This window comes from Pseudomonas sp. GM102 (genome assembly GCF_000282555.1).
Lineage (GTDB): Bacteria > Pseudomonadota > Gammaproteobacteria > Pseudomonadales > Pseudomonadaceae > Aquipseudomonas.
On record NZ_AKJB01000046.1, the window covers coordinates 1 to 57,671 of the forward strand.

Sequence of the window (57,671 nt, forward strand, 5' to 3'; positions counted from 1 at the left end):
AGCCAAATAATTCACTTGTGCGAATAATGCCGGAAGACTGACAACGTGGTACTGCCTGACTTCGCACATGACCACCGCTAATAAAAATTCATCGTTGACGGTTCCACGCGTTGTGCGCGGGAATGAGAGGAGAGTAAGTTATGCGCATTGCACTAGATCCCTACATGTACCGCTTTCTGTCTCTGGGCAAGATGGTCGATAAGGTTGCCGAGCTTGGTTACGAATACATCGAGCTGTCACCCCGGGAAGATTTCATGCCGTTCTACAAAGCTCCGCGGGTCGACAAGGCGCGGATCAAGGAGTTTCGCAAAGCCCTGAGCGACACCGGGGTTAAGCTGTCCTCCCTGTTGCCCATGTACCATTGGGCCTCCGCCGACGAAGGCCTGCGCACGGCCGCCGTGCGTAACTGGAAGCGTGCGCTCCAGATTGCCGTGGAGATGGACTGCGAGCTGGTCAACACCGAGTTCACCGGCCAGTCGGACAAACCGCTGGTGTGCGAGAACCAGTTCATGCGCTCCATGGACGAACTGATGCCTGAGTTTGAGCGCGAGGGTATCAATCTGAATATCCAAGCCCACCCTTACGATTTCTGCGAGCGCAACAATGAGGCGGTAGACATCATCCGTGGCCTGGATCGCGACTGGATCAACTACGTCTATGCTGCGCCCCACACCTTCTTCTATGACGACGGCAAGGGCGATATCGAGCCGATGCTCAAATACGCCGGGTCCAAGCTTACCCACCTGATCATCGCCGACACCTACAACCACAGGGTGTCTTCGGGGCAGCGATATATCGTCAACCCTCCCGGTGTGCACGCCACCGTGCACCAGCACCTGGATATCGGCCAGGGCGAGGTTGACTGGGAAGCGTTTTTTGGCACCTTGCGCGAGATCAAGTTCGACGGCATTGCCACGGTCTCGGTGTTTGCCTGGGAGGACCGGCCCGATGAGTCCAGCCGGATGATGCTAGAACGGGTCAAAAGTGAATTGTGTCGATAACCCCACCTTGAGTTGATCGTAAGCGGCGAGGGCCTGTACGGGCTCTCGCTTTGAAATACTCACGCATTGAGCCAGCGGGGGCTGCGCTTTTCCAGGAACGCGGTGACACCTTCTTTTTGATCCTGGGTATCAAAAAGTTCGAGGAACAATTGTCGTTCCTTGGCCCAACCGTTGGCTTGCGGCGATATCCGAGCGCTCATTACCAGGCCTTTGCAGCGGCTGACAGAGGAGGGACTCTGTTCGCCGGCTTTTTCGGCCAACTGCAAGGCGACAGAGAGTGACTCACCTCGTGGCACGACTTCCTCAACCAGACCTATTCGCTCGGCTTTTTGCGCACTGATCCGTTCGCCACAGAGAATCATGCGTTTGGCCCAACCTTCACCCACCAACCATGCCAGGTTCTGGGTTCCACCACCGCAGGGCAGCAGCCCGACCTTGGCTTCCGGCAGGGCCAACTGCGCATGTTCCTCTGCAATGCGAATATCGCAGGCGAGCGCGCACTCCAGACCGCCTCCCATAGCGTATCCATTGATTGCCGCAATAGAGACACCACGAAAATTCGACAGGGCCTCGAAGGCTCGGCCAAACAGATCACTGATTTCCTTGGCGACGCGTTTATCACCGTTGGCAAATTGATTCAGGTCGGCACCGGCCGAGAAGAACTTCTCGCCCTGTCCGGTGATGACCAACGCGTAGATGTCCTTGTCTCGATTGAGCTGTTCGATGAGCGACTCAAGGCTGGCCAGGGATTGAAGATCCCAGGTATTGGCAGGTGGATTGGCGATCGTCAGCAGGGCAGTATGCCTGCGGCGCTCTACTAAAATTTTGTCGTTGTTCATTGAATTGGCTCCGGATGAAAGCGTGTTGTTTCTGTCGTGTTCTTGTTATCGCCACCCTGCAGTCGCTGAAACAGCCACCGAGTTCTTGAGGCTTGCTTCAACGTGATCCTAACAGTGCAAATTTGTTTGTTATATCCGGATAAATGCAAAGTTAATCTGTATTTATGCGTAGGTGACTCGTTGCACTTATCCCAGCCCTGACCTGCATCAGTTTTCTGGCGTTGGCCTGCCAGCGTCATTCAACCGACATGAATGTATGAGTCGATTTGGCGTTTCGGCAAGGTAACTTGGCGGAACCCAGCAGTGCCGCCAACGCAACCCATGCATACACTCCTAAGCAACTGCAAGAACGCTGGAAACGCAGTAATTCAAGGGTTTCTGTACCGGAGTCCTTGGACTGACGCCCCGCGATCGAAGCTTCGGCGCAAGCCATTGTCATGACTCAGGAGCAAGCCAAGTGTCACAACCAAACATTCAGAATTTGGGATCGGCATCGGATAACCCAGCCGACGCCGCCGCTTTTCTCGCACGAATAGACGGCATCTTGCCGTTGCTCAAAGAGCGCTCTGCCGAAGCCGAGCGGTTGCGTTGCCTGCCGATCGAAAATATTCAAGCGATGACCGACGCCGGCATCTTTCGCGCCATCCAGCCGAAACAATGGGGCGGATTGGGCATCGATCCTGCGACCTGGTTCGAGTCGGTTGTCCGGGTCGGATCAGCGTGCGGTTCGTCCGCGTGGGTTCACGGTGTGGTGGGCGGTCACGCCTGGTACGTCGGCCTGTATTCGCAAGAGGCGCAGCAAGATGTCTGGGGTGAAAATCGGGACGCCCGCATCGCCTCTTCGTTCGCGCCGACCGGCAAGGTCGAGCGCGTCAAGGATGGCTTCCGCCTGACGGGGCGCTGGAGCTTTTTGAGCGGCGTGGACCATTGCGACTGGATCGCGCTCGGTGGTGTTGTCCCGGACGATGGCGAGGGGGCGGAATACAGAACTTTCCTCGTGCCCGCGCGGGATTTCAAGATTGATCAGGACAGCTGGCAGGTGGCGGGTCTGCAGGGGTCCGGCAGCAAAGAGGCAACGGTTGATTGCATAGTGCCGGTGCATCGCACCCATACCGTCGAGGACGCCTATGCCGAGTCCGAGCCGGGCCGCAGCATCAATCCTGGACCGCTTTCGCGCCTGCCTTGGATGTCCATGTTCGGCTATGCCATCGGCTCGGCCGCCATCGGGGCCGCGACCGGTGCCATCGAGACGTTTGTTGAGGCGCAACGTAAACGCGTCTCCGGTTTCTCGCACACGGCGGCGGCGGACAATCCGCAACTCTACATCCGGCTGGCCGAAGCGACGACGCTCGTCAATGATGCCCGCGCGCGCATTCCACGCACGTGGGGAGATTTCTACGCGAAAGCCCTGGCGGGCGAAGAGATTCCCGCGGCAAGTCGGGCGCAATGTCGCTACGAAGCTTCTTACGCCATGGCGACTTGCCTGAACGCGGCGCTGAAAATATTCGAGATCGGCGGCGGCGGAATTCTCAACACTGAAAAGGCGTTTCAACGGCATCTGCGCGACCTGATGGGCATGCGCAACCATCCGTTCGCCATTCCGGAGACTTGGTCGGGCACCTATGCGAAGCACATGCTGGGCCTGCCGCCCATGCCGTTCACCCGGTCAAGTATGGCCTGCGTGCGTTAGATCCATCCGGCATCTGATTGCACATTACTTCACTGGCCGAGCGGGGATCAAAACATGCAACTCAAAGGAAAAGTGGCGCTCGTGACAGGTGCAACAGGCGGCATCGGTGCCGCCATTGCGCGGCGCCTCCTCGCCTCGGGGGCCACCGTGATTGTCACCTGTCTCGAGGGCCATGAGCGCGCAGGGGCGACCGCCGATGATGCCATCGGTGCCGCCCGCGTCATGCAGCTTGACCAGCGCTCGCAAGAGTCTATCGAGCAATGTGTTCGGGCCATCGCAGACGAATACGGGCACTTGGATATTTTGGTGAACAACGCTGCGTGGAGTGCCCGCATCCCCTTTTTCGACCTCGAGGCATTAACGCCCGATTTGTGGGATCGGATTCTGGAAACGAATCTGCGCGGGCCCTTCATGCTGGCCCGCGCCTGCGCCACCTTGCTCAAGGCACAAGGAGGTGGACATATCGTGAATATCTCCTCGTGTGGCGGCATTGCGCCCATCGGCAGCAGCATCGCCTACGCCGCTGGCAAGGCCGGGCTCAATCACCTCACGCGTTGCCTTGCGGTTGCCCTGGCGCCCCGCGTGACGGTGAACTGCATCGCCTCTGGGGTGGTGGAAAATACAGGTATGTCCAATCGGGCGATGGATCCGGCGGCACAGGAAGCGGCGCGGCATCGGGCTTTACTGGGACGTACAGTCCAGGCCAGTGATATCGCCGAGCAGGTCATGACGTTTGTGACATCTACATCCACCACCGGGCAGATCATCGCGATCGATGCCGGTTTGCTCGATGCGACACACTAGCCTGATTGAACGAACAGGGAGAAGGGAAAGACTCAGGGTACACAAGACCGGGATGCCACTTGCCGCGGATCATGGGTTCGCGACTTGCTCCACCGGCTTTCAACTATAGATAAGAGATAAGAAGGACTTCTGCCATGCCAGTATCCAGTGATGTTTATAAGCAAATCGGACGCACTGCGGCCGGTTCGGTGTGTGTCGTCGCCGCGTACGACAGAGTGACTGATTCAGTCGCGGCACTCACCGCTTCATCGTTTGTCACGGTGTCGTTCGATCCACCCATGGTGATGTTTGCGTTGCAACAGAGCGCCGATAGCTACACCACCATCGTTTCCAGCAAGTCATTTGGCGTCAGTATGCTCGCGCATCCCCAAAGTCATGTCGCTTCGCAGTTTGCACGCAAGGGGCGTGAAAAGTATGAAGGCGCGCCGTTTACCAATGGCCAGACGCTGCATGTGCCCCTGGTTCCTGACGCACTGGCACAAATTGAGTGCCTGACCGCTCAAGTCTTTATAAGCGGCGACCATGCCATCGTCGTTGGACTGGTGGAAGCCGCGCAAACTGTTGCAGGCGAGCCGTTGATTTACTTCAACGGCAAGTTCGGATCATTCGCGCCATCGCCCGCCGCTTAGATTTTCCAGCAGACCGTTAACGTTTCTTTTTATATCCGGGCGTTGACTCGCCGGGGAGACCTGCGTCCCCCGGCGTCTCTTGACGCTACAACTAACTTAAACAAGTTTTATATAAAGGAAATACAACATGAGCCTTTGGCTAGATATGTTAGGTACCGAAATTCGTTTTATACAGACGAAAAATTTTGGCCGGATACGCATCGCAGAAGCGGGCAAGAAGGGTGGAACGCCGATTATTTTCCAGCATGGCATAAACGGCCATCTGGAGGCATACGCGAAGAATTTGATGGCGCTGTCGCAACAGTTCCATGTGATCGCCTTCGACTATGTCGGCCACGGTTTGTCTGACAAGCCCATCATCGAGTTCACGCCGCCGGTGTTCGCCGAGCAACTTGGCGAACTGATGGATGCGCTTGGTATCGAGCGCGCCCATTTATCGGGCGAGTCGCTGGGTGGCTGGGTCTCGGCGTTCTTCGCCGCGAAGTACCCGCAACGCGTCGACAAGCTGATGCTCAACACGGCCGCCGGCTTGCCGGTTGTGTCGGAGAAAGGCAAAGCCGACCTGCAGAATCTGATGGCGCTCAATGAACGCAATGTCGGCAATGCACCCACCGAGGCATCGGTGCGCGCCCGGATCGAGTGGCTGATGCATGAACGCAACCAGCACCTGGTCAGTGACGAATTGCTGGGGCTGCGCTTGGGCATCTATCTGCGCCCGGAAACACGTGTCGTCGCACCGCTGATCAACGCGCTCATCGGGCGCCACGACGAGTTCCTGATCCCGCTCGAACGGCTGACCTGTCCGACGCTGTTTCTGTGGACGCTTGATAATCCGATCCACGACCTTGCTTGCGCACGCGCCGCGGCAACCCAGGTTGCCGATAGTCGTGTGTATGTGATGCAAGGCGATGCAGCCCATTGGCCTCAGTACGAAGTACCTGACGAATTCAATGCGGTGGCGGCCGAATTTTTTGGTGAGAGCACATCGTCTTTTGACGTCATTCGCCCGACATAAATGAGCGAGCGGATTTGGCGCTTTGGCGATGTAAATTGGCGGAACCCAGCAGTGCCGCCGCGCCAGCCCATGCATACACTCAGTAACCTTCTCAGTAAAGCAAGCGCGCTGGAATGCAGTGAAACCGCGATCGAAGCCTGGCACAAGCCATTGCCAAGACTTCCATTCCCGAGACCTGGTCAGCGTTAGATCCACTTACACCACCGGCGCGGAACGTCATGTTTCGCGCCAGTCGGATCGAAAATAAAGGAGATAAGAAATGATCCAGACACAAGCCCTTGACTACCGGGATGGCGATGTCATTTGCAAGGGGCAACTGGTGCTGCCGGCCGGTGATGACAGCCGTCCGGGTATCGTTGTATTTCCCGACATCTCCGGCATCGGCGAGCATCCACTTGGCAAAGCGAACCGACTGGCGGAGGAACTCGGTTATCTCGTCCTGGTTGCCGATGTTTATGGCGATGGCAAGGCGCCGCCTTTTCCCGAGGCCGGCGAGGTCGTCGCCTCATGGCTTTCAAACTCCGACAAACTGGCGGTCAGAGCCGCAGCGGCATTGAATGCGCTGAAAGCACACCCCCGTTGCAATGGGCGTCTGGGCGCGATCGGCTTTTGCTTTGGCGGCGCAACCGTGCTCGCCCTGACGCGCTCAGGCAACAGCGATTTGCTCGGCGGCGTGAGCTTCCATGGTGTTCTGGCGACTCCCAAGCCGGCTGTTCCCGGCGTGGTGAAGACGAAACTGTTGGTTCTTCACGGCGCCGATGATCCGTTCGCCGGCGATCTCGTCTTCTTTGGCCAGGGCGGAGAAATCCAGTCAAAAACGGTCCTCGAATTTACGCAGGAAATGTCTGCGGCAGGCGTCGACTGTCAGACGGTTTCATACAGCGGTGTGGTGCACGCCTTTACGATTCCGGCGGCGGACAGCTTCGGAACGCCTGGGGCCAAATACGATGCGGTGGCGGACCGCCGATCCTGGAAGTCGATGGCTGATTTCCTCAACGAAGTGTTGTAACCGTTGCCGTGAACAGTAGGGTCGCGACTCGTTCCACCAGTTTTTAACTATAAAAAGGGTGCTTACCATGCCCGTATCCAGTGATGTTTATAAGCAAATCGGACGCACTGCGGCCGGCCCGGTGTGTGTCATCGCCGCGTACGACAGAGTGACTGATTCAGTCGCGGCGCTCACCGCTTCATCGTTTGTCACGGTGTCGCTCGATCCACCCATGGTGATGTTCGCGTTGCAACAGAGCGCCGGTAGCTACGCCACCATCGTTTCCAGCAAGGCATTTGGCGTCAGTCTGCTCGCGCGCCCGCAAAGTGATGTCGCTTCGCTGTTTGCCAGCAAGGGGTGTGAAAAATATGCAGGAGCGCCGTTTACCGATGGCCAGACGCTGCATGTGCCACTGATTCCTGACGTGCTGGCGCACGTTGAGTGCCTGACCTCTCAAGTCTTTATAAGCGGGGACCATGCCATCGTCGTTGGACTGGTGGAGGCTGCGCAAACTGTTGCAGGCGAACCGTTGATTTACTTCAACGGCAAGTTCGGATCATTCGCGCCATCGCCCGCCGCTTAGCCTGCGATCGTCGAATAGCTCGCGGATTTCTTGTCTGAAAGTCATTTCTCCTGATCGGTAGATGCTCGGCCGCAGGGTCACTTTTTTGAGAGTTAGATAACGATGAACTCATTTTCAGCATCTTCGGATGAACCGCTTTCTGCTGAAGCTGCTGCGGCGCTTTTACAAGTTGCCACGCGCGAACGCAAGGCGATTGCTCCGCTGCGCGATCGCCTTGCCCGTGTAGATCAGGACGGCGCCTACGCGGTTCAGGAGGCCAATACTCAGATTTGGTTGGCCGGGGGACGGCGTCTGGTGGGTCGAAAAATTGGCCTGACGTCGCTGGCCGTCCAGGCGCAATTGGGTGTCGATCAGCCAGATTTCGGCATGCTCTTTGCCGATATGGCCGTCGGTGACGGGGAGCCGGTGGAACTGCTTCGCCTGATCCAGCCCAAGGTGGAGGCCGAAGTTGCCCTGGTGATTGGCCGCGACCTGACCCATGAACGCCATACCTACGCCGACTTGATTCGCGCTACCGACTACGCGCTCCCCGCCATTGAAATTGTCGACAGTCGCATCGAGGACTGGAATATCCGTTTCGTCGATACCGTTGCTGACAATGCGTCGAGCGCGCGATTCGTCCTGGGCGGCCGGCCGGTAAAACTGGATCAGTTCGACCTGACAGCTTGCACGATGGAAATGAAGCGTGGCGACGAGGTGGTTTCGCGGGGTAATGGACGTGCGTGCCTGGGCAGCCCGCTCAATGCCGCCATCTGGCTGGCCGACATGATGGTTCGCTGCGGCCGTCCGTTACAGGCTGGCGATATCGTCCTCACTGGTGCGCTCGGTCCGATGGTCGCGGTAACGCAAGCATCCCGATTCGACGTCAGCATCGAAGGGCTGGGCAGTGTCAGCGCTTTGTTCGTCTAAATACTCGTGATTTGTCATTAGCAGGAAGAACGAAGATGAGTCAGAAAATAAAATGTGCATTGATCGGCCCAGGCAACATCGGGACCGATCTGCTCTACAAATTAAAGCGTAGTGCCTTTCTTGAGCCGACCTGGATGATCGGCATCGACCCCGCGTCGGAAGGGCTGGTACGTGCCCGTGAACTCGGTCTGAAAACTTGCGCCACAGGCGTCGATGGTTTTCTGCCGCACGTTTTGGAAGAGGGCGTTCAAATCGCCTTCGACGCTACCTCCGCCTACGTCCACGCTGAGAACAGTCGCAAGCTCAACGCCCTCGGCGTCATGATGATTGACCTCACTCCTGCGGCGATCGGTCCCTTCTGCGTCCCCCCGGTCAACCTCAAGAGCCTGGTTGGACGTAAGGAAATGAACGTCAACATGGTGACCTGCGGAGGACAAGCCACCATTCCCATGGTCGCCGCCGTCTCTCGGGTACAGAGAGTCGCCTACGGTGAAATCGTCGCCACTGTGTCCTCGAAAAGTGCAGGTCCCGGTACACGCAAGAACATAGACGAATTCACCCGCACCACCGCCGGTGCCATCGAGAAGATTGGCGGCGCGGCCAAAGGCAAGGCCATCATTATTATCAACCCGGCCGAACCGCCGCTCATCATGCGCGACACTGTGCACTGCCTGACCGAAGAAACCCCGGACCAGGCCGCGATCACCGCGTCCATTCACGACATGATCAAGGAAGTCCAGAAATACGTTCCCGGCTACCGTCTGGTCAATGGACCGGTGTTCGACGGCAACCGCGTTTCCGTCTTTCTCGAAGTTCTGGGCCTGGGCGACTATTTGCCCATGTACGCCGGCAACCTCGACATCATGACCGCCGCAGCGGCACGCACGGCGGAAATGTTCGCCGAAGAAATCATCAACGGCACGCTCAAGCTTGAGCCTGCGGTCGGCTAAGGGGAACAGAACATGGATCTGCGCGGCAAAAAAATCACCGTCCACGACATGACCTTGCGCGATGGCATGCATCCGAAGCGTCACCTTATGTCCCTTGAGCAGATGATCGACATCGCCACCGGCCTCGATGAAGCCGGCATCCCGCTGATCGAAGTCACCCATGGCGATGGTCTGGGCGGCTCCTCGGTCAACTACGGTTTCCCGGCGCACACCGACGAAGAGTACTTGAGCGCCGTCATTCCGAAGATGAAGCAGGCCAAGGTCTCCGCCTTGTTGTTGCCTGGTATTGGCACCGTCGATCACCTCAAGATGGCGAAAGACCTGGGTGTATACACCATCCGGGTCGCGACGCACTGCACTGAAGCCGATGTAGCCGAGCAACACATCACCATGGCGCGCAAGCTCGAGATGGATACGGTCGGCTTCCTCATGATGGCGCACATGGCCTCGCCGGAAAAACTCGTCGAACAAGCGAAACTGATGGAAGGCTACGGCGCCAACTGCATCTACGTCACCGACTCGGCTGGCTACATGTTGCCCGACGACGTCAGGAGCCGCATCGCTGCCGTGCGTGGCGCCCTCAATCCGGAAACCGAACTTGGTTTCCACGGTCACCACAACATGGCCATGGGCGTCGCCAACTCAATTGTCGCCGTCGAAGCCGGGGCTAACCGCATCGATGCGGCGGCGGCCGGACTCGGCGCTGGCGCCGGCAATACGCCGATGGAAGTCTTCATCGCCGTCTGCGATCGCATGGGCATCGAGACGGGCGTCGATACCTTCAAGATCAGCGATGTTGCTGAAGATCGCGTCGTGCCGATTATGGACCACGTCATCCGGATCGATCGCGATGCCCTGACCTTGGGTTATGCCGGGGTGTACTCCTCCTTTCTGCTCTTTGCCAAGCGTGCCGAGAAGAAGTACGGCATTTCGGCCAGAGAACTGCTCGTCGAACTTGGCCGCCGCGGCATGGTTGGCGGGCAAGAAGACATGATCGAAGACACCGCCATGACGCTGGTCAGGGAACGCGGGGTGGCAGTATGAGCGGCCAGCGCAAGGTGCAAATCGATCTCAGGGTAAGTCCGGTTTACCAGGCTTTTATCGAGGCGCGTGATTTTCTCCAGCGTCATCGTTCCGACTACCAAACAGCAGTGCGCGACTATCGGGCGCCAGAACTGGACACGTTTAATTGGGCGCTCGATTTCTTCGATGTCCAGGCAAAGGACAACAATGCACTGGCATTGTGGGTCGTCGGCGAAGATGGTAGTGAGAAAAAGGTCACGTTTGCCGAGATGTCACTGCGCTCCAGTCAAGTGGCCAATTACTTGCGCTCACTGGGTGTGAAGCGAGGTGACCCTTTGCTCCTCATGTTGCCAAACCGCGTCGAGTTATGGGAACTCATGCTTGCTGGCATCAAACTCGGTGCCGTTATTGTGCCGACAACCATGTTGGTCGCTTCTGAGGATCTTGGCGACCGCATGGAGCGGGGAGCGATCTTGCATGTTGTCACGCAGGTTTCGGAGACCGGGAAGTTCGACTCCCTGACCGGTGGCTACACACGAATTTCCGTAGGGGGCGAAAGGGACGGGTGGCAGGATTTTGAAAAGAGCCATGCGTCGTCGCCCATCTTTACACCCGAAGGCGAGACGCTGTCGGGCGATCCGTTATTGTTGTACTTCACTTCGGGTACTACCTCTAAACCTAAACTTGTTTTACACAGTCATCAAAGCTATCCGGTTGGGCATTTGTCCACCATGTATTGGTTGGGCCTACAACAGGGTGATGTGCATTGGAATATCAGTTCACCGGGTTGGGCAAAACATGCGTGGAGCTGCTTCTTTGCACCCTGGAATGCAGGTGCCACGGTGTTTGTATTCAACTATGAGCGTTTCAGCGCCAGGAATGCGATAGAGGTCATTTGCCGCTGTGGCGTGACCTCGCTTTGCGCGCCACCCACCGTGTGGCGCTTGATGATTCAGGAAGATCTTGAATCGTATAAGGTACCGCTGCGCGAACTTGTCGGGGCTGGTGAGCCGCTCAACCCCGAAGTTATCGAACAGGTCGAACGAGCATGGGGTATTCGTATACGTGACGGCTTCGGCCAGTCTGAGACCACAGCATTGATCGGCAATACGCCAGGTCAAATTCTGAAGCCAGGATCCATGGGGCGCCCGCTTCCCGGCTACCAGATCAGGCTGCTCGATCAAGACGACATGCCCGCTCAGCAAGGCGAGATTTCAATAGTGCTTGAGCCCCGGCCTGTAGGGCTGATGCTGGCCTATGAAGGGGATGCGAAAAAGACCGCTGAGGTGATGCGTAACGGGTACTACCGCACCGGTGACATCGCCACTCGTGACGAAGACGGTTACTACTTTTACGTTGGTCGCAATGATGACGTATTCAAATCATCCGACTATCGAATCAGCCCATTCGAGCTCGAAAGTGTCGTGATGGAGCACGATGCCGTGATGGAAGCAGCAGTTGTCCCCAGTCCGGACGAATTGCGGCTTGCGGTACCCAAGGCTTTCATTACTTTGCGCGAAGGACTCACACCCGATCCAGAGCTGGCGTTATCCATATTCGAGTTTTCTCGCGCCAGATTGGCGCCGTATAAACGCATTCGCCGTATCGAATTCATGGAACTTCCCAAAACCATTTCCGGAAAAATTCGGCGCGTTGAACTGCGAAATAAAGAACATGAACGCAACAGTTCCGCGCGCGGCGCAAGTGAGTATTGGGAGGAGGATTTTGACACCTTTAAAATTAAGCAGCCCGGTTAGCTCATAACCCCGTCGTATTTTTTCTGTCTCTCCAGGAGGCGCTCTGAACTGTTATTCCTGCAAATGGCATAACAGGAAGTTTTAACTGAATAAGCACACAGCGTCTTGGCTGCGTCGGCATGGCGCCGTTGTGGGCATGCGCGCAAAAAATAAATTAAATGGCAAAGAGGTCAGCAATAAAAACAGGCGTGTCAATCGCAAGGGAGTGCAAATAGAAAGCGATTGTTTGAATAAAACAATAATAATTCGAAGAGGTACCACAATGAATAAGTACGCGAAGCTTTTGACACTCGGCTTGACGGTGTTTTGTGCGCAGGGTGCCGCCTACGCCGCAGTGGCGCAAAGCGAGGCCGCCAAGCTAGGTGGCGAGCTGACCCCGACCGGCGCCGACCCCAAGGCTAATCAGGATGGTTCGATCCCGGCATGGACAGGGTCGCAGGCGAAGGCGCCGTCCGGCTTCCAGAAAGGCGCCAAGCCCATTGATCCCTTCGTCGGCGAGAAGCCGCTATTTTCCATCAATGCGAGCAATGCCGCGCAGTACCAGGCCAAGCTGAGCCCTGGCCAAAAGGAACTGCTCAAGCTGCACCAAGGCTACCGGATGGATGTCTATCCATCCCACCGCAGTTGTCCGCTGCCCGCCAGCGTCGCCGCCCAGACCCGCAAGAACGCCACAGACGCCAAATTGGCAGCCGATGGCTGGGGGCTAGCACAGGTGCAGGGTGGAGGTTTCCCTTTCCCGATCCCGCAGAACGGTGCGGAGGCGATCTGGAACTTCAAGCTGCGATATCAGGGCGAATCAATGCACAACTCCTACGTCGGCATGCTGCCGCCCAAGGGCGCCAGCGGCAAGAATCTCGGTGTGGTGCAGCAGTTCTATGATGACATTCTGTTTCCCTTGGGCAAGCCTGATGCCGACCTGACCAGCAGCAAGGGGATGGAGCTCTACTTCAGCAGCTTCACCACCGCCCCAGCAGCCGTCGCCGGCGAGGGCACGCTGGCCCATTACTACATTGCCAAGCCGAACGACCTCTGGCTGTACTTCGCCTCCCAACGCCGTGTGCGTCGTGCGCCGACCTACCAATACGACGCGCCTGTGCTCCAGAGTGACAACCTTCTCGCAGTCGACCAGGTCTGGATGTACAACGGCCCCGTAGACCGCTACGACTTCAAGCTGGTCGGCAAGCAGGAGCTGATCGTCCCTTACAACAACGTGCCCCTGTACGACCATACCGTTGCGGCCCAGGACGTACACGACCCGCTGTTTATGGCGCGTGACAAGGTGCGTTATGAGTCGCACCGGGTCTGGGTGGTCGAGGCTAATGTGAAGCCGGGCATGCGCCACAGCTTCCCGAAACGCACCTTCTACCTCGACGAAGACAGCTGGCTGATCGTTGCCGAAGACCTCTATGACGCTCAGGGCAAGATCTGGCGCTCGATGGAAGCCTACACCGTCGCCAACTGGGATCTTGGCGCCTGCGTGCAGGCGGGATATGCCAGCTACGACCTGCAGGTCGGCCGTTATCTCAGCGACAGGGTGGTCGCTGGTAGCGGCAAGGCGCCCGTCTACGGCGTTTCGTTGAACACGTCCGATTTCTCCGTGGAGTCTTTCCGTTCCAACGCGGGCCGTTGAGCCCGCGTTCACGCTTGGATGCACACCTCTGACTTTCCCGAATGACGAGAGCGCTATGACCACAACAATAAGAAAATCCTGGCACTTCCAACCCAGCTTGATGCGCCTGGCGCCGCTAAGCCTAGCCATCACGACAGCAGTAGGGACCGGCACGTTCGCGCCGCAAGCCCATGCCTTTCGCTTCGAACTGGATAACGGCATCGAAGGCAACTTTGACAGTACCCTGTCACTCGGCATGCAAATGCGTGCCGAGGACCGCGATTGTCATTACATAGCTTACGACAATGGCGGCTGTGCCAACTTCAAGGCCGACGGCGACCTGGGCCTTATCAACAGTGATGACGGTAACCTGAACTATAACAAGGGCCAGTTGATCAGCCAGGCCTTGCGCGGCACCCATGACCTCTATCTGAAGGCCCCGGGTGGCTGGAAAGCGTTGGTGCGCGGTGCCTGGTTCTACGATTTTGCAGTGGATGATACCCAGCGCACGGATATCCCCCGCAGCGCCAGGAACATTGCGGTGCGCGATGCAGAGATCCTCGACGCCTATGTGCAGAAGGAGTTCGACATCGCTGATCAGCCGGCGAAGATCCGCGCCGGCAAACAAGTGGTTACCTGGGGTGAGGCACTTCTTACCTTTGGCGGCATCAACGCCATTAACCCACTGGATCTGCGCAAGGCCAACTCGGCCGGGGTGCAACTCAAGGAGCTGTACCGCCCGACGCCGATATTCGATTTTTCCACCAGCCTGACCGATAACTTCGGCATCGAGACCTATTACCAGTGGGGCTTTGACGAGCACATCCTGCCAGCCAAGGGCACCTACTTCAGCACCCTTGACATGGCGTCGCCGGGATCGACGGCCGTGTTCTCCGGCACCCCGGCCTTGACTGGCGGAACCTTGCCGGCGGCAGGCCCGCCCGGCACCATGGGTGATGACGGCACCATAGATGCCACCACCGGCAGTACCATCAGTCTGGAAGACCGTTTGAGCGGAAATTTCCCTGGAGCGCAGAACATACTCGGTGGTGTGGGCTCGGCGATCGGGCGCAGTTCGGACAAGTACAAAAAGGGTGGCCAGTTTGGTCTGGCGGCGCGTTATACCTTCGAGGACTCGGGTGACCAACTGGGCCTCTACTACATTCGCTACCATGAGAAGACTCCAGCCATTGGTTTGATCGTTGACTCCACGGCGAACAACCCATTGGGGTACAGAAGCTACTTCGTCAACTATGCCGCGGACCGCGATCTGTTCGGGATCAGCTACAACTTCCGTGTCGGCGACTGGTCCGTGGGCGCCGAATTGGCCTATCGACCGAATGATGTGGTGCTCATCGATCAGACGGTGCCTCAGGTGGCGGCGAGCAAATACTCCTGCCTGCCCGCCAATGGCACGGCCTTCAGCGGCGGCCCGATTGCCGGCGGCAAGGCAGATGGCACGGTGTGCCCCGGTTACCTTGAGACCGAGCGCTACCAGGCGACCATCAGCGGCTTGAGCATCCTGCGTCCGGACAGCTTCGGCGGCCTGATCGGAGCGCTGGGCGCCAGCGATGGCATGATGATCGCCGAGCTGGCAGTTTCGCACCTGCCGAACCTAGATCTGAGCGCTGCGGCGCCGGGTGAGAATGGCAGTAACGAAGCGTTCGGCACCCATGTGCCTTATCCGATCAACTACGATGCCGCGGCACCGACCAGGACCACCGCCGGGGTCGCCATTTCCACTACATTGACCTACCCGAACGCCTTCGGCACCCGCGTCTCTCTGGTTCCCGAGTTGGGTATCAATCGTGGCTTGTACGGCAGCCCGGCCGGCGTCTTTCCCGGTTTTTCGAAGAACGTCGGCTCGGTTACTACAGCGCTCAATGTCGACTTCAAAACCGACCCGGGGCTGACCGCAAGGGTCGATTTCACCCATTTCTATGGTGGCGGGGAGAGTAATCCGATGCTTGACAAGGATTATCTCGGTCTCAGTTTGACCACTTCATTTTAAGCCAGCAGATCAGGTGATCCATGTTGCAAGTCTTTCTCGCCCGCTTCGAAGTACTCGCCTTTCGGCACAGACTGGTATTACTGCTATCGCTATTGTGCTTCACCGTGCTCATGGCGGTTTTCGCCTTGCAGCTGCGTATGGAGGCCGGTTTCGAGAAGCAGCTACCCACCCGTCACGAATATATCGAGACCTTTCAGAAGTATCGCAATGAGCTATTCGGCGCCAACCGGCTGACCGTGGTGGTGCGTGCCCGCGATGGTGACATCTGGAGCGAGGAGGGCTTGCGACGATTGTTCAATGTGACCGAGGCATTGGCGGCCATGTCGGGGGTCAACCGCGCATCGGTGACCTCCTTGTGGACGCCCAATGTCTTCGTTACCGAAACCACCGAAGAGGGGTTCAGTGCGCTGCCGGTCACCGGTGGCGACCTGACGCCCGATCGTCTGGATGGCGCTGTGATCGCACAGATTCGCGAGCGAGCGTTGCGTGGCGGACATATAGGTACTCTGGTCGGCAATGATCACCGTAGTGCCGCGATCACCGCCGAGCTGATCGACAGTGATCCTGCAACAGGTGAGCCGCTGGACTACATCGCTTTCAACCACGCCCTTGAGGAGCAGTTACGGGCCCAATTTGAAGATGCCAATTTTGAGATTCAGATCATCGGCTTCGTCAAGCAGATCGGCGACATTGCTGATCAGGGCAAGGCCTCCGTTCCATTCTTCGTTCTGGCATTCTTCCTGACCGCATCCGCCGTCTATTGGTATTGCCGTTCGATACAGCTGATGGTATTGCCGTTGGCGTGTTCCCTGATGTCTCTGGTCTGGCAGTTCGGTACCCTGCGTCTGCTTGGCTACGGCCTCGATCCGCTGGCGATTCTGGTGCCATTTCTGGTGTTCGCCATCGGCGTGTCCCACGGAATTCAGCAGATCAACTACATCGTGCGCGAGATCGCTCATGGCAAGAGCAGCATGCAGGCAGCTCGCGCCAGTTTCTCCGGGCTGCTGATCCCTGGTACTTTGGCGCTGGTCACCGCCTTCGTCAGTTTCATCACCCTAGTGCTGGTGCCGATCCCGATGATCCAGGAACTGGCGATCACCGCCTCGATCGGGGTCGGCTACAAGATTATTACCAACCTGATCATGCTGCCGGTGGCGGCCTCCTATGTCCATGTCAGTCCGGACTATGCGCGCGAGGCCATGCTCCAACGCGAGCGGCGCAGCCAGTGGCTGCATGGGGTGGCGCGCCTGGCCGAGCCGAACAAAGCCGCATGGGTCACCCTTGGCGGCCTGGTCGTGCTCGGGCTGTCCCTCTGGGGCAGCCACGGCCGGCATGTCGGCAGCCTGGAGCCGGGGGCGCCCGAGCTGCGCGCCGATGCTCGCTTCAATCAGGATGCGGCGGCGATAGTCTCCAACTTCAATGTCGGCCTCGATTGGCTGACGGTCGTGATCGCCACCGATCAGAATGCCTGCGAGAACGCCTCAATGATCCAACTGGTCGACGACCTTGGCTGGGCACTGAAACAGGTGCCGGGGGTTGTCGCAGTCGAGTCGGCGGCGACCGTCAGCAAGGAGTTCGTCGCCGCGCTCAACGAAGGCAACCCCAAGATGGCCAGCCTGCCGCGCGACGGTCGCGGCGTCGGCGGGATCATGCTGAGTCTGCCCAAGACCCAAGGCATCCGCAGCGCCGATTGCTCGATGCAGGCGGTCAACCTCTACCTCGCCGACCACAAGGCCACCACCATCAAAGCGGTTCTGCAGGCGGTGAAGGCGTTCAGCGCGGCCAATCACTTGGATGGTGTAGCGATCCGCCTGGCCAGCGGCAACGCCGGGGTGGCCGGTGCCACCAACGAGGTGCTGGAGGAGTCTGAGATGCCGATGATGCTCTACGTCTATGCCTGCATCATCATTCTGGTATTCCTTACCTACCGCGACTGGCGCGCCGTGCTGTCCTGCTGTTTGCCGCTGACGGTGGCAACCTGGATCGGCTACTGGTTCATGAAGGAACTCAACATCGGCCTGACCGTCGCCACGCTGCCGGTAATGGTACTTGCGGTGGGCATAGGCGTGGATTACGCCTTTTACATCTACAACCGCTTCCAGTTGCATCTGGCCGCTGGGCAAAGCACGACCAAAGCGGTCGAAAACGCGATCCTGGAGACCGGTATCGCAACCATCTTCACTGCCCTGACGCTGACTGTGGGGGTGGCCACCTGGTCCTTTTCTCAGCTCAAATTCCAGGCTGACATGGGTAAGCTCCTGGCCTTCATGTTCATGATCAACATGGTCATGGCCATGACCCTGCTACCGGCCTTCGCGGTGGTACTCGATCGTCTGTTTCCCCGTCGCGGCCCGGTACGGGTCCCCGGCATCGCCCACCATTGAGGCCCAAGTATGAAGCATTCCAGTTATTCCCTGTTTGCTCTGACCCTGGCGGCGTTGCTGGCGCTGCCAGCCCAGGCCGAACCGACCCGGGTGCCGGTCGACCGGCCGGCGATACTCGGCGCCAATAGCGTCTCTGCCAACCTGGTCGCGGCAACACGCGCCGGCCAACGCATCGTGGTGGTCGGCGACTACGGCACCGTGTTGATCTCCGATGACGGCGAGCAGTTTCGCCAGGCCCGCTCGGTGCCTGTGCAATCGCTGCTCACCTCTGTGCAGTTCATCGATGCCCAGCACGGCTGGGCGGTGGGCCACGACGGTGTGGTCCTCACCAGCACCGACGGCGGTGAGACCTGGAGCCTGTTGCGTAAGGCCGACACAGCTGGCGAGGTACTGCTCTCGGTGAACTTTCTGGATGCCCACCACGGCTTTGCTGTCGGCCAGTTCGGCCTGGCGCTGGAGAGCCTAGATGGCGGTCGCAGCTGGCAGCCTTCGTCCCTGGCTGAGGTGCTGGATGATCCGGGGATGCACTTCAATGGCGTGACGAGCACCGCCTCGGGCAAGGTGCTGGTGGTTGCGGAAAACGGCATCAGCGTCTTTTCCGCCAACCGTGGGCAGACCTGGCAACGAGGGGATACTGGCCAGGGTGGTTCGCTGTGGAATGTAATCGCCTTGGAAGATGAAAGCTTCGTCGCCGCCGGGATTCGTGGCCACCTGTATCGCAGCAGCGATGGGTTGACCTGGACGCGTGCCGAGACCGGGGTCAAGGAGTCCCTCACCGGTTTGACCCAACTGGCTGACGGTCGGGTGCTGGTGGTTGGTTTCGGCGGTTATGTGCTGACCAGCGTCGATGGTGGGCGCAGCTTTACGGTGGAAACGCGCAGTGACCGCGCGCCGCTCACGGCAGTGGTCGCTGGCGCGCGTCGAGCAATGCTGTTTTCTGCGCTGGGGGTGGTGAAGAACGCCATCGATGACTCGCGCGCAATTCAAGCAAGCATTGCCCCCGGTCAGCATGCTTCTCCTGACCTACCTGACTGAGGTAGGGCATTACCTCGGACATTGGCACGCGGACCCGGCAGATCAATCTGGCGGGTCACGTGCTGATACCGGACTTCATCGATGCACACATGCAGCCGGGAGAAGGCGGATGCTCCATTCTTCGTGCTGCACTTTTTATACGTGTCGAGATATGCGGCAATTGACCAGGTCAGTAAAAGCCCACCTGTAAGCGCTGTTTTTGTCGGCTCAAGTCGTCGTGGCGCGCGGGCTCGTTGGGACATTTGTCGGCACCGGTGTCGCGGTTTGCAGTAAGGAGGCTGTCGAGGGATTCGTTGTTCAGATGGCCGCGGAGGCGCGGTATTGGGAGGTCGCAACGGTAGAGCGAGAAGTCCTCATGACTCCTCGCTCTTCTTCCGTCACTCAGTAATGATTGGATGTGTCATGTGAACGATCTGCGAGAAACTTCAGCGGCGGTTTTCCTAGCGTCTTGCGAAACATCGTGCCGAACGCGCTGGCACTCTCGAATCCGAGATCGAATGCAACAGCCTGAACGGAATCGCCTTCCGATAGCCGCTCCAATGCGAGCATGATTTGAAACTGTTGCCGCCAGCGTCGGAAACACATGCCCGTTTCTTTGGACAATACCCGAAGCATCGTGCGCTCACTCATTCCGACGATGAGCGCCCATTCAGACATTGTGGTTCGGTCAGCGGGATCAATGATCAGGCGTTCGGCGATTTTCCGTAAGCGCCGATCCGAGGGCATCGGCAGGTGCAATTGTTCCACCGGCACCGTAGCCAGTCGGTCAAGCAAGACGCCAATCATCCGGCTGTCGGGCCCATCGACGTCGCAGTGATCGGGCAAGTGAGATATCTCGATTACGAGTTCGCGCAACAGTGGAGGGACGGCCAGCGTGCAGCAGGACAGGGGCAGAAGCCGGGTCAATTCTGGTTCTATGTATACGCAGTAGAGCTGAAGATCGCCCACGCTCTGCATGCTGTGTTCCATGCCAGCCGGAATCCACAAGGCGGAACCCAGCGGCACCATCCACAGACCCGTAGCGACCTCACAGGTGACGAGCCCACGGGTGACGAGCATAAGCTGCGCGTCATCGTGTTTGTGCGTGGGGAGCTCAAAATTCGCATTGACCAGCTCAACCGCTGAGACTGCGCCGTCAGTTTTCTTGAAGGACAAGGTTTCAAAAGTTTCAATCATGACATCAGATCCTTTAGATCTCAGCCAATCTGAACCAAACATTGTCGGGCTGCGAACCTAATCCGGCAAGTGAGATCATCCGGCATTCGCGGCGCGGGCAATGTTCGACAAGAAGAGGCACGGTACCTGATCGGAACCGCGAGCAAATCGGATTGGTCAGCGGAACCGACAATCGGTACCGACATACGCCAGCACTTCGACGTGCCTCACTTTGCTACCATGCGGTTGCCCCGGTGCCCCCAAAGCATTGGTTGATCGTAGCTTTTGATTTCCCAGTCTTCACCTATCAGGCGTGCCCCAAAACCATACTCCATCCAGAAACCAGACGGTGTCTGCAGATAAAAACTCTGCATATGGTCATTGGAATGCTTGCCAGGCTCCAGCATGATTGGAATGCCTTTATCTCGTGCAATGTCATACCCGTAGCCTACGTCGTCCATAGACTTTGCTTCGAGCATGATGTGATTGAGCGCACCGGCGGGCCTGCCCGGCGCAGCCGCCAGGATCGCCAAGGTATGGTGACGGGAGTTGCAATGCAGAAAAACGGCATCATTGTCGTCCCAGGCGATGTAGTCGGAAATTTTAAATCCCATCACCTGAGTATAGAAGTCGATTGTGGCCTGCACGTCCTTCACCCAGAAGACTACATGACCTAGGCCCAGTCCGTCGGTGGTGTACCCGGAAATGCCACGGCTGGGCGCGAAGGGCGTGTTCGAGACCAGAGGGCCGTAGTAGATTTCACTCTCAACTTCGATCGTGGGTTCGCGAAATTGATAGAGGGCTTTGACCTTTCGTTCGGCACACAGCCCTGGCGAGCCGGGAACGACTTCGATTTGGCGATCCCGTAAAGTTTGTGCCAGAGCCTCAAGTTCCGCCATTGAACCGACTTCCCAACCGACAGTGGCGATTGCGTCGATCTCGGACGAGTTCAGTGTGAGGCGATGATGGTGCTCATCCATGCGTAGATCGACGACATCGGAATCGTGTCGGCGACGCACTTCGAGCCCAAAGACCTTGGTCATCAGATCAAGCCACTCATCTAGCTTGCTGACATTTAAAGCGATATAGCCAAGACTGCTAACACCCATGATTGTTTCCTTATTTTTATTTTGAAATGGTGCTCTGGATCCCATGGCTCGCTATTTGGGCAGGCTAGGGAAGGCAGGTCCTGGATCATAGTAAACAGGGTTGCTTGTGGCCATATGTCGCAGTTTCGCCAATATCAGTTGCGATTTCGCCAATCAGGGACGTTGGTAAACAGCTCGCTAACTGCCGGGTTGACGAGGTGCCCAGCCGAGGGATTTGGGGGTTAGCGGTCCAACAACCAGCTCGACGCGTCTTGCAATGCCACCAGCCATAGAAAACGGTACAACGCCGCATAGGCTTATAGGGCAATTTCGAACAGCGATCCGGACAACGGAGCTTTCTTCAGGATATCCAGCGGCACAAATTGCCTTGCCGAGGTCACGTACAACGTCTTGCCTTCGATGCCACCAATGGCGACGCCGGTCGGGCAGGGCACTGGCAGCGCAATCACGTGATCGAGATTGCCATCCTCGGCGAAGTGCACCACGCTCCAGCCGTCACGCAGTGCCGTCCATAGCCCGCCGTTGGCGTCAATATCCAGGCCGCTGATGATCCCCGAGCTTTTCGGCACGGTGGCAAATTTTCGTACTGCGCTTGAGCCGGGTTTGAGCATCAATATATTTCCTGAGTCTGGTGCATTGGCGTACAAGGTCTCGCTTTGGGCATGCCATAAGAGGTGATCTACCGCTTCGTTGAGTTGCCAGAGCGGATCGAAAGTACCATCGGTCTCGATGATGCCGATGCGGCTGGTGTTGCCTGCGCCCATCGAAACCCATAGCGTGCCAGAGGTCCGATTGCACACTGCGCGCACGTGCTTGTGGGGCCAGTTCGCCAGCGATTCCACTTGATTGCCGTCGATCAGCACCGCGTTTTTTTCCAGGATCAGCACAGGGAATTGATCTTTGAAGAACACGCCGATAATGGGTTGTTCGACCGGTATTTTCTGGTGCTCGCCGTCAGGCTGATAAAAGCGCAAGGCTGGTGCCAAAGTGTCTAGCCACAACAGTCGACCACTGTTTTCACACCACAGCGGATGACTGCCGTGGATCGTCTGGGGAACGGCACTGATGGCTTGGGCCGAAGAGTCGGTCGCCGCTGACTGCAACTGCGCGCCGATGTAGCGCGCGGCCTCTACCAGTTCCGGCCCCAGCAGTTCTATGCGGGCCATGGTCAGGCGATAGGCCGGGCCGGCCACGCTGATGGCGCCGCGTACGACGCCCTGCGGATCGATCACCGGGGCACCAACACAACGGGTGCCCAAGACGTTCTCTTCATCATCGATGGCATAGCCGCGGCTTTGAATAATGCGCAGCTCGGCCTGCAACCGGCGGCGATCGGTGATGGTCAGTTCGGTCAGCGGCTTGAGGTTGAGGTCGCGAACGATGGGATCGCGCAGTTCGGCAGGCAACGCCGACAGGATCGCCTTGCCCTGGCTGGTTGCGTATACCGGTTTGCGATGACCCAGAGACGCATTCGAGCGCTGTGAGTGAGGGCTGTCGTAACGTTCGAGGGAGACCACGTCGAGTCCTTCAAGGGTGCCGATATAGGACGTCTCGCCCGTCAAATCGCGAAGCGCACGCAGCTGCGAAGAGGCAGCTGACACCAGGTCTGGCATTGAATAAACCTGTTTGGCCATCTCCACGCAGCGAAAGCCCAGGCAGTACTTGCGTCGGCCTGGATCACGCCTTACCAACCCACGAGCCACCAGGGTGGCCAGGATGCGATAGACCGTGGTGCGGGGCAGCGCCAGGCGCTCGGCAAGGTCGTTTTGGCTCATGCCGTCGGTTCTTTCGCTGATGAGGTCGAGAATGTCGATGGCTTTTTCCAGTGAGCCAGTGCCTTCGCCTGTGTTTCTAGTCATGGTTGAGTCTCACCATATGGAACGAATGGGTCAAAGTGCCGTTACCAAGGAGCAGGAGCAGTTTTATCTCACCCTGCGATCTGCAATATTCATCGCCAGACAACTTTTGCCGTGTTGCTAAAGACTAAGTTCAATAAGTGAGTATGTCCATGAGTGAAGATAAACAACAAAAAATATCCAATGCGCAGTCACCCTCTTTAGAAGAGTTGGCGTCCCGGACCAATACCACTTATGTGTCCGATGAAATACTCGATCGCCTGGCGAAAGTTTCCAGCGGTACATTGACCACACAACTATTCAAGCGCGGTTATCGCCAGCCGGTTATGGTCGGCGTCACGCCGTTGAACAAAAAGGTTAAGCCGTTTGCCGGGCGTGCCTACACCATGCGCTTCATCCCGGCGCGTGAAGATCTCGACACTGTCGCCACCGTGACCACCGGCCCCAATCCGGACAACCTGCAATGGTTTGGTGTCGAGCAGGTGACGCCTGGCGACGTGCTAGTAATCGACAGTCGCGGTGATTCCCGAGCGGCTGCCATGGGTGACGTACTGATCAAACGCATGATGTTGCGCGGCGCCAGGGCGGTGATCACCGACGGTGCTTTTCGCGATGGCGACGAGATCTCGCAGATGAATATCCCCACGTGGAGCGCAGGTGTTACGGCTACTTCAAGGTTGTCGTTCCATCACGTCGCTGACTTGCAAGTGCCCATTGGGTGCGCCGACGTTGCGGTGTATCCGGGCGATGTGATTCATGGCGACCGCAACAATGTCACGGTGATTCCGGCGCATCTGGCAGCGGAGCTCGCCGACGTCTGCGAAGCGCAGGACGATCTCGAAAACTATATTGCCCAGCGCATCGGCAGGGGAGATGCGATCTGGGGGGTGTTCCCGGCCAACGACAAGACACGTCACGAATATCAGCAGTGGGTAGCCGATGGTCGGCCGGATCTGCCGCAGGTTGAAAGAGATTGATACCGGCGCTAACGATAACTGTAATAACAGTGATAGCTGGGGAATAAGAGGTGGGGTGTGAGAAAAGTAACCCTGGAAAATTACCAGACCGAAAATCAGATCTTGAATGATGAAAGTCGGACGCGTTACTTAAGGACGGCCAACTTTTTATTGGCGATGACTGAAGTAAGTGATTCGGCTGTTTTGCCGCGCCTTAATGCCGATGAATATATGGTCATTGCACCGCCGGACATTAAAATTGCAGTAACGGCAGGCGACGAGCACATCATGAGCGACGGTAATGATCTGTTTATCGTCCCGCCAGGCGTCAGCAGTGTCGAGGTCAAGGGCCGAGGTCATCTGGTTCGGATCTTCAGCAATCAGGCGACTGATCTAATGCCTTTGGCGAGTAATCACGCTGACTATGTTCATGGGGCGCCGGAGGTTGCAGCTCTGAAACCATGGCCGCAGCCGCTGGAAGGCTATCGGCTGCGCCATTATCCGCTGGAGCGATATGTCGATGTCCGCTCGCCGGGCCGCGCGTTTCGCAGTCGCAACCTGATGGTCAACATCACTGACGTGTACCCAGGCCAGCGCGACAGCAAAAAGCTCAAACCGCACTCGCATCAGGATTTCGAGCAGATCACCCTGACGTGTGCCGGGCGCTTCGTGCACCACCTGCGCACCCCGTGGGGGATTGACTCCACACAGTGGCGGGATGATCAGCACCTGGATGTCGGCAGTCCTGCCGCGCTGACAATCCCCGCCGGCTTGATTCACACCAGTCAGGCCATGGAGCAGGGCTGTTGGCTGGTGGACATTTTTGGCCCGCCCCGGGTTGATTTCTCATTGATGCCAGGGTTCGTGCGTAACGCCGATGAATACCCGATGCCGGAGGCGCCCACCGTCTGAGTCCGCCCAGCCGCGCTTTTACAGAGCCCGGTTGTTATCGTTTTTCCATAAAAACAAAACGGTCGTGGACGCCTCGACCACCGTTCAACTTTCGCACACCGCAGCATCCGTGCGCAGAGGAAATTGCCGTGTCCGTACACCACTCTCAGCAGGCAAGCCCCTACACAGGCTTGTCCATCAACCGCCAGGCTGTTCGTCTTGATCGTGATGACAACCTGCTCATCGCCCGGGTCGACATCGTTGGCGCCACCGCTCTGCAAGGCGAGACGGTCATCACCCGGGAATCCATTGCTGCCGGCCAGAAAGTTGCAGCGCGTGATATTTCTGCCGGTGAGCACGTTATCAAAGGCGGCCGACTGATTGGTGTCGCCGTGAGTGATATCGCAGCGGGTTCAAGAATCCTCAACACTGAATTCAAGCTCGATGATCAAACCCGGGATCCTCTGCCGACCGCCAACGCAGCGGTATTACTGCCTGCAGATCAGCGTGCGACGTTTCAGGGTTATGTGCGCGCCGACGGGCGAGTGGCGACCCGTAATTACCTGGGCGTGTTTATCGTCGGTAATTGCGCGGCGACCGCGGCGCGCAAGGTCGCCGATTGGTTCACTGAAGCCCGTCTGGCGGCTTGGCCCAATGTCGATGGTGTGATTCCGTTCATTCATGAAATCGGCTGCGGCATGGAAATGACCGGCGAGCCCATGGACCTGCTGCGCCGCACCATGAGCGGCAGTATCCGCAACCCGAACATTGCCGGGGCTCTGGTGTTGGCTCTGGGCTGCGAGCGCAACAACATTTATGGCTTCCTCGATCAGGAAAAACTAAGCGCCGCAGCGGATTTTCAGACCTTGGTGTTGCAGGAAGTCGGCGGTACCGCTAATGCCATCGAGCAAGGCATTGCCGCCATCGAAAAAATGTTGCCAGCGGCCAACACCTTCAGTCGTCAGACGGTGTCCGCTGAACACTTGAGCATCGGTATCCAATCCGCCGCGCTGGACGGTTTCTGCGCGGTCTCGGCAAATCCGTCACTGGGTGCTGCGATGGATCGGGTGGTGCAAAACGGCGGGACGGTGATTCTCTCCGACACCGGTGATCTCGCCGCACTGGGTGAGGACCTGCGCAGCCGTGCGGCTGACGCTGATGTTGCTGAGCAACTTCGATTGACTCTGCAAGAATGGCGTACCTACCAGCAGGGGCGTGACACTCGCCTGAACCGGCAGATTTTCACTGACAAGGAAGCGAAGGGGCTATCGACCATTCGCGAAAAAGCCCTGACAGGCCTGAGCCGTGGCGGCAGCACGCCCATTCAGGGCGTGTTTGGTTACGCGCACAAAGTGACGCGTAAGGGACTGGTATTCATGGATGCGCCGAGCTACGAAGCGGTGTCTGCGACCGGGCAGGTTGCCGGCGGCGCCAACATGATCTGCCTCACCACGGGCGGCGGTTCGGGTTTTGGCGCGGCGCTGGCGCCGACCCTGAAAATGGCCAGCACCACCAAGGTCTTCCGCCATCTGAAAGACGATCTGGATCTGGATTGCGGCCCTGTGCTGGACGGGCAGTTTTCGGTCCAACAGATGGGGCAGCGCATTTTCGACAGCCTGCTGCGTCACGCCAGCGGTGAAAAAACCTGCAGCGAAGCCCTTGGTGTCGGTGAAAACGAGTTCGTGCCTTGGCCCAAGGGCGTTCTGGCCTGATTGTGGAGCAAAGAACAATGACAACAGCAGATATGAGCAAAACAATGAGCGCGACGACTGTCCCGGTGAAAAGCCCTTTTATTCGTCTGGACCCCAAGGACAACGTGGTGGTGGCGCGGATGGAAGTCGAACCCGGCACCGCCGTGCCCAACGAAGGCGTCACGACCCTGCAGAAGGTGCCGGCCGGGCACAAGATCGCCACGCGTTTTCTGGCCAAGGGCGAACCTGTGCTGAAGTACAACACAGTGATCGGTTTCGCTTGCGAAGACGTGATCCCTGGCACTTGGGTCCACAGCCACAACATCGCTTTCGATGAGGTAGTGAAGGATTATCGCCACGGTCTGGATTATCAACCGACAAAAATGGTCGCACCGGAGCAGCGGTCGACTTTTCAGGGCATCGTTCGCCCTGACGGCCGAGTCGCCACGCGCAATTACATCGGTGTCTTCACGGTCGGTCACAGCGGTGCAACGGTAGCCCGCAAAATTTCCGCCTGGTTCACTCCGGAGCGCCTGACAGCGTATCCGAACATCGATGGCGTGGTGCCATACATCCATGAGCAGGGCTCTGGTATGGAGAAGACCGGCGAACCAATGGCACTGCTGCGTCGTACCCTGGGCGGCTATATCAAACACCCGAACACAGCGGCAGGGTTGCTGATCGCCCTGGGTGAGGAGCATAACGATCTGGAGTCGTTCCTTCAAGAACAGCAGCTTGAGGTCGGCACAGCGCTGCAAACGCTGGTAATGCAAGAGCTGGGCGGGACGAAACGCAGCATTGAGTCCGGCATCGCCGCTGTCGAAAAAATGCTCGCCCAAGCCAACGATGTGAAGCGTGAAACGGTATCCGCCGAGCACATCATGATCGGCTTGCAATGTGGTGGTTCGGACGGCTTTTCCGGGTTGTCGGCCAATCCGGCGCTGGGCGCGGCCATGGAACTGCTGATCGCCAATGGTGGTACGGCGATCCTCTCCGAGACCTCGGAAATATTCGGTGTCGAGCATACCCTGACTGCCCGGGCAAGGTCGCCTGAAGTGGGGCATAAGCTGGTGGCGCGGATCAACTGGTGGCTTAAGTACAACGAAGGTCGCGACACCCAGATCAACGGGCGAGTCAGTCCGGGCAACAACGCCGGCGGCTTGGCCAACGTACTGGAAAAAAGCCTTGGCGGCGCGAAGAAGGGCGGTAACGCGCCGTTGATGGAAGTCTACGAATATGCCGAACCCGTGACACAGCACGGTCTGGTGTTCATGGACACGCCCGGTTACGACCCGGTGGCCGCCACCGGACAGATTGCCGGCGGGGCCAACATGATCTGCTTCACCACCGGGCGCGGCTCGTGCTTCGGCTCGGTGCCAGCCCCCACCATGAAGCTGGCAAGCAATACACCGATGTACAACCGCATGGTCGCCGACATGGACATCAATTGCGGCATCGTCATCGAAGGCGACGCAACCATCGCCCAGATGGGCGAGCGGATTTTCCAGCAGATTTTGCGTCATGCCTCGGGTGAACCGACCAAGAGCGAGGCGTTGGGCGTCGGACTCAATGAGTTCGTGCCATGGCCGATTGGCGTTGTGGATTAAACCACTGGTTTTGCCGCCGGGCTGACGCGATTTATGTCAGCCCCTTGAACAAACGAGTTTTGGCAGTCTTTCGCTGACGGATTCCGGCTGCCTGCCGTTTGCGCCAAACCTCCTGCAATGGAAACAACACATAACCCTGCCTATCACAATAACTATACGAGGCTGACCCATGAACAAATCCTACACCCTCGATGAGCAACAACCCGCGCAGCCTATTGCGACTGCCCGGGTGGTGCCAGGCGCGGGCGTCCTCAAGGCGACCCATTACCGTTTCGGTATCCTGGCGCTGATCACCATCGTCCTGGCTTTGAGCACGGGTGACCGAGCGGCATTATCGGTGGCCGGTGGCGACATGGCCAAAGAGCTGGGCATCAGCTCCATCGAATTGGGTTATCTGTTTTCCGCCTTTAGTTGGGCCTATGTGATCTTTCTGATTCCCTCGGGTTGGCTGGCCGATCACATCGGCTCGAAGAAGGCCATGATGGTGGCGGTGGTGGTCTGGTCAACCTTCACCGTGTGCATGGGGCTGGTACATTTCATCGGACTGGTGGTGCCGCTACTACTGGCCCTGCGCTTTTTGCTGGGTGCTGCGGAGTCCCCGGTGGGGCCCGCGGCCGGCCGAGTAATCGCCGCCTGGTTTCCGTCGTCGGAGCGTGGTACGGCCGGGGCAATCTTCAATAGCGCGCAGTACTTGTCACTGGCAGTTTTCACGCCGTTCATGGGCTGGCTCTGTCATCGCTTTGGTTGGGAGTACGTGTTCATCATTATGGGCCTGCTGGGGATGGTCATCGGCGGTATCTGGTGGCGCTATTACTATTTGCCGATCCACCACCCAAAAATGAACGCCGCCGAGCTTGAGTACATCCGCGCGGGGGAAGGCTTGGTGGACCTCGAACAACGGCCTTCGGCCAAGCAAGCCGGTGAGCAGAAACGCCATCAGTTGGCCGACATCGGTCGGCTGTTTAAAAGCAGGATGATGGTGGGGATCTTTCTTGGCCAGTACTGCATCAACGCAATCACCTGGTTCTACATGAGCTGGTTCCCGATCTACCTGGTCAAGGAGCGTGGTTTCGACATTCTTCAGGCCGGATTCGTGGCGGCTATTCCGGCGCTCTGCGGCTTGGTGGGCGGGGTGTCCAGCGGCTTCGTCTCGGATGCCATCCTGAAAAGGACCGGCAACCTGAGCATCGCCCGCAAGACCCCGATCACCATCGGCCTGCTGCTCAGTGCCAGCATCATGCTGTGCAATGTGGTGAGCAACGAGATGCTGGTCATTGCCCTGATGAGTCTGGCGTTCTTCGGTAAAGGCTTCGGCTCGTTGGGCTGGGCAGTGGTCGCCGACACCGCGCCGAAAGAGTTGATTGGTACCACCGGCGGGGTGTTCAACGCCATCGGCAACCTGTCTGGAATCATCACTCCAGTGGTCATTGGTTACTTGCTGCAGTCGAGCGGTTCGTTCGCCAGCGCGTTGATCTTTGTCGGTGCTCACGGGCTGATCGCCGTGCTCAGTTATTGGATGATCGTCGGAAAGATCCAGCGTCTGGAGCTAGCCAGGATTGGCTGACCAGCACTGCGACAGTGTGGCCTGTCCCATCAGTTGAGACAGGCCGCTTTCGTTAACCCGTTCTGGCCCTCTACGCTTTGATTTTGCCAAGGGCTGTCTGCACTCTGCCCCGATGCAGGTCCTGCGAGGACCCGCCATGACAAGAATCAACCTTCACGGTGCAAGACATGAAAACCCTGCTGATCACCGGCGCCGCTGGCGGCGTTGCCACCCGCATCCGACCGTTACTGCGCAACCGCTATCGACTGCGTCTGCTGGACCGCATTGCCGCGCCCGACTTGCAAGACGGTGAAACCCGTTTTGTCGCCGACCTATCGAATCAAGCGTCGGTACTGGAAGCGTGTGAGGGTGTCGATGCCGTCATTCACTTGGCGTGCGCGCACAGTCTGGACATCAGCTTCGAAGCCACACTGGACGCTAATTATCGCGGCACGCTGCATCTGCTCGACGCTTGCCAGCGATCGGGCATCGAGCGCTTCGTGTTCGCCAGCAGTCATCACGTGCTGGGTCAGCATCTAACAGAAGACTTTGCGGGTGACGAGGCGCCGATCGCCCCGGATGGTTTCTACGCGCTGAGCAAAGTGTTCGGCGAGGGCGCGGTTGCGCTCTACGCTTATCGTACCGGCTTGCGAGCGTTAAACATTCGTATCGGCAGCGCAGGCGACACTGCCGTGGATGCGCGCCGACTGCGCCTTTGGGTGAGTATTCGCGATCTGGTGCAGTTGATCGACATCGGCCTGAACCATCCTGATCTACGTTGCGACACGGTTTACGGTGTGTCTCGATGCCCGGATGGGCTGTTTGCAAATGCCCGGGCTCATGCGCTGGGCTATCGTCCGCAGGACCTCGCCAGCGAGCATCTGGCCGATGATTTTGTCGTCCTTGCCGACATGTCGCCCAACGAAGGGGCGGGCTTTGTCGGTGGCCCGTACATCCCCCACGCACTGAAGCTGGCATAAGCGATTTGAAGAAAACAACAAGGTAGGTATTGATGAAGATTCGATCGGTCCAGACGCGCATCGTCGAGATTCCCTTCACGGATGGTGGCAAAGGACAAGGGATCACCCCAACCACCTGGAACACTTTGGAAACCGTGCTGATTCGTATCGAAGATAACGATGGAGTGGTGGGGTGGGGCGAGGCATTCGGCTACTTCATCGCCGACTCGACCAAAGCAGTGGTTGAACGTCTGATCAGGCCGATGCTCGAAGGCACCACGGTAGATTCCATCGCACAGTGGAGTCAGCGGATTCAGCGCCAGCTGCATCTGTTCGGTCGATATGGCGTGACGATGTTCGCCATCTCCGGTGTGGACATGGCGCTGTGGGATCTGTATGCCAAACGGGCAAAAAAGCCCTTGTACAAGGTGCTGGGCGAGGGCGAGAACACTCGTCTTTGCACCTATGCCAGTCTGGTGCGCTATGACGATGTCGAGATCGCTCCAAAGATCTGTCGACAGGCGCTGGATGAGGGTTTCGACAGTCTGAAACTGCACGAAATCAACATGGCACCAATCGAGGCCTGCCACGCCGCAACTGGCGGGCGGGTTGCGATTTCGGTCGATGTCAATTGCAGCTGGGACATGGATGTGGCCAGGGACAACCTGCTACGCCTGCGGCAGATGAGCAACATCTCCTGGCTGGAAGAGCCGATTTTCCCACCGGAGGATTTTGCTGCGCTGAACAGTCTGCGCAACCCTGATATACCGATTGCCGCCGGCGAAAACTGGTGCACTGAGCGGCAGTTTCGCCAGGCCATGGAAAGCGGTGCGGTGGATTACATTCAGCCCAGCGTGAGCAAGGTTGGCGGGATCAGCGAGTTCATCAAGATCATGCACGCTGCCGAGCAGCACAAGACCGGCGTGTTGCCCCACAGTCCGTATTTCGGACCGGGTTTTCTGGCAACGTTGCATCTGGCGGCAGCATTTCCGAAGATGATGCAGGTGGAGTACCTATACGTGGATCCTGCGGCCTGGTTGATCGACCTGACACCGATTCGTCAGGGCGCGGCGTTTGTGCTGGGGGATCAACCGGGGATCGGGTTGGCACCGGATGAGGCGGTGGTGTCGAAGTTTCTTCGCGGTTAAGCCCCCGTCAGAAAATCCGCGACGTGGCGGATGAATTGCTCATACAACGCCGCCACCTCGGGAATCGAATCATCGCGCAGACACCCGTGTACCAGCCCCTGACCGATATATAACCGACTGTCAATCCCGGCCTCAAGCAATCGGTGATGGTACTCGATGCCGTGATCGCGCAATGAATCGAACTGTGCGACACCGATGAAGGTGGGTGGCAGTGCGGTGTAGTCAGTCGCCGCCAGCGGCATCGCCAAGGGCGAGTTCCAGTCAGTCCGATCCGGCAGATAACCTTCAATCGATGCCCGTACCGCGGCACTGGTCAGGAACGGTGCATCGGCACATTCATGCGCAGATGACAGGTCCTCGAATGCCGTTAGCACCGGGTAGAGCAGTGCCTGACCCAGCGGCTGTTTCTCGCCTGATTCGCGTAACGCCATGCACAGCGCAGCCGCCAGCGTACCGCCCGCGCTTTCACCGCACACAACCAATCGATCTGATGACAACGAGTTCAATACTCGCCCTGTCCGCAAGGTACGCAATGCGGTCAGCGAATCTTGTAGGGCCGCCGGATACGGATGTTCCGGCGCCAGCCGATACGCCACCGCGACGATCGCAATGTGCAGACGTCTGGCAACCTCGTAGGCAAACCAGTCGTGACTATCCAGTCCACCCATGTTCCAGCCGCCACCGTGCAGGTACAGTAGTGTGGGCCATCCATTTTCAGGTTGTTCGGTTTCAGGCTGGTAGACACGCAAGGTCAGTCCGTCCAGGTCAACGTCCTGCTGCGTCAAGCCTGCGGGCCTGTTGCCAGTGAAGTCGCGGCACAAGGCAAGAAAGGCCGTACGTTTTGCGGCCAGGGAGTTTTCGGACGGCGCGAAAACCAAACATCGCGCAAGCATCGCCTGGATCTGTGGGCTCAAGGGGTAGGGTGCAGGCATTGGGTGTGCGCCCGTAAGCAAGGGAATGAAAACAGCCGCCCAAAGGCAGCTGTCTGGATTGAAGCAACGATCAATCAGGCCATACGCGCCACGCCTACCGGCTCAGGTTTGTTGCGCCCGACGAAAAACGCCACGATCAACGCTCCGATAACGCCCAAGGTGCCCGCCAGCACAAAGCCGGTGGAGTAGGTGCCCGAGTGTTGGATCAGATAACCGGTAATCGTCGGCCCGACGATGCCCGACAGGTTTGCCAGCCCGTGCATGAAACCGCTGGCAGTGCCCACCTGATTGCTTGGCACGGCGTCCTGGATCAGCGCCCAGTAGGCGGGCGCAGTAAGCATCAGGAAGCCGATAGCGACGGTCATGATGCCGACCGCCAGATTCACGTTCTCCACCAGTCCGGTGAGGCCGATGCAGAACGCGGCGATCATCAACGAGGTGACCAGCACGACCTTGCGCGAGAACATCTGCTTGCCCGTGCGGCGGAAGATGTAGTCCACCAGAAGCCCGCCCGACAGGTATCCCACGGCACCGACAATCCACGGCAACGAGTTGACGATGCTCATGTTCTGCAGACTCACACCTTTGGCGTCCACCAGATAGCTTGGGAACCAGGTCATGAAGAAAAACAGGATGTAGTTGTAGCAAAACAGTGAGATGCCCATAAGCAATACCGAGCGGTTGCGCAGCACATCGCGAAACGAAGCTTTCTTTCCTGCCACGTTCGCGTTGTCTTCACGACCTTGGTTGATCAGTGCGAGTTCTTGCGGACTGACTTTGGGGTGCTGAGCCGGGGTTTCAGTGGTCAGCCGCGCCCAGGCCACGACCCAGAACAAACCCATCACTGCCATCACCACAAAGGCCACTCGCCAGCCGAGCCACAAGGCCATGAAGCCGATGATCGGGCCGGCCAAGGCCCCACCGATCGGGCCGCCGGCCTGATTGATGCCTGCCGCACTGGCGCGTTCCTTGATTGGGAACCAGGTGTTCACCACTTTGTTGGCAGTGGCTGAGTTCGGGCCTTCACCGGCACCGAAAAATGCCCGCACCACCAACAATGACCAGAAGTTGAAAACCAATGCGGTGATGCCGCACACCAACGACCAGCCACCCATAGACCATATCAACACCTGGCGACCTCCGAAACGGTCGGACAAATAGCCGCCGATGACATTGAATGAGGCATAACCGACGGAAAATGCGCTGAAAATGAGGCCCTTTTCAACGGGCGTCAGATGAAAATCCTGAGTGATGAAGGGCATGGCAATCGACAGGGCCGCGCGGTCGATATAGTTGATGATCATGGCCATCAACAACATGAACAGAATCGTGGAGCGATATTTCTTTTTATTGTTAGGCATGAACCACCTCTAGGGGCGTTGGGTAAGCGGACAGGTTTCTGTTCTTCACCCTACGTTGCGCTTAGGCGCTTGCACATTGGCGTGTCACCGCAGAGCTGCTGACGTTCCAATACCTGAGACAAAAGCAGGCTTTAGTCCGATTCATGAGGTGGCTACTGAGCAAAGCCAGGCTTTCGCAGTTGATGGAGGGCAGTCTCAGATCGTGGGACAACCCGGCGTTCTTGGTCTGTAGGACGTGCCTATAGCATTGGCAGTTACATCCGCGCGTGTGAACTTCGTATATCGAACCGCCGCGCGATGCGAGCTCACGTACTGGTGCGTGGTCGCCATAAAAATAAGCCACTCCCTGAGTCAGATAACGCACATGAATAAAAAATATCGTTGGGTCGTCGCTGCCTTACTATTCTTTGCTGGCATGCTGAATTACCTCGACCGCGCCGCCTTGTCGGTGGCCGCTCCCTTGATCAAACAAGACCTGAAAATCGACGACGCGCAGATGGGGGTTCTGTTCAGCAGTTTCTTTCTGGGTTACTGCGTGTTCTGCTTCGTCGGCGGTTATGCCTCCGATCGTTTCGGACCAAAACGCGTGTTTGGTTGCGCGGCGGCGTTCTGGTCGATGTTCTGTGGTCTCACCGCCTGGATGGGGACCTTCACCCAATTGTTGATCTGTCGGGTGTTGTTCGGCATCGGCGAAGGCCCTATGGGCAGCACAACCAACAAGACCGTTACCAACTGGTTTCCTCGTGAGGAAGCGGCGTTCGCATTAGGTCTGTCCAGTTGCGGCCAGCCGTTGGGCGCCGCAATTGCCGCCCCGGTGGTGGGGTTAGTCGCCTGGCACTATGGCTGGCGTGTGTCGTTCGTGGTCATTGCCATGCTGGGGCTGGTGTGGCTAGCGGCCTGGTGCCTGATGTTCAAGGACACGCCTGCGCAACATCCACGAGTGACAGCCCAGGAACGCGAGCTGATCGAAAATAGCCGAGCCCGACAGCCGGTGGCCGGTGAGGCGGGTAAATACAGTGTCTGGCACTACATTTTTTCCGTGCCGGTGTTGGCCGTGGCGTTCGCCTATTTCTGCTCCAACTACGTGATGTATTTCTTCCTGACATGGTTGCCCAGTTACCTGACTGACTATCAGCACCTGGACGTCAAGAGTATGAGCATCATCGGCATGATCCCTTGGGTGGGCGCAGCGATTGGTTTTCTCGCCGGAGGAACCGCTTCGGATGCGATTCTGCGCAAGACCGGCAAGGGCGTGTTCGCCCGTAAGTCGATCCTGATCCTCGGTCTGGCGGTGGCAGCGGCTTGCGTGCTGATGGTGTCCAGAACCAGCGACCTGACCAGCGCTGTGGTGTTCATTACCCTGGGGAACCTGTTTCTGTTCATGTCGCCACAGCTGTGCTGGATCCTGTTGCAGGAAATCGTGCCGTCCGAGCATATCGGCGGCACCGGTGGTTTTGTCCACTTGCTGGCGAACCTTGCGGGGCTGCTGGCGCCAGCCTTGACCGGCTATGTCGTGCAATATGGCGGCGGTTACAACACAGCCTTTGTGCTGGCAAGCATTGCAGCAGCGGCGGGCGCAGTGGTGGTGTTGGTGGTAGTGCGAGGTGTCAAGCCCATGAAACCGGTCGAAACGATCACAGCCGATGCCACTTGAATCAGTGATGACGCAATCGTAGCGGCGCTTGCTTTTCTATACCTCTAGGCCGCGTACGCTTGGCGCGCCGGCACCGCCAGAGTGACCGCGCGCACCGACGATCCTGCACTCAAACCCAGGTTGTGGCGGTGCTGGCATCGACAATCAATGTTCCTGCGGCGACCCATGCCGGGGCGGTGGTGATTCGGCATTCGGCGAACTGCCGGTTATGGATCAGGTAGTCCTGCGCCAGTTCCCCTGGAGTGCCGATGCTAAGTTGCAGGACCTGGCTATCGCGCACCGCGCGGATTTCATCGGTGGCGCACTCGATCAGCGGACCGCCGTCGAAGATGTCGATGTATTCCTTGAATCCGAAACCTTCGGCCTTGAGCATGCCCAGGGTGGGTTCTGTATTGGGGTGAACCCGGCCGATCGCCGCCCGGGCGGCTTCTGGCAGCAGGCAGGTCGGCAGCGGAAACTTGGGCATCAGCTCGGCGATAAAGGTCTTGTTGCCCTGGCCGGAGAGGTAGTCGGCGTCGGCAAAATCCATCTTGAAGAAGTGCCGGCCCAGGCCTTCCCAGAAGGGCGAGATGCCCTGTTCGTCCGAATAACGCGCATCTCTGTAATCACCTGTCGAGAGGTGGTCAGTCGGGGGTGTCGATCTTGCTCGGATGCAACGGTCGCGGCATTGCCCTGTCCACGGCGTTAGGCAGGCATCTGGCAGCGAAGCTGTCGGGGGCGACGCAGGACTTCCCGTTCCCGATCACGCCCCTGTGCAGAATTCCATTCCACGGCTTGCAACGCCTCTATCTGGCAGCGGGGGATTGAGAGGAGGGCGTACAGCCCCCTGAAGCGGTCAAAATAATGGAAGGGTGTAACTCACGATCAATCGGTTTTCGTCGATATCGCGCAGGTAATTCGAGCGCAACGCAGCGTTGCGCCAAAGCACGCTGACATTCTTCAGGGCGCCACTCTGGACGGTGTAGCCCAAGTCGGTGTCGCGCTCCCACTCACGGCCCTCTCCGGCAACGGTCGCCGGGTTGGCGTGATCGGCCTTGGTATAGCGGGTGGCGAAAGTCAGGCCGGGAATCCCGAGGGCGGCGAAGTCGTAGCTGTAGCGCAGCTGCCATGAGCGCTCGCCGCGCTCCATGAAGTCGTTGGCCATCATGTAGTTGGTCAGGTAAGCGTCGGTACCGACCACATACGGCATGGCAGTCGAACCACTGAGTCCCTGGTAACCAAGGCCAACCCCATGACCGCTGAGCGTGTAGCTGAACAGCGCGTTGAGGGTGCGATTGTCGACCTTGCCGGCACGTGCGTCACCGGCCTCATTGCTGATGTAGTAGCGCACATCGCTTTTCAACGCGCCGAGCGGGAGCGCCAGGTTGTGTACCAGGCCGATGTACTGCTGTCGGTAAATGTTGTCCAGTTCACCGTATTGGTAGCTGAGGGTCAGATTTTTGCCGATCGCGTAATCCGCGCCGCCCAGTTTGAAATCGTCGGCATCCGGTGTGCTGCTGAAGCGTTTGTTTTTGTTTACCAGGGTCAGCGATTGGTTGTGCGAGTAGTCGCGCAAGGTGGTGCGATTGATATCACCAAAGGTGAACGTGAGATTGTCGAGCTCTTTGGCGGTCAGGATGCCGGCTTGAAAAGTCTGCGGCAGGATTCGTCCGGTGCTGGAGGCAATGGTCGGGTATTTGAGAATCTGTGTGCCGACTTTCAGTTCGGATTTGGATACCCGGACCTTGGCCGCTAAACCGAATTTGCTGTACTGATCCGGCGCTCGCCCGTCATGGCCAACCGGCAACAAACCGGTGCCGCTGCGATCAGGGCTGGAGTCGAGTTTGAGCCCCAGCATACCCAGCGTATCGACGCCAAAACCGAGCGTGCCCGGGGTGTAGCCCGAACGAAAATCCAGCACGAAGCCTTGCGCCCATTCTTCTCGTTTGGACACCCCGGCATCTTCGCGAAAATCCCGGTTCATGTAGAAGTTACTGGTTTGCAAAGTGACATGGCTGTCGTCGGCAAAACCTGCAGCGAACGCTGACGGGGCGAACAGACCGAGAGGGAGCAGGGTGGTGCCCAGAAACGCTTTCTTATTATTGTGCATGGTCTCTCCAAGGGAATTGCGGGCATGGCGTGGCCATGCCGCGCAGAGTGCAGCGTTATTTTTGTTGTTGGGGGATGAAGCGGTTTGTCAGGCCAGTACGCCAATCTGCCACGGGCAAAACTCATCCTCGCCCAGGCCATTGAGTTCGCTTTTGGTCTTCTCGCCGGACGCATGGGCCAGCAGGCGTTCGAAGATCTCCTGGCCCATTTCCTTGATGCTCTTGTCGCCGTCGATGATCTGCCCGCAGTTGATATCCATGTCATCGCTCATGCGGTTGAACATGGGCGAGTTGCTGGCGAGCTTGAAGGTTGGCGCGGGAACCGAGCCAAAGCACGAACCGCGTCCGGTGGTGAAGGCGATCATATTGGCCCCGCCAGCGATCTGGCCGGTGGCAGACACTGGGTCATAACCGGGGGTGTCCATGAACACCAGGCCATGAGTCGTGACCGGATAGGCGTACTCATAGACATCCATCAAGGGGGCATTGCCGCCTTTCTTGGCGCCGCCGAGGGATTTTTCCAGCACATTGGCCAAGCCGCCGGCATTGTTGCCGGGGCTGACCCGTCCATTGATCTGAGTATCGCGACCTTCGTTGTACTTGAGCCACCACTCGATGCGTTCGATCAGCTTGCGGCCGACCTGCGGGGTCACCGCCCGCGCTGTCAGCGTGTGCTCCACACCAAAAATTTCCGAGGTTTCCGAGAGAATCGCCGTGCCGCCATGGCGCACCAGAATGTCTACTGCCGCACCCAGCGCCGGGTTGGCCGACAGTCCCGAGAAGCCATCGGAGCCGCCGCACTGCATGCCGATCATCAAGTGTTCGGCCGACACCGGCTCACGCTTGACCCGATTGGCTTCGGGCAACATCGCCTCGATCAGTTTGATGCCTTGTGCCACCGCGCTTTTCACGCCGCCGACATCCTGGATCACCAGGGTCTTGAGCAGATCGTTTATCTCGAGTTTTTCTTGCGCGATGAAACCGTCGATGTTGTTGCGTTCGCAGCCCAAGGCAATCAACAAACCGCCAGCGGTATTCGCATGGCGGATATGCCCGGCGATGGTTCGACGCAACAGGTCCATGGGCTCGCCGGTCATTTCCATGCCGCAGCCGATTTCGTGAACGAACGGCACCACGTCATCGATGTTGGGGTAATCCGCCAGGTGTTGTTCGTCAAAGTGGTTGGCGATTTTCCGGGCGACGGTCGCGCCGCAGTTGCCGACTACGAATACGCCCAGGTAATTGCGCGTTGCTACGCGTCCATCCTTGCGCACGATGCCCTGGAAGGTTGCACGCTGTTCCGGCGGCAGCAGGTCGGTGGGCACGTAGTCAAGGCCGTAGCGATAGTCGCGGTCGGTTTCGCCAAAGGCGATGTTGTGGCTGTGCATCCAGGTACCAGGCGCCAGGTCTTCGCTGGCATAACCGATGACCGTGTTGTATTTGAGCACTGGATGGCCTTGCCCGATCCTGCGCGTGGCGATCTTGTGGCCCAGCGGTATTTCTTGCAGGGTCGTTATACCTTCACCGGGAATCGGTGTACCGCCAGCGATGGCGACACGGGCGACCACGACATTGTCGGCAGGGTCGAGGCGAATGACGGGGCTGACTTCACGGGTAGTCATGGAACTCTCCAGTTCTTGTTATTGGGTTGTCGATGGGTTTTGTGCCCATCGACATGTGCATCAGGCCATGGCGCTGAGGGACTTGAGGAGGGCTTTGCTTTTCTGTTTGGCGATACCTTCCCACAGGCCTTGCAGGTACATGATGCCCAGTGCGCGGTCATACAGGCCGTAGCCCGGTACGCCAGTTTCACCCCAGATCATGCGACCGTGGTCCGGCCGGGCGTAGCCGCTGAAGTTGGCGTCATGCAGGGCACGCATGATTTCCGCCATGTCCAGGGAACCGCACTCGGTCGGGTGGGCGCACTCGTAGAAGTCGCCGTTATCGGCAACTTTCACATTGCGTAGATGCACGTAGTGCACGCGTTGGCGGGCGGCGAATTCGTTGATAAAGGCCGGCACATCGTTGTTCAGGTCCGAACCGATGGTGCCGCTGCACAAGGTCAGGCCATTGGCTGGCGAGTCGATAATGTCGAGCACGCGCCGATGGTCTTCGATGTTCTTGATGATGCGTGGCAGGCCGAACACCGAACGGGGCGGGTCGTCGGCATGCAGCGCCAGCTTCAGGCCCAGTTGTTCGGCCACGGGCACCAGTTTCCCGAGGAAATACTCAAGGTTGCTCCACATCTGCTCGGTGCTGACGCCTTTGTATTCTTCCAGCAGTGCCTGGAGTTTCTCCGGTGGGTATTTGGTGCCAATTCCCGGCAGCGGAATCACACCGCTGGAGACATCGAGCTTGTCCACCAGCGCGGCCTCGAACGCCAGGGTGTTGGAGCCGTCCGGCAGTTGATACTCCATGTGGGTGCGGGTCCAGTCGAACACCGGCATGAAGTTGTAGCAGACAATCTTGATGCCGCTGGCGGCAAGGTTTTTGAGCGTTTCGATGTACTGCGGGATCAGCGCTTCGCGACCCGGTTTGCCGAGCTTGATCTCTTCATGCACACGGAAACTGTCGACCACGTCCATCTTCAGGTTGTAAGCCGCAGCGGCGCTGCGCAGGCTCTGGATGCGATCCACAGGCCAGACTTCGCCCAGCGGCATGTCGTACAGCGAGGAAACAATGCCGTACAGACCTGGAATCTGGTTGATGTATTGCAGGCTGATCGGGTCTTTCGGACCGTGCCAGCGGAAAATCATTTTCATCGGGGATACCTCATTCACGCCTTGTTGTCAGGATGCGCTTTTTAGTTCGAAACGCTTGATCTTGCCGACGATCAGCCAGTAGCTGAGGACCGCCAACACCCCGTGGGCACCGACGTAGATCAGTGCGCCTTCGAAGGAACCGGTGCTTTGCAGGATGTAGCCGATCACTACCGGAGTAATGATCCCAGCCGTGTTGCCGAAGGCGTTAAACACGCCGCCCGTGGTGCCGATCAGCTCTTTGGGCGCAGTGTCCGCCACCACGGTCCAGCCCAGTGAGCCAAAGCCCTTGCCGAAGAACGCCACGCTCATCAGCGCCACGACCAGCCAGGCGCTGTCGGCGTAGTTGCATAGCACGATGCTGGAACTGAGCAGCAGGCCGATGGTGATCGGGGTTTTACGGGCAAGGCTCAGCGAGCCGGTCTTTTTCAATAGCTGGTCGGAAATGAAACCACTGGAGACGCCGCCAACCAGGCCACACAGTGCGGGGACCGCCGCGACGAAACCGGCCTGGAGAATGTCGAAGCCACGCTCCTTGACCAGATAGATCGGGAACCAGGTCATGAAGAACCAGGTGATTGAGGTAATGCAGTACTGGGCGATGAAAATCCCTACCAGCATACGGCTGCGAAACAGCTGGCCGATTTCCCCGAGCTTCATGCCTTTGCTTTGTGCAGCCTTGGCCTTGAGCCCTTCGAGGTCTACCAGACCGCCGTCCGCGCGGATGTATTCGAGTTCCTCTGCGTTCATTTTCGGATGATCGACAGGCAGGTAATAGAGCTTCCACCAGACCGCGCCGATCACCAGGCCGATCAGGCCCATGATGATGAACACGTATTCCCAGCCGAACCGGTAGCACAGCCAGCCCATGATCGGCGTGAACAACGCCAGCGACAGGTATTGCGCGCTGTTGAAAATCGCCCCGGCAACACCCCGCTCAGAGGAAGGGAACCAGGCCGCGATAATGCGCCCCGAGGCAGGGCCGACGGGAGATTCGGCAGCACCCAGCAGAAAGCGCAGCGCCAGCAGCAGGGGAACAACCATGCCGATGAAGTGCACCATGCCCATCATCACGGTGAAGCAGGACCAAACCACAATGGCGAGCATCATCGAACGCTTGGAACCGATCCAGTCGGTCAGCCAGCCGGAAGGAATGAGGAAGATCACATAGGCCCAACTGAAGGCGGAAAACAGATAACCCATTTCCACCGAGCTGATGCCCAGTTCCTTGCCCATATCGGTACCGGCCACCGACAGTGCGGCGCGGTCACCGGTGCTCAGGGCCAGCACGATGGTGATCAGCGCGAGTATCAGGAATCGGTAGCTGGTTTTGGCCACAGCAGGCCTCGCAGCAGCAGTGTGGCAAGCACTCGTGCCGGTAATTGCAGGCTGGTCCGGGGCGCCGGCCAGCGCATAGCGCTCAGTATTGTTCATTTTGTGCCTCATATAATTGTTGTTGTCGCGAGTGCGTCAGGCGCGGGCACGCAATACCCGCGTTCTGAGTGGGTGATCAGGCTGCCTGCCGGTCGGTGTCCTGTGTGTAATCGATGGCGACCCATTCGAAGTAGGTCTTCAGTTCGGTGATCAGCGCCACATGAGCCGGGTGGGACAGGTAACGCTGCACGGCGTCGGCGTCATCGAAGCTTGACTCCAGCAAGTAGTCCCAGCAGATCGGCCGATCCAGTTCATTGGCCGAGACTTTCCAGTCCCGGACAAAATCGATGTCCTTGGGCAGGTCGCGCATCCACTGGATCAGATGCGTCTCCAGTTCGATGTTTTGCTCCCCGCCAGGCAGGCGGCGGAACATCACAATGTGCTTCATCATTTTCCGGACTCCTTATTCGCCGAGTAGCCAGGCCGGGGCGTCCTGCAACGCCACGGGGCGCAGAAAACGTTCCAGTGCGGCATAACCCACCGAGGTGCTTTGTGGCTGGGTTGACGCCGGCCACGGTCCGCCGTGCTGTTGCGCGGCGGTGACGGCCACGCCGGTCGGTACACCGCTGAACAACACCCGCCCGGAGATCTGGCGAGCGGCGCGGATCAGCGCGAGGTTGTCCTCGCTGGCCTGCTCGAAACCCCACAGCGTCGCAGTCAGGCTGCCGCCGATGGCGTTCAGTACATCGATGGCCTGAGCCACGGACTTGACCTTCAGCACGACTGCCGCCGGACCAAAGACTTCTTCGCGCAAGTGCGCATCCTCGATAAAGGCCTGGGCATCAACGGCGAACAACCTGGGTGCCGGACCGTCGGTATCGGCATGGGGTTGCAAGAGCGGGGTTGCCGCCGAGGCTTGCTCCAGACGAGTAACGCCGTCATCAAAACCACGGCGCATGCTCGGTGTGAGCATCCGGTGAGTGCTCAAGGGTTGCAGGGCCGCGGCGAACTGCTCGATAAAGCGCTCGCTGGCCGGATGCTCGAACAGCACGATCACACCGGGGCTGGTGCAGAACTGGCCGCAGCCTAAAGTGATGGATGCCGCCAGCGTCTTGGCCAGATTTTCACCGTCGCGCTCAAGGATTTCCGGTAGCGCGAGCAACGGGTTGATTGAGCCCAACTCGCCAAAGAACGGAATGGGGCGAGGACGTTGGTTCGCAACTTTCCATAGCGCGGTACCACCTTGGTAGGAGCCGGTAAACGCCACGGCGGCAATGTGCGGGTGTTGCACCAGATGCACGCCGGCTGCGCGGGATGCACCTTCCACCAGCCCCAGCAAACCGGCCGGCAAACCTTGTGCGGCGAGTACACCCAGCGCCACTTCGTGCACGGCGCGAGACAATCGCGGGTGCCCGGAGTGCGCTTTCACCACCACCGGACAACCGGCGGCCAGGGCTGATGCGGTATCACCACCGAGCACGGAAAAAGCGAACGGAAAGTTGCTGGCCGAGAACATCGCCACTGGGCCCAGCGCCTGTTGCACGCGAGTAAGACGCGGTCGGCCGGCCGGTGGTGAACCTACAATGGCTTGGTCGTCGACCACCGCGTAAGGCATACCGGCTTCGACCGCATCGGCAAAGCCGCGCAGTTGGAAGGCGGTGCGCGCGACTTCGCCGGTCAGGCGCGCCACGCCCAGGCCGGTTTCTTCATCGGCAATGGCGATCAGTTCGACTTGATGCCGCTCCAGGGCGTCGGCCAAGCCGTTCAGCAACTGGACGCGCAGGTCTGCGTTCGACTCGGCCCATAAGGTTGCCGCGTTAGCCGCTGCCGCCACAGCTTGATCGATCAGGATTATTTCCGGGCTTTTCATGAGCGATCTCCTTGAGGTTCCAGGTGATAGCCACGGCCGCTGTAATCGAAGTCCACCAGTTCGTTGATGGTGACTTCTTTGTCGGCGGGGGATGCGTAATAGGCTCGAATCTCCTTGATCAAGCCGGTTTGTTCGTCGAATACGTACCACTCGTCACCGCGTAGGGCAGTACCGAGCTTGCCTTTCCAGTGGGTCCATTCGATCACTGCTTCCGGGCTGTCATGACTGACCAGGATTTTTTCGATGGTCCATTGAGAGCCGAGATTTTCCACGCACCAGACCCATTTGGCGGCGATGGTTTGGGCGCTGCGCCACGGAATTTCTGGCAAACCGGCGGGAAAGTAGTGCACGGCATCCGGGGTGAAACACGACACCAGAGCGTCGTAGTCCGCGGCGTTGCAAGCGTCGAAGTAGCGGCGGATCAATGCGGCGTATTGGGCCTGTCTCATCACTTACTCTCCTGGGCGGCGAAAATACTCGGGATCGGCTGGCGACCGGCGGCGACCCAGGCGTGATAGTCGGAAACCGCCGCAGGGCTCGGCGGGTAGATGCCCCACAACGCTTCGCCCGAGGCGATGCGCATGGCCAGGTACTCTTCGAGGTCGTCTTGCAACGAGCAGTACTCGGCCAAATCTGCCGCTAGGTGCGCGGGGATCACGGTCAGGCCATCGGCGTCACCGACGATCACGTCACCGGGATAGATCGCCACGCCCGCACAGCCAATCGGCACCTGCAGGTCAGCGACATGGTGGTAGGAAATTCGTGTGGTCGCGGTGATTTCCCGGGCATAGGCGGGCAGAGGGAGGGCGGCGATTTCGCTGCCATCTCGCAAGGCCCCGTCGGTGACAATCGCCTTGGCGCCACGCGCCAGCAGCCGGGTTACCAGAATATTGCCGGCCGAGGCCGCGCGAGGATCGTTCTGGCTGTCGATCACCAGTACATCGCCGGGCTGAATCTGTTCGACACCTTGCCATTGCAGATTGTCACCGTTGGGCTTGGTGGTCATGGTGCCGTACGTGTCGATGTCTTCGCGGGCCGGAATGAATCGCATGGTGTAGGCACGACCGGCGAAGGGCTTGATATCTTTACTCATCGGGCGCAGACCGACCAGTGCCGGCTGGCGAAAGCCCAGCTTGAACAATTGTGTGGTCAACGAGCCGCTGCTGCAGGTCGCGAGCATGGCGAGTACTTCGTCGCTGACGGCCACTTGGCGATTGGCCGAGTTGTCGTAGGCATCAGCATACTGGTGGATCGTGGTCATTGTTGTTCTCCTGAAGATCAGCGGTTCAACTTGAAACAGTGCAAGACGTAAATTCCCGCAATTTGGGATGTGGGTTTTGCTTGCTGGCCTGATATGGATCGATCCTAAGACTTGATTGACTTATTTCAAACGCCGCATATCGTGGGTCTCTATCAGAGTTCCATATGGTGGGAATTTGTCATGGCGACAGTAGAAGGCACCGGTGCACTGGAAAAGGCGCTGGACGTGCTCGAGGCAATCGGCTCCGCCCCTCAAGGCCTGAGCCAGAGCGACTTGGCCGAGCAGGTGGCCCTGCCGCGCACCACGCTCTACCGGATCATCGCCAGCTTGGTGGAGCGCGGAATGATTCGCCGTGATCCGCTGCGCAAGGTCTACCGCTTGGGTTTTCGCTACCTAGAACTGGTGCGCAACGCCTATCTGATGCCGGACCTGGTGGCGGCCGCCAGTTTCGAGTTGCGCGCCCTGCGTGACCTGACCGGGGAAACCTCGTACCTGGCGGTGCTCGACGGTAATCAGGTGTTGTCACTGGAACGCTGTGACGGTGCACATAGCACTCGCTCAGCTGCAGCCCTGGGGCAAAGTAAACCGGTGTATTGCACCGGGCAGGGCAAGGCGATTCTCGCCGCGCTGGATGAAGCCAGACGTGAAGAGATCATCAAGGGCCTGACACTCACTGCACTGACGCCCCTGACCATCACCGATCGCCGTCGACTGCATGCCGAACTGCAAATCACCCGTGCCCGCGGTTACGCCATCGATGATGAAGAAATTGTCTTGGGGGTGCGCTGTGTCGCGGCGGCGATCCGCGACAACTTGGGTAAAGTTCGCGGTGCCTTGAGCGTCGCTGGACCGGCCTATCGCCTGACGCTGGAACGCCTGGAATTACTGGGGCCGGAACTGACCGACGCGGCCCGCCGGGTTGGTGCTCAGTTAAGCGAGTCGCAAGTGCGCATCGCCGACAGTGAAGTGCAATTGGTGAAAGGGCCCTGGGCGTTTAACGGTGCATTTGCGCGCTGGTGCCATGGGCAACAATGCCTTTATTGGGCTGACACCCTGGCACCGACGATTCGAGTCCTGGATGCAAAAGGCGAGCGGGTTTTCGCCCGTCTCGATGCGCCGGTGCAGGCTATGGAATTGCATCGCGAAGGGCTGTTGATTGCGCATGGTAATGGCTGGTCATTGCTGGACCGGCAGGGGCAGGAGCATCCGCTGCCGGGTTGGCCAGGCAAGCCTTTGCTCGGACTTGCCAGTCACCCGAACGGCAGCCTTTGGGCCTGTTTGAGCAATGCTGGCGGTTGCAAGGTTGGCGAGTTGACCGCGCAAGGCGAGTTGCGCTCGCCCTGGTCGTTTCAGGAGCGTATCAGTGCATTTTGTTGGGACGCCGATGGGCAAACCTTGTATGCCGTGGGCCCTGACACCGGCAGCGTGTATGTGATGCAGTTTGGCAGCAGCAGTGTTCGCCGTCTGGCCTCGCTGCCCAAGGGTTCAGGACGACTCAGTGGCTTGGCACTGGACAACGAGGGAGGGGTTTGGACCACCCTGCGTGATGGTTGGAGTCTGGTGCGGCTCAATGCTGACGGCAGTCTTGACCGCATGATAGGGCTACCAGTGCCAAGCCCGACCGATCTGGCTTTTGGTGGGCCGAACAAAGACATCCTGTACATCACCAGTGCCCGGCATGAACTGAGTAGGGAGACACTCGGCACAGCGCCGGCTTCAGGTTGTTTGTTTCAGATCAACCCCAAGGTCATTGGGGTTGATGCGCACCAAGCGGCATGGGGAGTGAATCGCAGGGGGCTCGATGGCTAGGTTTCGCACCGCACCACGACCAACCCCATAATGACCGCCGCCGCCAACATTCCCGCGGTCATGAAGATATACGCCGCCCCCGGATTACCAGTCAGGCCGATCAGATAACCGACAATCCATGAGCCGAGAAACGCCCCCAGCGCGCCACAGGCATTGATCAGCCCGATAGCGCCGCCGAATACGTTGGCCGGCAGCAGTTCGGGGATCAGCGCGAAGAACGGACCGTAAGGTGCGTACATCGCCGCCGCCGCGATAGTCAGCAGACTGAATGACAACCAGAAGTGCGTCGAACCCAGCAGGTAAGAGCCGAGAAACGCCAGGGCGCCCAGCGCCAGCAGCGGCCAGACGAACAGTTTGCGTTGGCCGGTTTTGTCCGAGGCCCAGGACACCGCCAGCATCGTCACTACCGCTGCCACATAGGGCACGGCACTCAGCCAGCCAGTGGTGACGATGTCAGAGGCCGAGGCCTGTTTGATGATCGACGGCAGCCACATGATGAAACCGTATACACCGATGCTCCACAGCGCATGCACCAGGCACAGCTTGATCACCAAGGGCGAGGTGAAGGCCTGACGGTAGTTGCGCACCACCTTCATGCCTTTTTGCTCGTTGACGAGGGTGGCAGCCAGTTGGTCTTTTTCTCCTCGACTCAGCCAGCTGACTTCTTCAGGTTTGTCCCGCGCCAGACGCCACCAGACAAAAGCCCAAAGCACCGCCGGAGCGCCTTCAATGATGAACATTTCACGCCAGCCCCAAGCGTGGATCAAGTAGCCGGAGACCACCGACATCCACAGCACGGTGATCGGGTTGCCAAGGATCAGAAAGGTGTTGGCCCGTGAGCGTTCCTTGCGGGTGAACCAGTTGCTGATGAAGATCAGCATGGCGGGCATTACCGCGGCTTCCACCACGCCCAGCGAGAAACGAATGATCATCAGCATCGGGATATTGGTCACCAGACCTGTGGCCATGGCGCAGAATCCCCACAGGATCAGACTGCAGAACACCAGTTTGCGCACGCTGTAGCGTTGGGCATAGATGGCGCCGGGCACCTGGAAAAAGAAATAGCCGAGAAAGAACAGTGCACCGATCAGCGAGGAAGTGCCCTTGCTGATGTTCAGGTCCTGCTCGATGCCGGAGGCGCTGGCGAAGCCATAGTTGGCTCGGTCAAGGTAGGCAAGACTATAGGTGATAAAGATCAGGGGGATGAGATAGAACCAGCGTTTGGTCGCGAAACCTTCCGACTTCGACTGGGCTGTGACGCGGGTGTCTCCGGTAGGGAGAGCAGTATCTCTGACGGTACTCATGAATGGCCCTTCATTGTTGTTGTAGGCGAGGGTGTTGCATTCAGGTGAAGCGGATCAGGTCTGAGGTCGTCGGCGACAAGCTAGGGGCGGGGTGGCGTGCCAACGACGGCCCCAGATATCTCAGGGGCGAGCCGCCGTGCCGTCTGGCAGTCGCGCATTGGTCCAACTCGGAATGCCGCCCTGGCACGGATAGCATTTGGCTTTCTCTTCGTCGATGTCCACGCCGATGCCCGGGCGGTCACTGAGGTAGGCGTAGCCTCGGTCGATTTCCGGGCAACCGGGGAAAACGTCCAACAGGTTGTCGTTGAGCGGGGTCCATTCCTGGATGCCGAAATTGGTGGTGCTCAGGTCCAGGTGTAGATTGGCGGCGACGCCGATTGGCGAGATGTCGCCCGGACCGTGCCAGGCGGTGCGTACGCCGTGGAACTCGGCGAAGGTGGCGATCTTTTTCGCCGGGGTGATGCCACCGACCGTGCTGACGTGGCAGCGAATAAAGTCGATCAGGTTATTCTGGATTAGCGGTTTGAATTCGTTGACGTTGGTGAACAACTCGCCCATGGAGATCGGGGTCGAACTCTGTGCACGCAGGGTTTTCAGCCACTCGATGTTTTCCGGTGCGACCGGGTCTTCGAGGAAGAACAGCTGATGTTGCTCGAGGTTTTTCGCCAGTTGCACGGCGGCGATGGGCGACACACGTTCATGTACGTCGTGGATGAATTCCACGCCGAAACCGAGTTTGTCACGCAGGTGATCGAACAGTTTCGGCACGGCGCGCAGATAGGCATCCGGATCGAAATAGATGCCGTGGGTCTTGTTGCGCGGAGAAATTTTCGGCTGGATGTTTTTGGCTCTGGCCAGTTTGCCGGCGATCAGTTTGAGGTCTTCGGTGCCCGAGCCGCCGTACATGCCCATCTGGCAACGTACGTGCTGATAGCCTTCTTCCATTGCCGCACGGATGCTGTCTTCCACAGCGATTTCGTCTTCACCGTCGCAATGCCGGTAAAGCGGCACGCCATCGCGGCAGCGGCCACCGAGCATCTGGTAGACCGGCAGTCCGGCGACCTTACCCTTGATGTCCCACAGCGCCATGTCCACGCCGGACAGTGCGTTGTTCATGATCGGCCCCGAGCGCCAGTAACCGCTAACCGCCGCCGACTGCCAAATGTCCTCGGTGCGCAGCGCGTCCTTGCCGATCAGGAAGGGCTTCATGTACTGCTCGATGGCCGCCTCGACCGCAAAGATGCGCTGAGTGAAGGTCGCACAACCCAAGCCGTAAAGCCCCGGCTGATTGGTTTCCACTTTCACCACCACCAGATCAATCCCGCCTGGGGCGGTGAGAATCGTTTTTACATTTGTGATTGTTATAGATTCCATCTCGGTCTCCCGGTTGAGCCGTCGTTTTCATAAACCTTGAGTCAGTCGCCAGCGTTGGCCCATTACTCGATGTGTCGTGCTTCGTTGATCGCGTCTACGTTGTTGGCCATCGCCTCATTGAGGGTTTCGGCGGCGGCGACGGCGTCGTGGTTCTTGATGGCCATGTAGACCTTGATGTGCGCATTGACGCTTTCCAGGGTGATGCCCAGTACGCGATTGAGTTCTTCGAGGTAGTAAAGATAGATGTGCCGGATCGAGTCCATGGCATGGATGAAGATCTTGTTGTGTGACGCCTTGACGATTGCGTAGTGGAAGTCGAAGTCAGCCTGGGAATAGCGTTTGTAATCGTCTTTGTTCACCAGCATCCGATTCAGGGCCGCTTCCAGCAGGGCGATGTCGTCGCTGGTAGCGTTCACCACCGCCAGCTCCATGCAGCGAAACTCCACGGCCTGGCGAAAGACCCGCATGTCTTCGAACTCTTCCTGAGACAGGTGCATGATCGGCTGGTTGTCATTGAGCAAGCCGTGTTGCTCAAGGTCCTTGATGACAAAGGTGCCCTTGCCCTGATGCGTTACCACGATGCCCAGGCCGCGCAACCGCTGGACGGCGCTGCGCACACTGACCCGACTGACGTCGAATGTGGCGATCAGTTCGGATTCGGAGGGCAGCTTGCTGCCGGGTGGCCAGAGCCCCTCCAGAATGTTGCGCTTCATCTGCTCGTAAACGATGTTGACGGTGTTTTGCGTTTTGACGATTTCACTGTTCATTTTGTTGTTTTAAGCTCGTCACATAAGTTGCGATCTTTGTAGCACCTTCCGCCAAGAATTCGAAGAAGTAAATGCCTTTTCAGGAAAAAAGCTGATTTATCTCTTGATTGTTGCCTTAAAACGGGATCAGGATAGCGTCAGGTTGTCCGATAAGTCCGATTTTTTCTCTCAACTTATAATATATGTTGTGGATTGGAAGGATGAGAAAGCGTCATTGCCAGGCGCGTCGGGACTTTGGCTCAAGAACAAAAATGGCTGAAAAGCGAGGAAACCATGTCATCACTCTTTGATTTGAGCGGACGCACCGCACTGATTACCGGTTCCACCCGCGGCTTGGGTTTCTCCTATGCGCTGGGTCTTGCAGAGGCGGGTGCCACGGTGATTCTCAACGGCACCGATGCGGCGCGGATGGAAGATGCCATCGGCCAGCTCGCCGCCAAGGGGCATCACGCCACGGGCCACCTCTTCAATGTCGCGGATGAAGCAGCGGTGGAGGCGGTGTTCCACGAACTCGACAGCCAGGGCGTGCTGGTCGATATCGTCATCAACAACGCCGGCATCCAGCACCGACAACCGATGCTTGAGTTGGCGCTGGCCGATTGGCAGCGAGTGCTGGATGTCAACCTGACGAGTGCCTTCATCGTTGGACGGGCAGTGGCCAAGCGCCTAGTGGCCGCCGGGCGTGGAGGCAAGATCATCAACATCGGTTCACTGACCAGCGAAGCGGCGCGCGCCACGGTCGCGCCATACACCGCGGCCAAGGGCGGCATCAAGATGCTGACCAAGGCCATGGCCGCTGAATGGGCGCAGTTTGATATTCAGTGCAACGCCATCGGGCCGGGCTACATCCTCACCGAAATGAACTCTGCACTGGTGGACAACCCGGACTTCGATCTCTGGGTCAAAAGCAGCAACCCGACGCAACGTTGGGGGCGCGCCGATGAGTTGATCGGCACGGCGGTCTACCTCTCATCCCAGGCCTCAAACTACGTGAGCGGCCAAATCATTTATGTCGACGGAGGCTGGCTGGCCACGCTGTGATTTAACCCGTCTGACATGGCGGCCACTGCCTGGTCACCATGCTTGCGGGCGCAAGAACTTACCTGATAAATACAAATAAATAGGTAGAGCGATGAAACCCACACGCGCAAGACTTTCGGTCTTGGCCATGCTGTTTGTGGTCACGGCAATCAACTACATGGACCGCGCCAACCTGTCTGTTGCCGGCTCAGCGATTCAAGGCCAGTTCGCCTTGTCGCCAACCCAGTTGGGCCTGCTGTTTTCGATGTTCACCTGGTTCTATGCCATGAGCCAGGTCCCGGTCGGCTACGTGCTCGACCGCGTAGGTCCGCGGCGGTTGTACGGCAGTGCGATCATCCTGTGGAGTGTCTTCACTTTCCTCATGGGCTTCGCCTCCCATCATTTGTTCGCCACCGCGTCGGCGTCGTTTGTGATGCTGCTGGTCTGCCGTGCCTTGATCGGTGTCGCCGAAGCGCCGTCGTTTCCCTCCAACACCAAGATCATCGCCAACTGGTTCCCCGACCATGAGCGGGCGCGGGCCACGGCGACCTATTCGAGCGCCCAATACATCGGCCTGGCGGTGCTGACGCCGGTGCTGTCGTACATCGTCGCCACTTGGGGCTGGGAAGCGTCGTTCTACATTTCCGGCGCCGTGGGCATCGTCTTCGGCATCTATTGGTTGATCGCTTATCGCGATCCACAGGACAGTACCAAGGCCAACCAGGCAGAGCTCGACATGATCCGCGACGGTGGCGGTTACGGTTCGGCAAACCAGCGCGGCAACAGCACCAAGGTCAACTGGCCGGACGTGCGCCATGTGCTGCGTCAGCCGACCGTCTGGGGGCTGTTTATCGCGCAGTTCGCCGCGTCCTCAACCCTGTATTTTTTCCTGACCTGGTTCATTGTCTATCTGGAAAAAGGCCTGGGCCTGTCGATTGCCAAAGCCGGGGTCGGCGCCATGTTCCCGTACTTGATGGCCATGTGCGGCGTGCTGTGTGGCGGTGTGCTCAGCGACATGCTGCTCAAGCGCGGTCACTCGCGGACCAAGGCGCGCAAAATTCCAGTGATGTGCGGGCTGGCGGTAACCACCAGCATTTGCCTGGTGAATTTTTTCGAAGACCAGCCAGTGATCGCCATCGCGATTCTGTCGGTGGCGTTCTTCGCCAATGCCTTCTCCAATCTGGGCTGGGTGGTATGCAGTGACGTCATTCCACGGCACCTGATCGGCACTCTCGGTGGTTTCTTGAATATCTTCGGCAATCTGTCGGGGATCATCAGTCCGATCGTCATTGGGGTGATTCTGGAGCGCACGCACAGCTTCCAGTACGCGATGTTCTACATCGCCGCCGTCGCACTGATGGGCTTTCTCGCTTACACATTTCTGGTGGGCAAGATCGAGGTCGTCGAGCTGCCAAACGCCGAATCCAAATCCGATCGCCCTTTGGGCAAACACTCCGAGGCATGAGGTAAATCAAAATGGCCATTCAAACAATAGAAAACCGCGCTTGTGTCGCCTACGGGATCAAGGACGTTCGCCACACATCGCTGCCGCTCGCGTACTCCGCCGAGGAGCAAGTGTTGGTCAAAGTCAGTCGTGGCGGCATCTGCGGTTCCGACATCCATTACTACCAGCATGCCAAGGCCGGGATGTCGATTCTCAAGAACCCGCTGGTGCTGGGTCATGAATTCATCGGGGTGATCGCGGCAGTGCCGACCGGCAGCGCGCTCAAGGTCGGCCAGCGGGTCGCGGTCAATCCGTCGCAGCCGTGCAACAAGTGCGCGCTGTGCCTGGAGGGCAAACAGAATGTCTGCCGCAGCATGAAATTCATGGGCAGCGCGCAATTCAATCCCCACGTAAATGGTGGTTTTTCTGAGTACGTCGCGGTTACTGAGCAGCAGTGCGTGCCGTATGCCGACAACTCCAAAGACAGCGTGATGGTTTTCGCCGAGCCTTTGGCGGTGGCGATTCACGCGGTGCATCAGGCGGGTGACCTGGTCGGGAAAAAGGTTCTGGTCACCGGTTCCGGCCCGATTGGTTGTCTGGTAATGGCTGCTGCCTTCAACGCCGGCGCCGCCGAAGTGGTCGCTACCGACATGAGCGAGCGCTGCCGTGAACTGGCAGTGCAGATGGGGGCGACCCTTGCGGTGGACCCGACCGATACCGAGTCCACGGCACAGTGGGCCGAGGAGGGTGGTTACTTCGATGTCTGCTTCGAAGCATCTGGTTCGCCGGCAGCGATCGCTTCCACAGCATCGTTCACTAGACCGAAAGGCACAGTGGTGCAATTGGGTATGGGCCACAACACGGTCGAGATGCCGCTGGGCCTGCTGCTGGTTAAAGAGATCAAGTTGGTTGGGTCGTTCCGCTTTATCGACGAGTTCACCACCTCGGTGCGCTGGCTGGAGAGTGGTCGTATCGATCCGCTGCCGCTGCTGTCCGCCGAGTTCAACCAGGACCAGGTCGTCGAGGCGTTGGAGCTGGCCGGTGACAAGAGCAAAGCGGCGAAGGTGCAGCTGATCTTTGCTTGAATGCCGCTTTAGTGCATCAGCCCCTCCCTTGCGAGAGGCTTTTCATGACCTGTATCGGATAATTGAACTTCATGACTTTCATTGCGCCGACCCAAGCGTCTTTACGTATCGCCCTGATCGGCGAATGTATGATCGAGTTGCAACAACGCCCCGACGGCCAACTGCTGCAAAGCTTTGGTGGTGATACTTTGAACACTGCGGTCTATCTACGGCGTCTGACTGCTGCGGGTTGGCAGGTGTCCTATGTCACCGCGTTGGGTGATGACAGTTTCAGTGAGACCATGTGTGCTGCCTGGGCAGATGAAGGAATCGACCTGTCGCTGGTACAGCGTTTGCCGGGACGCCTGCCGGGGTTGTATTGCATCCAGACCGACGCCCATGGCGAACGGCGCTTTTTGTATTGGCGCAACGAAGCCGCCGTACGCGAATGCTTTACCAATGCGATGGCTGCGCAGGTGTTGACAGCGCTGGACGATTACTCGGTGTTTTATCTGAGTGGCATCACCCTGGCGGTGCTCGGTGAGGCTGGCCTTGATCGCTTGTTGCCGCGGCTGATAGCGGCGCGCGCTCGCGGCGCCAAACTGGTGTTCGACAACAATTATCGACCTCGCCTGTGGCGCGACCGTCACCACGCGTCAGACACCTATCAACGGCTGCTGCCGCATCTGGATCTGGCCTTGTTGACCCTGGACGATGAGCAGGCGCTGTTCGAGGAAACCGACGTCGAGTCGACCTTCAATCGCTATCGGCAGATGGGTGTAAATGAAGTGGTGATCAAACGTGGCGCGCAGAGCTGTCTGGTCCAGCACGACGACGCGTTGCATGAAGTGTGTGCGACAACGGTCGACAGGGTGGTCGATACCACGGCCGCCGGCGATTCGTTCAGCGCGGGCTACTTGGCGACCCGGCTGCACGGCGGCTCCCCACAACACGCGGCTGCAGAAGGGCACCGGCTGGCTGGGCGAGTGATTCAGTATCCGGGAGCGTTGATTGCGCGGGAGGTGATGCCGGGCTGACGACTTGCTGTTTCGCCGCTTTTCCTGAAACTGTCGAACGGTGGTCTTTCTGTTTGCGAAAACAAAGCGCTTAAAGCGCTAACTTTCTGGTGGTGCAGCAGACGGGGAGACTTACAGATTGTTTGGAGTAGCCAGCTTGTTGGTACGTAATCGGGCACAGTACCCGGCGGAGCCGGCCTTCGCGGTAACGAACGCGTTGCCGGCTGAGTTGAGTGGCTGTGGGCAGAACCCAGTAGCGTGTCTTGGATTAATTCCCTTCTTGCTCTTGATACACCCCAAAAACAAGTCCAGAATTGAGTCCATTCCTGCTTCAGGAATAAAAGAAATCCCTTGAATTTCAATGGGTCGGATGCCAGATGCGAGTCTCGTTTCCTTCTCCAAAAACGCAAAAACGCCGCTCACTGAGCGGCGTTTTTGTTTGCGTGTATGTTGGGCGGCGTCGAAGAGAGATCACAACCTCTGTTTTCGTTCCGGCGCTTCCTGCGGAAGCTGCCTCTATACCCGTTCTTGAGGCCCCTAGGTGTAGGCAAGAGTCCATTCGAAAAATTAGCCGCTGGTCGAAAAGCAATACTTCATCCAGGGTGTGGGCTGAAGTGTGGGCTGGCAGGTTTTTCCAAACCCCAGAAACGACAAAGCCCTGAATAATCAGGGCTTTGTCGTATAAAGATGGCGGAGGCGATGGGATTCGAACTCATGGACCTGTTACAGTCGACGGTTTTCAAGACCGTTGCCTTAAACCACTCGGCCACACCTCCGTTTGCGTTGCGGGCGCCATAATACCTGAATGAAACACACTGTCAAACTCTCTGCATGGCTTGTTACAGAGCGTCTGTTATGATCTTTGCGACTGAACGTTTCAAACCCAACAGGAGTGTCGCCATGCGCGAACAGGATTACGCAGTTAATAACAGCGTGCAGGCTGAGCAGCTAGAGGTTAGCCGCGTCCTGCGCAACACTTACGGCTTACTCGCTCTCACCCTCGCATTCAGCGGCGTGATGGCGTTTGTCGCGCAGCAGATGCGTGTCGGCTACCCGAATATCTTCGTGGTGCTGATCGGCTTCTACGGCCTTTTCTTTCTCACCAACAAACTCCGTGACTCGGCGTGGGGCCTGGTTTCTGCGTTCGCGCTGACCGGTTTCATGGGTTTCCTGCTCGGTCCGATCCTCAACCGCTACCTGGGTATGCAGGGCGGCGCGGAAGTTGTCAGTTCGGCCTTCGCGATGACCGCGCTGGTGTTCGGCGGCCTGTCGGCTTATGTGCTGATCACCCGCAAGGACATGAGCTTCCTCGGCGGTTTCATTACAGCCGGTTTCTTTGTGCTGCTGGGCGCGACACTGGCGAGCTTGTTCTTCCAGATCAGCGGTCTGCAATTGGCAATCAGCGCAGGTTTCGTTCTGTTCTCGTCGGTGTGCATTCTGTTTCAGACCAGCGCCATCATTCACGGCGGCGAGCGCAACTACATCATGGCGACCATCAGCCTGTATGTATCGATCTACAACCTGTTCGTCAGCTTGCTGCAACTGTTCGGCATCATGAGCCGCGATGATTGATCGCCAGCCTTGAGTAAAAAACCCGCTTCGGCGGGTTTTTTATTGTCTGTGATTTGGCTCAGTTCGTTGGTTTCAACAAAACAGCACTCAAGCCATCGGCGGTAGCCGGCGCTTGACCGGGGTCTTCTTGACGATGGCGGTGTTGGTTTCGGCGTGGGTGTTGAGGCGATCGAGGAGGGTGTCCAGTTGTTCCATCGAGCGCACATGCAGGCGGGCGATGAAACAGTCGTCGCCGGTGACTTTGTCGCACTCGGTGAATTCGGGGATGGCCTGAATCTGTCGCTCCACTTCCTGCAGCTGGCCCGGCAACGGGCGGATGCGGACGATGGCCTGGAGTTGGTAGCCGAAGCATTTGGGGTCGATCTCGACGGTGTAGCCCTTGAGCACGCCACGTTCTTCGAGGCGGCGCAGGCGTTCGGCGATGCTGGGCGAGGACAGGCCGCTGATTTGGGCCAGGGCCTTGAGTGAGCGGCGTGAGTCTTCCATCAGCGCGCTGATCAGCACTTGGTCGATGTCATCGGTCATGGCGAATCCCCTGTTAGGCAATTGGCTGAATAAGCCTTGATAAAAAAGGCAGAAGCCGAGTTTAGCCTGCTTTTTGCGCTGGAGAAGCCCCCCGGTGGATTGGCATACTTTGGGCTCAAACACGGGAGGTTGATGATGGACAAAACACTACGTCGCGGCTCATTCGAGATGACCGCCGCCATGCTGATTTCCGGGACCATTGGTTGGTTCGTGCTGGTGTCCGGGCAACCGGTGCTGGACGTGGTGTTCTGGCGCTGCGTGTTCGGTGCTGCCACCTTATTGCTGATCTGCGCGGCGTTCGGCTTTCTGCGCCCTGGCATTTTGACGTCCACCACC

48 protein-coding genes, 1 tRNA gene and 2 pseudogenes (1 of these 51 running past the window's edge) are annotated in these 57,671 nt (G+C 58.4%); 31 read left to right on the plus strand and 20 right to left on the minus strand.

What is annotated here, in order from left to right; genetic code table 11:
* Nucleotides 1-140 precede the first annotated feature (140 nt).
* On the plus strand, nucleotides 141-1,001 hold the full coding sequence (locus tag PMI18_RS20845; protein ID WP_007898060.1) for a sugar phosphate isomerase/epimerase family protein: 861 nt from the start codon (nucleotides 141-143) through the stop codon (nucleotides 999-1,001).
* 59 nt (nucleotides 1,002-1,060) lie between these two features.
* Here the strand turns inward: PMI18_RS20845 and PMI18_RS20840 are convergent, their stop codons facing one another.
* Nucleotides 1,061-1,840: an enoyl-CoA hydratase gene (locus PMI18_RS20840; protein WP_007898061.1), complete on the minus strand. Its 780-nt coding sequence runs from the start codon at nucleotides 1,838-1,840 to the stop codon at nucleotides 1,061-1,063.
* Nucleotides 1,841-2,297: 457 nt separating this feature from the next.
* On the opposite strand from PMI18_RS20840, the gene PMI18_RS0129415 reads away from it, so the two are divergent.
* The 14 genes from PMI18_RS0129415 (at nucleotide 2,298) to PMI18_RS20780 (ending at nucleotide 19,227) form a co-directional block, all read left to right on the plus strand.
* Nucleotides 2,298-3,530 (plus strand): acyl-CoA dehydrogenase family protein, encoded by a 1,233-nt coding sequence (locus PMI18_RS0129415; RefSeq protein ID WP_007898062.1) that lies wholly within the window; start codon nucleotides 2,298-2,300, stop codon nucleotides 3,528-3,530.
* A 54-nt stretch (nucleotides 3,531-3,584) separates the two neighbouring features.
* Entirely contained in the window at nucleotides 3,585-4,334 is a 750-nt protein-coding gene (locus PMI18_RS20835; protein WP_007898063.1) for an SDR family NAD(P)-dependent oxidoreductase, read from the plus strand.
* 134 nt (nucleotides 4,335-4,468) lie between these two features.
* Nucleotides 4,469-4,963 (plus strand): flavin reductase family protein, encoded by a 495-nt coding sequence (locus tag PMI18_RS20830; RefSeq protein WP_007898064.1) that lies wholly within the window; start codon nucleotides 4,469-4,471, stop codon nucleotides 4,961-4,963.
* A 127-nt stretch (nucleotides 4,964-5,090) separates the two neighbouring features.
* On the plus strand, nucleotides 5,091-5,978 hold the full coding sequence (locus PMI18_RS20825; RefSeq protein WP_007898066.1) for an alpha/beta fold hydrolase: 888 nt from the start codon (nucleotides 5,091-5,093) through the stop codon (nucleotides 5,976-5,978).
* A gap of 259 nt (nucleotides 5,979-6,237) precedes the next feature.
* Nucleotides 6,238-6,987, plus strand: coding sequence for a dienelactone hydrolase family protein (locus PMI18_RS20820; RefSeq protein ID WP_007898069.1), 750 nt, complete (start codon nucleotides 6,238-6,240; stop codon nucleotides 6,985-6,987).
* Between the two features lie 67 nt (nucleotides 6,988-7,054).
* A complete protein-coding gene (locus PMI18_RS0129420) occupies nucleotides 7,055-7,549 on the plus strand; it encodes a flavin reductase family protein (protein ID WP_007898072.1) in 495 nt (164 codons plus the stop codon).
* Between the two features lie 102 nt (nucleotides 7,550-7,651).
* On the plus strand, nucleotides 7,652-8,458 hold the full coding sequence (locus PMI18_RS20815) for a 2-keto-4-pentenoate hydratase (RefSeq protein WP_007898075.1): 807 nt from the start codon (nucleotides 7,652-7,654) through the stop codon (nucleotides 8,456-8,458).
* A gap of 35 nt (nucleotides 8,459-8,493) precedes the next feature.
* Nucleotides 8,494-9,408 carry an acetaldehyde dehydrogenase (acetylating) gene (locus PMI18_RS20810; RefSeq protein WP_007898079.1) on the plus strand — a complete coding sequence of 305 codons (915 nt, stop codon included), beginning with the start codon at nucleotides 8,494-8,496 and terminating at the stop codon, nucleotides 9,406-9,408.
* A 12-nt stretch (nucleotides 9,409-9,420) separates the two neighbouring features.
* Complete coding sequence (gene dmpG / locus PMI18_RS20805; RefSeq protein ID WP_007898084.1) at nucleotides 9,421-10,452, plus strand: 4-hydroxy-2-oxovalerate aldolase; 1,032 nt, start codon at nucleotides 9,421-9,423, stop codon at nucleotides 10,450-10,452.
* A complete protein-coding gene (locus tag PMI18_RS20800) occupies nucleotides 10,449-12,188 on the plus strand; it encodes an AMP-binding protein (RefSeq protein WP_007898087.1) in 1,740 nt (579 codons plus the stop codon). Before dmpG ends, PMI18_RS20800 begins: the two co-directional genes overlap by 4 nt.
* A 262-nt stretch (nucleotides 12,189-12,450) precedes the next feature.
* A complete protein-coding gene (locus PMI18_RS20795; protein WP_007898090.1) occupies nucleotides 12,451-13,818 on the plus strand; it encodes a DUF1329 domain-containing protein in 1,368 nt (455 codons plus the stop codon).
* A gap of 55 nt (nucleotides 13,819-13,873) precedes the next feature.
* A complete protein-coding gene (locus tag PMI18_RS20790) occupies nucleotides 13,874-15,808 on the plus strand; it encodes a DUF1302 domain-containing protein (protein ID WP_007898092.1) in 1,935 nt (644 codons plus the stop codon).
* 20 nt (nucleotides 15,809-15,828) lie between these two features.
* Nucleotides 15,829-18,192 carry an efflux RND transporter permease subunit gene (locus PMI18_RS20785; protein ID WP_007898094.1) on the plus strand — a complete coding sequence of 788 codons (2,364 nt, stop codon included), beginning with the start codon at nucleotides 15,829-15,831 and terminating at the stop codon, nucleotides 18,190-18,192.
* Between the two features lie 9 nt (nucleotides 18,193-18,201).
* A complete protein-coding gene (locus PMI18_RS20780; protein WP_007898097.1) occupies nucleotides 18,202-19,227 on the plus strand; it encodes a WD40/YVTN/BNR-like repeat-containing protein in 1,026 nt (341 codons plus the stop codon).
* 381 nt (nucleotides 19,228-19,608) lie between these two features.
* On the opposite strand, the gene PMI18_RS20775 is transcribed toward PMI18_RS20780, so the two are convergent.
* From PMI18_RS20775 to PMI18_RS20765, 3 genes are all read right to left on the minus strand, one after another.
* A complete protein-coding gene (locus PMI18_RS20775) occupies nucleotides 19,609-20,403 on the minus strand; it encodes an AraC family transcriptional regulator (protein ID WP_007898100.1) in 795 nt (264 codons plus the stop codon).
* 206 nt (nucleotides 20,404-20,609) lie between these two features.
* Nucleotides 20,610-21,491, minus strand: a complete 882-nt coding sequence (locus tag PMI18_RS20770; RefSeq protein ID WP_007898103.1) for a VOC family protein — start codon at nucleotides 21,489-21,491, stop codon at nucleotides 20,610-20,612.
* 296 nt (nucleotides 21,492-21,787) lie between these two features.
* On the minus strand, nucleotides 21,788-23,350 hold the full coding sequence (locus PMI18_RS20765) for an IclR family transcriptional regulator domain-containing protein (protein WP_007898108.1): 1,563 nt from the start codon (nucleotides 23,348-23,350) through the stop codon (nucleotides 21,788-21,790).
* 149 nt (nucleotides 23,351-23,499) lie between these two features.
* On the opposite strand from PMI18_RS20765, the gene PMI18_RS20760 reads away from it, so the two are divergent.
* From PMI18_RS20760 to PMI18_RS20730, 7 genes are all read left to right on the plus strand, one after another.
* Nucleotides 23,500-24,324, plus strand: coding sequence for a demethylmenaquinone methyltransferase (locus PMI18_RS20760; protein ID WP_007898111.1), 825 nt, complete (start codon nucleotides 23,500-23,502; stop codon nucleotides 24,322-24,324).
* A gap of 57 nt (nucleotides 24,325-24,381) precedes the next feature.
* On the plus strand, nucleotides 24,382-25,215 hold the full coding sequence (locus tag PMI18_RS20755; protein ID WP_007898115.1) for a hypothetical protein: 834 nt from the start codon (nucleotides 24,382-24,384) through the stop codon (nucleotides 25,213-25,215).
* Between the two features lie 128 nt (nucleotides 25,216-25,343).
* A complete protein-coding gene (locus tag PMI18_RS20750) occupies nucleotides 25,344-26,906 on the plus strand; it encodes an altronate dehydratase family protein (protein WP_007898118.1) in 1,563 nt (520 codons plus the stop codon).
* A 44-nt stretch (nucleotides 26,907-26,950) separates the two neighbouring features.
* On the plus strand, nucleotides 26,951-28,492 hold the full coding sequence (locus PMI18_RS20745) for a UxaA family hydrolase (RefSeq protein ID WP_033036134.1): 1,542 nt from the start codon (nucleotides 26,951-26,953) through the stop codon (nucleotides 28,490-28,492).
* Between the two features lie 169 nt (nucleotides 28,493-28,661).
* Nucleotides 28,662-30,056 carry an MFS transporter gene (locus tag PMI18_RS20740; protein WP_007898126.1) on the plus strand — a complete coding sequence of 465 codons (1,395 nt, stop codon included), beginning with the start codon at nucleotides 28,662-28,664 and terminating at the stop codon, nucleotides 30,054-30,056.
* Nucleotides 30,057-30,223: 167 nt separating this feature from the next.
* The gene (locus PMI18_RS20735; RefSeq protein WP_007898127.1) at nucleotides 30,224-31,015 is read left to right on the plus strand and encodes an NAD-dependent epimerase/dehydratase family protein; all 792 of its coding nucleotides are present in this window, start codon (nucleotides 30,224-30,226) and stop codon (nucleotides 31,013-31,015) included.
* A gap of 32 nt (nucleotides 31,016-31,047) precedes the next feature.
* On the plus strand, nucleotides 31,048-32,142 hold the full coding sequence (locus PMI18_RS20730; protein WP_007898128.1) for a mandelate racemase/muconate lactonizing enzyme family protein: 1,095 nt from the start codon (nucleotides 31,048-31,050) through the stop codon (nucleotides 32,140-32,142).
* On the opposite strand, the gene PMI18_RS20725 is transcribed toward PMI18_RS20730, so the two are convergent.
* Nucleotides 32,139-32,927 (minus strand): alpha/beta hydrolase, encoded by a 789-nt coding sequence (locus PMI18_RS20725; RefSeq protein ID WP_238542595.1) that lies wholly within the window; start codon nucleotides 32,925-32,927, stop codon nucleotides 32,139-32,141. The genes PMI18_RS20730 and PMI18_RS20725 overlap by 4 nt on opposite strands.
* Before the next feature lie 221 nt (nucleotides 32,928-33,148).
* On the minus strand, nucleotides 33,149-34,435 hold the full coding sequence (locus tag PMI18_RS20720) for an MFS transporter (RefSeq protein WP_007898134.1): 1,287 nt from the start codon (nucleotides 34,433-34,435) through the stop codon (nucleotides 33,149-33,151).
* Nucleotides 34,436-34,799: 364 nt separating this feature from the next.
* Between PMI18_RS20720 and PMI18_RS20715 the strand changes: the two genes are divergently transcribed.
* Entirely contained in the window at nucleotides 34,800-36,089 is a 1,290-nt protein-coding gene (locus tag PMI18_RS20715; protein WP_007898137.1) for an MFS transporter, read from the plus strand.
* A 44-nt stretch (nucleotides 36,090-36,133) separates the two neighbouring features.
* Here PMI18_RS20715 and PMI18_RS0129425 read toward each other — a convergent pair.
* Nucleotides 36,134-36,701 (minus strand): annotated as a pseudogene (locus PMI18_RS0129425) (arginine N-succinyltransferase); the annotation flags it as partial.
* Nucleotides 36,702-36,716: 15 nt separating this feature from the next.
* Here PMI18_RS0129425 and PMI18_RS31495 point away from each other — a divergent pair.
* A pseudogene (locus PMI18_RS31495) lies at nucleotides 36,717-36,896 on the plus strand (FAD-dependent oxidoreductase); the annotation flags it as partial.
* 28 nt (nucleotides 36,897-36,924) lie between these two features.
* Here PMI18_RS31495 and PMI18_RS20710 read toward each other — a convergent pair.
* The 8 genes from PMI18_RS20710 to PMI18_RS20675 form a co-directional block, all read right to left on the minus strand.
* A complete protein-coding gene (locus PMI18_RS20710; RefSeq protein ID WP_007898141.1) occupies nucleotides 36,925-38,178 on the minus strand; it encodes an OprD family porin in 1,254 nt (417 codons plus the stop codon).
* An 87-nt stretch (nucleotides 38,179-38,265) separates the two neighbouring features.
* Nucleotides 38,266-39,798: a UxaA family hydrolase gene (locus tag PMI18_RS20705; protein WP_007898142.1), complete on the minus strand. Its 1,533-nt coding sequence runs from the start codon at nucleotides 39,796-39,798 to the stop codon at nucleotides 38,266-38,268.
* Between the two features lie 60 nt (nucleotides 39,799-39,858).
* Entirely contained in the window at nucleotides 39,859-40,938 is a 1,080-nt protein-coding gene (locus PMI18_RS20700) for a mannonate dehydratase (RefSeq protein ID WP_007898143.1), read from the minus strand.
* Between the two features lie 27 nt (nucleotides 40,939-40,965).
* Nucleotides 40,966-42,369, minus strand: coding sequence for an MFS transporter (locus PMI18_RS20695; RefSeq protein ID WP_007898144.1), 1,404 nt, complete (start codon nucleotides 42,367-42,369; stop codon nucleotides 40,966-40,968).
* Between the two features lie 76 nt (nucleotides 42,370-42,445).
* Entirely contained in the window at nucleotides 42,446-42,760 is a 315-nt protein-coding gene (locus PMI18_RS20690; protein ID WP_007898145.1) for a Dabb family protein, read from the minus strand.
* A 12-nt stretch (nucleotides 42,761-42,772) separates the two neighbouring features.
* Nucleotides 42,773-44,179, minus strand: coding sequence for an aldehyde dehydrogenase (NADP(+)) (locus PMI18_RS20685; RefSeq protein WP_007898146.1), 1,407 nt, complete (start codon nucleotides 44,177-44,179; stop codon nucleotides 42,773-42,775).
* The gene (locus PMI18_RS20680; RefSeq protein WP_007898149.1) at nucleotides 44,176-44,628 is read right to left on the minus strand and encodes a nuclear transport factor 2 family protein; all 453 of its coding nucleotides are present in this window, start codon (nucleotides 44,626-44,628) and stop codon (nucleotides 44,176-44,178) included. Before PMI18_RS20680 ends, PMI18_RS20685 begins: the two co-directional genes overlap by 4 nt.
* Nucleotides 44,628-45,440, minus strand: a complete 813-nt coding sequence (locus tag PMI18_RS20675) for a demethylmenaquinone methyltransferase (RefSeq protein WP_007898152.1) — start codon at nucleotides 45,438-45,440, stop codon at nucleotides 44,628-44,630. The genes PMI18_RS20680 and PMI18_RS20675 overlap by 1 nt, the downstream gene beginning before the upstream one ends.
* Before the next feature lie 180 nt (nucleotides 45,441-45,620).
* On the opposite strand from PMI18_RS20675, the gene PMI18_RS20670 reads away from it, so the two are divergent.
* The gene (locus PMI18_RS20670) at nucleotides 45,621-47,249 is read left to right on the plus strand and encodes an IclR family transcriptional regulator domain-containing protein (protein WP_007898155.1); all 1,629 of its coding nucleotides are present in this window, start codon (nucleotides 45,621-45,623) and stop codon (nucleotides 47,247-47,249) included.
* Here PMI18_RS20670 and PMI18_RS20665 read toward each other — a convergent pair.
* The 3 genes from PMI18_RS20665 to PMI18_RS20655 form a co-directional block, all read right to left on the minus strand.
* Nucleotides 47,246-48,553, minus strand: coding sequence for an MFS transporter (locus tag PMI18_RS20665; RefSeq protein ID WP_007898158.1), 1,308 nt, complete (start codon nucleotides 48,551-48,553; stop codon nucleotides 47,246-47,248). The two genes, PMI18_RS20670 and PMI18_RS20665, sit on opposite strands and share 4 nt — an antisense overlap.
* 120 nt (nucleotides 48,554-48,673) lie before the next feature.
* Nucleotides 48,674-49,927, minus strand: coding sequence for an enolase C-terminal domain-like protein (locus PMI18_RS20660; protein ID WP_007898160.1), 1,254 nt, complete (start codon nucleotides 49,925-49,927; stop codon nucleotides 48,674-48,676).
* A 62-nt stretch (nucleotides 49,928-49,989) separates the two neighbouring features.
* Nucleotides 49,990-50,694, minus strand: coding sequence for a FadR/GntR family transcriptional regulator (locus PMI18_RS20655; RefSeq protein ID WP_007898163.1), 705 nt, complete (start codon nucleotides 50,692-50,694; stop codon nucleotides 49,990-49,992).
* A 273-nt stretch (nucleotides 50,695-50,967) separates the two neighbouring features.
* Here PMI18_RS20655 and PMI18_RS20650 point away from each other — a divergent pair, with 273 nt between their 5' ends.
* The 4 genes from PMI18_RS20650 to PMI18_RS20635 all read left to right on the plus strand — a co-directional run bounded on the left by PMI18_RS20650 (nucleotide 50,968) and on the right by PMI18_RS20635 (nucleotide 55,259).
* Nucleotides 50,968-51,735, plus strand: a complete 768-nt coding sequence (locus PMI18_RS20650; protein ID WP_007898165.1) for an SDR family oxidoreductase — start codon at nucleotides 50,968-50,970, stop codon at nucleotides 51,733-51,735.
* A 91-nt stretch (nucleotides 51,736-51,826) separates the two neighbouring features.
* A complete protein-coding gene (locus tag PMI18_RS20645) occupies nucleotides 51,827-53,179 on the plus strand; it encodes an MFS transporter (protein ID WP_007898168.1) in 1,353 nt (450 codons plus the stop codon).
* A gap of 11 nt (nucleotides 53,180-53,190) precedes the next feature.
* Nucleotides 53,191-54,243 (plus strand): L-idonate 5-dehydrogenase, encoded by a 1,053-nt coding sequence (gene idnD / locus PMI18_RS20640; protein WP_007898171.1) that lies wholly within the window; start codon nucleotides 53,191-53,193, stop codon nucleotides 54,241-54,243.
* A gap of 71 nt (nucleotides 54,244-54,314) precedes the next feature.
* Nucleotides 54,315-55,259 carry a sugar kinase gene (locus tag PMI18_RS20635; protein ID WP_007898174.1) on the plus strand — a complete coding sequence of 315 codons (945 nt, stop codon included), beginning with the start codon at nucleotides 54,315-54,317 and terminating at the stop codon, nucleotides 55,257-55,259.
* A 667-nt stretch (nucleotides 55,260-55,926) separates the two neighbouring features.
* Here the strand turns inward: PMI18_RS20635 and PMI18_RS20630 are convergent.
* Nucleotides 55,927-56,014: transfer RNA gene (locus PMI18_RS20630), tRNA-Ser, on the minus strand.
* 124 nt (nucleotides 56,015-56,138) lie between these two features.
* Between PMI18_RS20630 and PMI18_RS20625 the strand changes: the two genes are divergently transcribed.
* Nucleotides 56,139-56,810 (plus strand): Bax inhibitor-1/YccA family protein, encoded by a 672-nt coding sequence (locus PMI18_RS20625; protein ID WP_007898177.1) that lies wholly within the window; start codon nucleotides 56,139-56,141, stop codon nucleotides 56,808-56,810.
* Between the two features lie 87 nt (nucleotides 56,811-56,897).
* Here PMI18_RS20625 and PMI18_RS20620 read toward each other — a convergent pair whose 3' ends face one another.
* Nucleotides 56,898-57,335, minus strand: a complete 438-nt coding sequence (locus PMI18_RS20620) for an Lrp/AsnC family transcriptional regulator (RefSeq protein ID WP_007898180.1) — start codon at nucleotides 57,333-57,335, stop codon at nucleotides 56,898-56,900.
* Between the two features lie 135 nt (nucleotides 57,336-57,470).
* Between PMI18_RS20620 and PMI18_RS20615 the strand changes: the two genes are divergently transcribed.
* Nucleotides 57,471-57,671: the 5' end (the start) of a DMT family transporter gene (locus tag PMI18_RS20615; RefSeq protein WP_007898182.1), read on the plus strand. It continues 693 nt past the right edge of the window; only the first 201 of its 894 coding nucleotides appear in the window; its start codon is at nucleotides 57,471-57,473; the stop codon falls past the right edge of the window.

Bases quoted from the DNA above. Each gene is read 5' to 3' on its own strand.
- PMI18_RS20845 (WP_007898060.1), top strand. From the start codon at position 141: ATGCGCATTGCACTAGATCCCTACATGTACCGCTTTCTGTCTCTGGGC.
- PMI18_RS20840 (WP_007898061.1), bottom strand. From the start codon at position 1,840: ATGAACAACGACAAAATTTTAGTAGAGCGCCGCAGGCATACTGCCCTG.
- PMI18_RS20835 (WP_007898063.1), top strand. From the start codon at position 3,585: ATGCAACTCAAAGGAAAAGTGGCGCTCGTGACAGGTGCAACAGGCGGC.
- PMI18_RS20830 (WP_007898064.1), top strand. From the start codon at position 4,469: ATGCCAGTATCCAGTGATGTTTATAAGCAAATCGGACGCACTGCGGCC.
- PMI18_RS20825 (WP_007898066.1), top strand. From the start codon at position 5,091: ATGAGCCTTTGGCTAGATATGTTAGGTACCGAAATTCGTTTTATACAG.
- PMI18_RS20820 (WP_007898069.1), top strand. From the start codon at position 6,238: ATGATCCAGACACAAGCCCTTGACTACCGGGATGGCGATGTCATTTGC.
- PMI18_RS0129420 (WP_007898072.1), top strand. From the start codon at position 7,055: ATGCCCGTATCCAGTGATGTTTATAAGCAAATCGGACGCACTGCGGCC.
- PMI18_RS20815 (WP_007898075.1), top strand. From the start codon at position 7,652: ATGAACTCATTTTCAGCATCTTCGGATGAACCGCTTTCTGCTGAAGCT.
- PMI18_RS20810 (WP_007898079.1), top strand. From the start codon at position 8,494: ATGAGTCAGAAAATAAAATGTGCATTGATCGGCCCAGGCAACATCGGG.
- dmpG (WP_007898084.1), top strand. From the start codon at position 9,421: ATGGATCTGCGCGGCAAAAAAATCACCGTCCACGACATGACCTTGCGC.
- PMI18_RS20800 (WP_007898087.1), top strand. From the start codon at position 10,449: ATGAGCGGCCAGCGCAAGGTGCAAATCGATCTCAGGGTAAGTCCGGTT.
- PMI18_RS20795 (WP_007898090.1), top strand. From the start codon at position 12,451: ATGAATAAGTACGCGAAGCTTTTGACACTCGGCTTGACGGTGTTTTGT.
- PMI18_RS20790 (WP_007898092.1), top strand. From the start codon at position 13,874: ATGACCACAACAATAAGAAAATCCTGGCACTTCCAACCCAGCTTGATG.
- PMI18_RS20785 (WP_007898094.1), top strand. From the start codon at position 15,829: ATGTTGCAAGTCTTTCTCGCCCGCTTCGAAGTACTCGCCTTTCGGCAC.
- PMI18_RS20780 (WP_007898097.1), top strand. From the start codon at position 18,202: ATGAAGCATTCCAGTTATTCCCTGTTTGCTCTGACCCTGGCGGCGTTG.
- PMI18_RS20775 (WP_007898100.1), bottom strand. From the start codon at position 20,403: ATGATTGAAACTTTTGAAACCTTGTCCTTCAAGAAAACTGACGGCGCA.
- PMI18_RS20770 (WP_007898103.1), bottom strand. From the start codon at position 21,491: ATGGGTGTTAGCAGTCTTGGCTATATCGCTTTAAATGTCAGCAAGCTA.
- PMI18_RS20765 (WP_007898108.1), bottom strand. From the start codon at position 23,350: ATGACTAGAAACACAGGCGAAGGCACTGGCTCACTGGAAAAAGCCATC.
- PMI18_RS20760 (WP_007898111.1), top strand. From the start codon at position 23,500: ATGAGTGAAGATAAACAACAAAAAATATCCAATGCGCAGTCACCCTCT.
- PMI18_RS20745 (WP_033036134.1), top strand. From the start codon at position 26,951: ATGAGCGCGACGACTGTCCCGGTGAAAAGCCCTTTTATTCGTCTGGAC.
- PMI18_RS20740 (WP_007898126.1), top strand. From the start codon at position 28,662: ATGAACAAATCCTACACCCTCGATGAGCAACAACCCGCGCAGCCTATT.
- PMI18_RS20735 (WP_007898127.1), top strand. From the start codon at position 30,224: ATGAAAACCCTGCTGATCACCGGCGCCGCTGGCGGCGTTGCCACCCGC.
- PMI18_RS20730 (WP_007898128.1), top strand. From the start codon at position 31,048: ATGAAGATTCGATCGGTCCAGACGCGCATCGTCGAGATTCCCTTCACG.
- PMI18_RS20720 (WP_007898134.1), bottom strand. From the start codon at position 34,435: ATGCCTAACAATAAAAAGAAATATCGCTCCACGATTCTGTTCATGTTG.
- PMI18_RS20715 (WP_007898137.1), top strand. From the start codon at position 34,800: ATGAATAAAAAATATCGTTGGGTCGTCGCTGCCTTACTATTCTTTGCT.
- PMI18_RS20710 (WP_007898141.1), bottom strand. From the start codon at position 38,178: ATGCACAATAATAAGAAAGCGTTTCTGGGCACCACCCTGCTCCCTCTC.
- PMI18_RS20705 (WP_007898142.1), bottom strand. From the start codon at position 39,798: ATGACTACCCGTGAAGTCAGCCCCGTCATTCGCCTCGACCCTGCCGAC.
- PMI18_RS20700 (WP_007898143.1), bottom strand. From the start codon at position 40,938: ATGAAAATGATTTTCCGCTGGCACGGTCCGAAAGACCCGATCAGCCTG.
- PMI18_RS20695 (WP_007898144.1), bottom strand. From the start codon at position 42,369: ATGAACAATACTGAGCGCTATGCGCTGGCCGGCGCCCCGGACCAGCCT.
- PMI18_RS20690 (WP_007898145.1), bottom strand. From the start codon at position 42,760: ATGATGAAGCACATTGTGATGTTCCGCCGCCTGCCTGGCGGGGAGCAA.
- PMI18_RS20685 (WP_007898146.1), bottom strand. From the start codon at position 44,179: ATGAAAAGCCCGGAAATAATCCTGATCGATCAAGCTGTGGCGGCAGCG.
- PMI18_RS20680 (WP_007898149.1), bottom strand. From the start codon at position 44,628: ATGAGACAGGCCCAATACGCCGCATTGATCCGCCGCTACTTCGACGCT.
- PMI18_RS20675 (WP_007898152.1), bottom strand. From the start codon at position 45,440: ATGACCACGATCCACCAGTATGCTGATGCCTACGACAACTCGGCCAAT.
- PMI18_RS20670 (WP_007898155.1), top strand. From the start codon at position 45,621: ATGGCGACAGTAGAAGGCACCGGTGCACTGGAAAAGGCGCTGGACGTG.
- PMI18_RS20665 (WP_007898158.1), bottom strand. From the start codon at position 48,553: ATGAGTACCGTCAGAGATACTGCTCTCCCTACCGGAGACACCCGCGTC.
- PMI18_RS20660 (WP_007898160.1), bottom strand. From the start codon at position 49,927: ATGGAATCTATAACAATCACAAATGTAAAAACGATTCTCACCGCCCCA.
- PMI18_RS20655 (WP_007898163.1), bottom strand. From the start codon at position 50,694: ATGAACAGTGAAATCGTCAAAACGCAAAACACCGTCAACATCGTTTAC.
- PMI18_RS20650 (WP_007898165.1), top strand. From the start codon at position 50,968: ATGTCATCACTCTTTGATTTGAGCGGACGCACCGCACTGATTACCGGT.
- PMI18_RS20645 (WP_007898168.1), top strand. From the start codon at position 51,827: ATGAAACCCACACGCGCAAGACTTTCGGTCTTGGCCATGCTGTTTGTG.
- idnD (WP_007898171.1), top strand. From the start codon at position 53,191: ATGGCCATTCAAACAATAGAAAACCGCGCTTGTGTCGCCTACGGGATC.
- PMI18_RS20635 (WP_007898174.1), top strand. From the start codon at position 54,315: ATGACTTTCATTGCGCCGACCCAAGCGTCTTTACGTATCGCCCTGATC.
- PMI18_RS20625 (WP_007898177.1), top strand. From the start codon at position 56,139: ATGCGCGAACAGGATTACGCAGTTAATAACAGCGTGCAGGCTGAGCAG.
- PMI18_RS20620 (WP_007898180.1), bottom strand. From the start codon at position 57,335: ATGACCGATGACATCGACCAAGTGCTGATCAGCGCGCTGATGGAAGAC.